Source organism: Streptomyces hygroscopicus subsp. hygroscopicus (assembly GCF_001553455.1).
Lineage (GTDB): Bacteria > Actinomycetota > Actinomycetes > Streptomycetales > Streptomycetaceae > Streptomyces > Streptomyces hygroscopicus.
In genome coordinates this window covers 1-57,671 of record NZ_BBOX01000122.1, presented here as the reverse complement: position 1 = coordinate 57,671, position 57,671 = coordinate 1, and the positions used below count along the sequence as shown (strand labels likewise).

At 70.4% G+C, this 57,671-nt stretch carries 37 protein-coding genes and 1 pseudogene (1 of these 38 running past the window's edge); 19 read left to right on the top strand and 19 right to left on the bottom strand.

Translation table 11 applies throughout. The features are described from left to right. Together pglW and pglX are read left to right on the top strand one after the other, a co-directional pair. Positions 1-4,666 carry the 3' portion of a BREX system serine/threonine kinase PglW gene (gene pglW / locus AXW62_RS14165; RefSeq protein ID WP_060944836.1) on the top strand. Its footprint begins 92 nt before the window's first position, so 4,666 of the gene's 4,758 nt are visible here — the last part of the coding sequence; the start codon falls outside the window, past its left edge; the stop codon is at positions 4,664-4,666. A 70-nt stretch (positions 4,667-4,736) separates the two neighbouring features. Next, positions 4,737-8,507 (top strand): BREX-2 system adenine-specific DNA-methyltransferase PglX, encoded by a 3,771-nt coding sequence (pglX, locus tag AXW62_RS14160; RefSeq protein ID WP_060944835.1) that lies wholly within the window; start codon positions 4,737-4,739, stop codon positions 8,505-8,507. Positions 8,508-8,511: 4 nt separating this feature from the next. Here the strand turns inward: pglX and AXW62_RS14155 are convergent, their stop codons facing one another. Then, positions 8,512-9,165, bottom strand: a complete 654-nt coding sequence (locus AXW62_RS14155) for an ATP-binding protein (protein WP_060944834.1) — start codon at positions 9,163-9,165, stop codon at positions 8,512-8,514. Between the two features lie 298 nt (positions 9,166-9,463). Here AXW62_RS14155 and AXW62_RS14150 point away from each other — a divergent pair, with 298 nt between their 5' ends. From AXW62_RS14150 to pglZ, 4 genes are all read left to right on the top strand, one after another. Then, the gene (locus AXW62_RS14150; RefSeq protein WP_060944833.1) at positions 9,464-10,339 is read left to right on the top strand and encodes a helix-turn-helix domain-containing protein; all 876 of its coding nucleotides are present in this window, start codon (positions 9,464-9,466) and stop codon (positions 10,337-10,339) included. 3 nt (positions 10,340-10,342) lie between these two features. Then, a complete protein-coding gene (locus AXW62_RS14145) occupies positions 10,343-10,567 on the top strand; it encodes a DUF397 domain-containing protein (RefSeq protein WP_060944832.1) in 225 nt (74 codons plus the stop codon). 261 nt (positions 10,568-10,828) lie between these two features. Continuing rightward, a complete protein-coding gene (gene pglY / locus AXW62_RS14140) occupies positions 10,829-14,791 on the top strand; it encodes a BREX-2 system ATPase PglY (protein WP_060944831.1) in 3,963 nt (1,320 codons plus the stop codon). 19 nt (positions 14,792-14,810) lie between these two features. Further along, positions 14,811-17,726 (top strand): BREX-2 system phosphatase PglZ, encoded by a 2,916-nt coding sequence (gene pglZ, locus AXW62_RS14135; protein WP_060944830.1) that lies wholly within the window; start codon positions 14,811-14,813, stop codon positions 17,724-17,726. A 60-nt stretch (positions 17,727-17,786) separates the two neighbouring features. Here the strand turns inward: pglZ and AXW62_RS14130 are convergent, their stop codons facing one another. Together AXW62_RS14130 and AXW62_RS14125 are read right to left on the bottom strand one after the other, a co-directional pair. Further along, positions 17,787-18,833, bottom strand: a complete 1,047-nt coding sequence (locus AXW62_RS14130; protein WP_252368601.1) for a CBS domain-containing protein — start codon at positions 18,831-18,833, stop codon at positions 17,787-17,789. Next, positions 18,830-20,638, bottom strand: coding sequence for a DUF262 domain-containing protein (locus tag AXW62_RS14125; protein WP_060944828.1), 1,809 nt, complete (start codon positions 20,636-20,638; stop codon positions 18,830-18,832). The genes AXW62_RS14130 and AXW62_RS14125 overlap by 4 nt, the downstream gene beginning before the upstream one ends. A gap of 122 nt (positions 20,639-20,760) precedes the next feature. On the opposite strand from AXW62_RS14125, the gene brxD reads away from it, so the two are divergent. The 5 genes from brxD (at position 20,761) to AXW62_RS14100 (ending at position 29,035) form a co-directional block, all read left to right on the top strand. Next, positions 20,761-22,098: a BREX system ATP-binding protein BrxD gene (gene brxD, locus AXW62_RS14120; RefSeq protein ID WP_060944827.1), complete on the top strand. Its 1,338-nt coding sequence runs from the start codon at positions 20,761-20,763 to the stop codon at positions 22,096-22,098. Next, positions 22,095-24,236, top strand: a complete 2,142-nt coding sequence (locus tag AXW62_RS14115) for a DEAD/DEAH box helicase (protein ID WP_107406287.1) — start codon at positions 22,095-22,097, stop codon at positions 24,234-24,236. Before brxD ends, AXW62_RS14115 begins: the two co-directional genes overlap by 4 nt. A 270-nt stretch (positions 24,237-24,506) precedes the next feature. Beyond that, positions 24,507-26,402, top strand: coding sequence for a DNA/RNA helicase domain-containing protein (locus tag AXW62_RS14110; RefSeq protein WP_060944850.1), 1,896 nt, complete (start codon positions 24,507-24,509; stop codon positions 26,400-26,402). Positions 26,403-26,745: 343 nt separating this feature from the next. Beyond that, complete coding sequence (locus AXW62_RS14105; protein ID WP_060944826.1) at positions 26,746-26,946, top strand: hypothetical protein; 201 nt, start codon at positions 26,746-26,748, stop codon at positions 26,944-26,946. Between the two features lie 199 nt (positions 26,947-27,145). Then, positions 27,146-29,035, top strand: a complete 1,890-nt coding sequence (locus AXW62_RS14100; RefSeq protein WP_060944825.1) for a DUF2075 domain-containing protein — start codon at positions 27,146-27,148, stop codon at positions 29,033-29,035. Between the two features lie 171 nt (positions 29,036-29,206). On the opposite strand, the gene AXW62_RS14095 is transcribed toward AXW62_RS14100, so the two are convergent. The 3 genes from AXW62_RS14095 to AXW62_RS14085 all read right to left on the bottom strand — a co-directional run bounded on the left by AXW62_RS14095 (position 29,207) and on the right by AXW62_RS14085 (position 30,924). Then, the gene (locus AXW62_RS14095) at positions 29,207-29,671 is read right to left on the bottom strand and encodes a hypothetical protein (protein WP_060944824.1); all 465 of its coding nucleotides are present in this window, start codon (positions 29,669-29,671) and stop codon (positions 29,207-29,209) included. A gap of 220 nt (positions 29,672-29,891) precedes the next feature. Continuing rightward, positions 29,892-30,290, bottom strand: coding sequence for a DUF427 domain-containing protein (locus AXW62_RS14090; protein WP_060944823.1), 399 nt, complete (start codon positions 30,288-30,290; stop codon positions 29,892-29,894). Positions 30,291-30,354: 64 nt separating this feature from the next. Next, a complete protein-coding gene (locus tag AXW62_RS14085; RefSeq protein WP_370682910.1) occupies positions 30,355-30,924 on the bottom strand; it encodes a MarR family winged helix-turn-helix transcriptional regulator in 570 nt (189 codons plus the stop codon). 121 nt (positions 30,925-31,045) lie between these two features. Between AXW62_RS14085 and AXW62_RS14080 the strand changes: the two genes are divergently transcribed. Beyond that, entirely contained in the window at positions 31,046-33,655 is a 2,610-nt protein-coding gene (locus AXW62_RS14080; RefSeq protein WP_060944821.1) for an MFS transporter, read from the top strand. A 349-nt stretch (positions 33,656-34,004) separates the two neighbouring features. Here AXW62_RS14080 and AXW62_RS14075 read toward each other — a convergent pair whose 3' ends face one another. Together AXW62_RS14075 and AXW62_RS14070 are read right to left on the bottom strand one after the other, a co-directional pair. Next, the gene (locus tag AXW62_RS14075; protein ID WP_030823295.1) at positions 34,005-34,241 is read right to left on the bottom strand and encodes a hypothetical protein; all 237 of its coding nucleotides are present in this window, start codon (positions 34,239-34,241) and stop codon (positions 34,005-34,007) included. A gap of 40 nt (positions 34,242-34,281) precedes the next feature. After that, the gene (locus AXW62_RS14070; protein WP_063817580.1) at positions 34,282-35,550 is read right to left on the bottom strand and encodes an MFS transporter; all 1,269 of its coding nucleotides are present in this window, start codon (positions 35,548-35,550) and stop codon (positions 34,282-34,284) included. Positions 35,551-35,921: 371 nt separating this feature from the next. Between AXW62_RS14070 and AXW62_RS14065 the strand changes: the two genes are divergently transcribed. Continuing rightward, positions 35,922-36,197: a type 2 periplasmic-binding domain-containing protein gene (locus AXW62_RS14065; protein ID WP_169808133.1), complete on the top strand. Its 276-nt coding sequence runs from the start codon at positions 35,922-35,924 to the stop codon at positions 36,195-36,197. Between the two features lie 442 nt (positions 36,198-36,639). Here the strand turns inward: AXW62_RS14065 and AXW62_RS14060 are convergent, their stop codons facing one another. After that, positions 36,640-37,209, bottom strand: coding sequence for a GNAT family N-acetyltransferase (locus AXW62_RS14060; protein WP_244503062.1), 570 nt, complete (start codon positions 37,207-37,209; stop codon positions 36,640-36,642). A gap of 497 nt (positions 37,210-37,706) precedes the next feature. Beyond that, the gene (locus tag AXW62_RS14055; RefSeq protein WP_370682909.1) at positions 37,707-38,792 is read right to left on the bottom strand and encodes a ferritin-like domain-containing protein; all 1,086 of its coding nucleotides are present in this window, start codon (positions 38,790-38,792) and stop codon (positions 37,707-37,709) included. 214 nt (positions 38,793-39,006) lie between these two features. On the opposite strand from AXW62_RS14055, the gene AXW62_RS14050 reads away from it, so the two are divergent. The 4 genes from AXW62_RS14050 to AXW62_RS14035 all read left to right on the top strand — a co-directional run bounded on the left by AXW62_RS14050 (position 39,007) and on the right by AXW62_RS14035 (position 43,290). Then, positions 39,007-39,936 (top strand): AurF N-oxygenase family protein, encoded by a 930-nt coding sequence (locus AXW62_RS14050; RefSeq protein ID WP_107406286.1) that lies wholly within the window; start codon positions 39,007-39,009, stop codon positions 39,934-39,936. 484 nt (positions 39,937-40,420) lie between these two features. Beyond that, positions 40,421-41,110 carry a TetR/AcrR family transcriptional regulator gene (locus AXW62_RS14045; RefSeq protein ID WP_060944849.1) on the top strand — a complete coding sequence of 230 codons (690 nt, stop codon included), beginning with the start codon at positions 40,421-40,423 and terminating at the stop codon, positions 41,108-41,110. 519 nt (positions 41,111-41,629) lie between these two features. Continuing rightward, on the top strand, positions 41,630-41,896 hold the full coding sequence (locus tag AXW62_RS14040) for a DUF8847 domain-containing protein (protein ID WP_030823277.1): 267 nt from the start codon (positions 41,630-41,632) through the stop codon (positions 41,894-41,896). Positions 41,897-42,024: 128 nt separating this feature from the next. Next, complete coding sequence (locus AXW62_RS14035; RefSeq protein ID WP_060944818.1) at positions 42,025-43,290, top strand: C40 family peptidase; 1,266 nt, start codon at positions 42,025-42,027, stop codon at positions 43,288-43,290. Positions 43,291-43,633: 343 nt separating this feature from the next. Here the strand turns inward: AXW62_RS14035 and AXW62_RS14030 are convergent. The 5 genes and pseudogenes from AXW62_RS14030 to AXW62_RS14010 all read right to left on the bottom strand — a co-directional run. Next, positions 43,634-44,860, bottom strand: a pseudogene (locus AXW62_RS14030) (styrene monooxygenase/indole monooxygenase family protein); the annotation flags it as partial. Between the two features lie 77 nt (positions 44,861-44,937). Next, positions 44,938-45,579: a GTP-binding protein gene (locus AXW62_RS14025; RefSeq protein WP_030823268.1), complete on the bottom strand. Its 642-nt coding sequence runs from the start codon at positions 45,577-45,579 to the stop codon at positions 44,938-44,940. Positions 45,580-45,583: 4 nt separating this feature from the next. Beyond that, positions 45,584-45,976: a DUF742 domain-containing protein gene (locus tag AXW62_RS14020; protein ID WP_060944817.1), complete on the bottom strand. Its 393-nt coding sequence runs from the start codon at positions 45,974-45,976 to the stop codon at positions 45,584-45,586. Continuing rightward, positions 45,973-46,461, bottom strand: a complete 489-nt coding sequence (locus AXW62_RS14015; protein WP_078961708.1) for a roadblock/LC7 domain-containing protein — start codon at positions 46,459-46,461, stop codon at positions 45,973-45,975. Before AXW62_RS14015 ends, AXW62_RS14020 begins: the two co-directional genes overlap by 4 nt. Continuing rightward, entirely contained in the window at positions 46,458-50,360 is a 3,903-nt protein-coding gene (locus tag AXW62_RS14010) for a sensor histidine kinase (protein WP_252368600.1), read from the bottom strand. The genes AXW62_RS14015 and AXW62_RS14010 overlap by 4 nt, the downstream gene beginning before the upstream one ends. 454 nt (positions 50,361-50,814) lie before the next feature. On the opposite strand from AXW62_RS14010, the gene AXW62_RS14005 reads away from it, so the two are divergent. Beyond that, positions 50,815-51,585 carry a hypothetical protein gene (locus AXW62_RS14005; protein ID WP_060944815.1) on the top strand — a complete coding sequence of 257 codons (771 nt, stop codon included), beginning with the start codon at positions 50,815-50,817 and terminating at the stop codon, positions 51,583-51,585. A gap of 467 nt (positions 51,586-52,052) precedes the next feature. Here AXW62_RS14005 and AXW62_RS14000 read toward each other — a convergent pair whose 3' ends face one another. Continuing rightward, positions 52,053-52,583 carry a MarR family winged helix-turn-helix transcriptional regulator gene (locus tag AXW62_RS14000; protein WP_173669811.1) on the bottom strand — a complete coding sequence of 177 codons (531 nt, stop codon included), beginning with the start codon at positions 52,581-52,583 and terminating at the stop codon, positions 52,053-52,055. Between the two features lie 207 nt (positions 52,584-52,790). Between AXW62_RS14000 and AXW62_RS13995 the strand changes: the two genes are divergently transcribed. Continuing rightward, on the top strand, positions 52,791-53,654 hold the full coding sequence (locus AXW62_RS13995) for a lysozyme (RefSeq protein WP_060944814.1): 864 nt from the start codon (positions 52,791-52,793) through the stop codon (positions 53,652-53,654). Positions 53,655-53,769: 115 nt separating this feature from the next. Here AXW62_RS13995 and AXW62_RS13990 read toward each other — a convergent pair whose 3' ends face one another. The 3 genes from AXW62_RS13990 to AXW62_RS13980 form a co-directional block, all read right to left on the bottom strand. Further along, positions 53,770-54,375: a Uma2 family endonuclease gene (locus tag AXW62_RS13990; protein ID WP_060944813.1), complete on the bottom strand. Its 606-nt coding sequence runs from the start codon at positions 54,373-54,375 to the stop codon at positions 53,770-53,772. Positions 54,376-54,511: 136 nt separating this feature from the next. Next, on the bottom strand, positions 54,512-56,929 hold the full coding sequence (gene lon / locus AXW62_RS13985) for an endopeptidase La (RefSeq protein WP_060944812.1): 2,418 nt from the start codon (positions 56,927-56,929) through the stop codon (positions 54,512-54,514). A 56-nt stretch (positions 56,930-56,985) separates the two neighbouring features. Beyond that, a partial coding sequence (locus tag AXW62_RS13980; protein ID WP_252368599.1) for a rhomboid-like protein occupies positions 56,986-57,671 on the bottom strand: 686 nt, incomplete at its 5' end.

Below are 57,671 nucleotides of genomic sequence, written 5' to 3'. Positions count from 1 at the left end.
CGATCCGTGGCGGGCCTGGTCGAACTTCACCTTCACGGCGCACAGCGGCCACGTGCGGGAGGTGGACCTGCTCGTCGTCGCCCCCGGCGGGGTGTACCTGATCGAGCTGAAGGACTGGCACGGCTCGGTCGAGTCCCGTAACGGCACGTGGTTGCAGACCCAGCCCGGTGGACGTCAGATCACGCACGGCAACCCGCTGCACCTGGCGAACAAGAAGGCCAAGGAGCTGGCACAGCTTCTGGCCCAGGAGGGCGAGCGGGTATGGGTGTCGGAGGCCGTGTGCTTCACCGACTCCTCGCTGAAGAACCGGTTGCCCGCCCACGACCAGCACGGCCTCTACACCGTCCACCAGCTCACCCAGATGCTGGCCGAGCCCCCGCGCGAGGAGCGCCGGCGGATCGACAGGTCACGGTCGCGCCGCATCGCGTCCGCCCTGGAGCGGGTGGGCATCGCCCGCAGCGACGCCGAGTACAAGGTCGGCCCCTATCTGCTGCACCGGAAATCCTTCGACTCGGGGCCGACCTGGGCGGACTACCTGGCCCGGCACAGCGAGCTGCCCGAGGCCGCCCGGATCCGCGTCTATCTGCGGGAGCGCGGCTCCGACGCCGAACTGCGGGCCTCGGTGGAGCGCGCGGCGCGGCGCGAAGCCGCGGTGCTGCGGCGCTTCAAGCACCCCGGCGTCGTCCAGCTGAAGCAGTACGACCCGTCCGGGCACTCGGCAGGGCCCGCGCTGATCTTCGACTTCGATCCGCGGACGCTGCGCCTCGACGAGTATCTGGCGCAGTACGGCGAGAAGCTGGACATCCTGAGCCGTATGGCGCTGGTGCGGCAGCTCGCCGAGACCGTGCGTTCGGCCCACGGCCGACGGATCTACCACCGCACGCTCGCGGCCCGCGCCATCCATGTGCTGCCCCGCCCCCGGGGCCGGGCGGCGGGCTCGGACGGCAACGGGAACGGGAACGGCGAGGAGGCGGCCTGGCTCAGTCCGTATCTGCAGATCTCGGACTGGCAGGTCGCGGTCCAGCGCGGCCCGGGATCCGGTACGCCGAGCGGCGGTGAGCGGTTCGCGCCGACCACGCTCTCCCGCGCGGGCGCCCATCTCGCGGAGGGCGCGGATCCGTACCTCGCCCCGGAGCTGACCGCCCTGAAGGCCGACCCTGTGGCACTGGACATCTACGGCCTCGGCGTCCTCACCTACCTGCTGGCCACCGGCAAGGCCCCGGCCGCCAGCCAGGCCGAGCTGCTGGCCCGGTACGAGGCGGGCGAGGGACTGCGGCCGAGCGCCGTGGTGGACGGCCTGTCGGAGTACATCGACGAGCTGGTGCAGGCGGCCACCGCCTACCACGTCGACGACCGCCTGGACTCGGTGGACGACTTCCTCGAGATGCTGGAGGTCGTCGAGTCGGTCCTGACCGAGCCCGCCCCGGCGGAGCCCGTACGGCCGGCCGAGCCCGAGAAGGACCCCCTGGAAGCGGTCGCGGGCGATGTGCTGGCCGGCCGCTGGGAGGTCAGGCGCCGCCTCGGTACGGGGTCGACCAGCCGCGCGTTCCTCGTACGGGACCTGACGGCGGGCCCGGAGGTGCGCTTCTCGAAGACGCTCGCGGTGCTGAAGGTCGCCAACTCGGACAGCAAGAACGACATGCTCGTCCGCGAGGCCGAGATCATGGGGCGGCTGCGCCCCGATTCGCGGATCATCCGGCTCGTCGAGCCGGAGCCGCAGCGCATCGGCGGCCGGACCGTCCTCATCATGGAGTACGTCGGGAACGAGCGCGAGGCCGACGGTGAACCGGCCGCGCCCGGGGAGCGGAGGAGCAGGCGCCGCGAGGAGACCGTTGCCCGCCAGCTCCGCGAGTTCGGCCGCCTGTCCGTGGACCAGCTCGAGGCGTACGGGGACTACCTGTTCGGCGCGGTGGACTTCCTCGAGGGCGAGGGCGTGTGGCACCGCGACATCAAGCCGGACAACATCGCGATCCGCATCCGCCCGAACCGCACCCGTGAGCTGGTCCTCATCGACTTCTCGCTGGCCGGCTACCCGGTACAGGAGACCGGGGCCGGGACGGACGGCTATCTGGACCCGTTCATCGGCACACTCACCGAGCGCTCGGTCTACGACGGGCACGCCGAGCGGTACGCCCTGGCCGTCACCCTGCACGAGATGGCCTCGCGGGAGCTTCCGGTCTGGGGCGACGGCAGGGTCTCGCCGCGCCAGACCGACCCCGAGAAGGAGCCGCACCCGAAGATCGCGGTCGATGCCTTCGACCCGGCGGTGCGCGACGGCCTCGTCGCGTTCTTCCGCAAGGCCCTGCACCGGGACGCGGCCCAGCGCTATCCCGATCTGAAGCCGATGCGGGACGCCTGGAAGAAGATCTTCCTGGCCATGGACGAGGCGAAGCCGTCGTCGCGCCGCTCCCGTCAGCCCACCGCCGCGCCGAACGGCGCGGGCGGTACGGGCGGCACCGGGGAGACGCCGGCCCAGGCCAAGGAAGCCCCGATCCCGGCCGCCGAGGAGGAGAGCGCCGAGCAGCAGCGCGACCGGCTGGCGGCCGAGGCCCATCGCAAGACCTCCATCTCGGCATCGGGCCTCAGCCCGGCCGCCCAGTCCTTCGTCTACGGCCTGCGCGTCGACGACGTCGGTGGTCTGCTCGACTACAGCCGCCATCAGCTCGTCAACGCGCCCGGGCTGGGCGCCAAGACCCGGAAGGAAGTGCTCCGCCGCATCAAGGAGTGGCGGCAGCGGCTCGCCGAACAGCCCGCCGCCCCGCTCACCCCCGAGGGACGCAAGGACGCGAAGGAGGAGCTGTCGGCCGCGGAGGCCGCGCTGGCGACCGCGATCGCGGAGAACGGCAGCGCGGAGGGCCTGCCCGAACGTGCCCTGCGCAGGGTCACCCTCGACACGCTCGCGACCATCTTCGTACCGGAGCTGAAGAAGGACGGGGCGAACCGCAACGAGTGCGAGATGGTGCGGCTGCTGCTCCGGCTCCCCGACGAGCGGGGCACCCTGCCCGACATCGGCGTCTGGCCCAAGCAGAAGGACGTGGCGAGCGCGCTCGGGCTGTCCGCCGGCCGCATCCCGCAGATGCTGAAGACCCAGCGCACCCGGTGGAAGAGGCACCCGGCGGTGCGGGTGCTGCGCGCCGAGATCCTGGATCTGCTGCGGGACCTGGGCCGGGTCGCCTCCGCGGCGGAGATCGCCGATGCCCTGGCGGTACGTCGCGGCACCCAGCTCCCGGAGCGCGAACAGCGCCGGGCCCTGGCGCTGGCCGCCGTACGCGCGGTGGTCGAGGTCGAGCAACTCGTACCGGACGAGGCCGAGTTCCAGCACGCGCCGAACCGTGACGCGGCCGACGAGGGCATGGGGGCGGGCCTGCTGGCCCTGGAGGTCGGCCCCGACGACGCGCCCGAGACCCCGTCCGGGCCCGGTCTGCTCCACTACGCCCAGCGGCTGGGCAAGGTCGCCGACCGGCTGGCGAAGCTCGACACCCTGCCGACCGCGGCCACGGTCCTGGCCGAGCTGGGCGCCATCACACCGCCGAGTACGGCCGTGGAGTGGGACGAGCGTCGCCTCGTCGAAATTGCCGCCGCCGCCTCGCGCCGGGCCGCCGCGACGCCCCGCCTGGAGATCTACCCCCGCAATCTGCCGCTCGTACGGGCGCTGCGCCTCACCCAGGCGGGTCTGGTGCCGCGCATCCCGGGCATGCCGGACGAGCAGCAGCCGGGGCTGACGGCCAAGGACATCCACGAACGGGTCCGGGCCCGCTTCCCCGAGCTGCTGAACGAGCGGCGCGGGCACGCGCTGCCGACGGACGGGCCGCTGACGCGGGCGCTGCGGGAGGCCGGGTTCGACCTGGAGCTGAAGACCCGCGAGGGGCACGGCACGCTGCGCTACATCCCGCGCCAGCGGGACGGCCAGTCCACGTACCTGTCGTCGGACGCCGCCCGCCAGGCCACCGGTGTCCTCACCGCCCACCGCTACTCCGACGACCCCCAGCTCGCGGGCGCGGCGGTGGCCGAGGAGCGGCTGCTCGCCTCGGCCCGGCGGGACGGCTTCCGGGTGCTGACGGTACGGACGGGGCTGGCGAGCCGCGCGGTGGACGAGCTGACGACGGACCGCTTCGGCGCGGAGGTGGTGTCGGTGACCGAACTGTTCCTGCGGGCCCTGCACGAGCAGGTGGACCGGCGGCCCAAGCCGACGTGGGAGACCATCCTGCGCGCGGACGCGGCGGAGCCGGGGTCGAAGGCGGCGATGCGGTTCGGTGAGTACGCGCGGACGTGCTGGGGTGCGGTGGAGCCCCGGCTGCGGGAGCTGGTGACGGGGACGCGGGGGCCGGGGACCGGGGACGTGGGGCCCCGGGAGGCCGGGGCGCGAGAGGTGGGGACGCGGGGCCCGTCCGGCTCTCCTGTGCTGCTGACGGACGCGGGCGCGTTCGCCCGCTACGACGCGATGGCGGTCCTGGAACGGCTCGCCGACGCGGCGCGGGACGGAGGACGCGGGCTGTGGCTGCTGTGCCCGCAGAGCGACCCGGCGCGACCGCCTAGGCTGGGCGCGGTCGCTGTGCCGTACCAGTCGGGGCTGGGAGAATGGGTCGAGTTGCCCGAGTCGTGGGTGGCCAACGCCCACCGGGCCGAGGCATTGGCGGCGCGTGCGGGCTTGCCGGGGGACGGCTAGCGGCGGAGACGGGAGCCGCCGGGGCAATGGGCACATTGGGGACAACGGGGAACACGGGAGATGTGACGACGTGATTGATGCTCCAGCGCTGCGGACCGACCTGATCAAGCAGGTCAAGGCGATCGAGGTGGACCTCGCCAAGCAGGTCAAGGACGGTGAGTCGGTCCTCAAACCGCTGCGGCAGGAGTTCGAGAAGGCGAGCAAGGCGGACCCGGCGACTCCGAGGTGGAGTGCTTGGCTGGATGCGCGGTTGGGTTCGGGTTCGGCTGAGGGTGAGTTGTCGGCGGACCGCGTGGAGCGGGTGCGGGCGGCGGACGCGGTCGCGGGCAAGCTGCGGGCCGAGTACGACGAGGCGCGGAAGCTGGGGCGTACGGCGGCGACGTGGAACGCGTGGCTGGACGAGCGGGTCACGCAGGTCGCGGTGGCCTGGGTGCTGGGCACGGTGTTCGTGCGGTTCTGCGAGGACAACCGGCTGATTGAGGAACCGTTTCTGACGGGCCCGGACGCGGAGCGTCGGGACCTGGCGGAGGCGCGGTACGCGCAGTACGTGGAGGAGGACCCGGACCCGACGTACCGGGGCTGGCTGGAGCGGGCGTTCGAGGAACTGGGCGAGGGGCAGGCCGGGAAGCTGCTATTCGACAAGCGGCGCAATCCGCTGTACCAGATTCCGTTGTCGCATGACGCGGCACGGGCGCTGGTGGAGTTCTGGCGTGAGCGGGGTGAGGGGGAGGACGCCGACCGGCTGGTCCACGACTTCACCGACCCGCTGGATGAGGACGACCCTACGAAGGGGTGGGACACCCGGTTCCTGGGCGACCTGTACCAGTGGCTGTCGGAGTCGGCGCGGAAGACGTATGCGCTGCTCCAGACTCCGGAGTTCGTGGAGGAGTTCATCCTCGACCGCACGATGGACCCGGTGGTGCGGGAGCTGGGCGGCAAGTTCGGCGAGCTGAAGATGATCGACCCGACGTGCGGGTCGGGACACTTTGTGCTGGGCGCGTTTCGGCGGATGGTGCGGCTGTTCGCGGAGCGCGAGCCGGGACGGGATGTGCATGAGCGGGTGCGGGACGCGCTGAACGCGGTGCACGGGGTGGACATCAACCCGTTCGCGGTGGCTATTGCGCGGTTCCGGCTGCTGGTTGCGGGGATGGCGGCGGCGGGTGTGCGGACGCTGGCACAGGCGGGCAGGTACGACTGGCCGATTCACCTGGCAGTGGGTGACTCGCTAATTAAGGCGCGGCAGCTTGAGTTGACGCTGCTGGGTGAGGAGTCGGGGGACCCGCTGGCGGACTTCTCGTATGCGACGGAGGACGTGCACGAGTATCCGGGGATTCTGGAACAGGGACGATATGACGTGGTGGTGGGGAATCCGCCCTACATCACGGTCAAAGATAAACGCCTAAACGCACTATATCGAGATCTGTATGCTTCCTGCGCAGGGACTTACGCTTTGTCCGTCCCATTCGCCGAGCGGTTCTTTCAATTGGCGAAGGCAGGGAACCGCGATGGACGCGGGTACGGCATGGTGGGGCAAATCACCGCTAGTTCGTTCATGAAGCGTGAGTTCGGCGCCAAGTTGATCGAGGAGTACTTCGCACACAAGGTCGAACTGACGGAGGTTATTGACACCTCGGGAGTCTACATTCCGGGCCATGGGACTCCGACGGTCGTCCTCATCGGGCGACGACGATCTGGCAATAAGCGGACTCCCACGATTCGTACCGTACGGAGCGTTCAAGGGGAGCCTGGCGTACCAGAGAAGCCAGAGAAGGGTCTTGTCTGGGACGCAATCGTGAATCAGATCGACAAACCCGACTCAGTCAGTCAATGGGTCTCCGTGGGTGATCTTGCTCGCGATCGGTACTTCGCTCAGCAGCCCTGGATGCTGGCCGACGGTGGGCTTGAGTTCGTTGAGCAGCTTAACAAAGCAAGTGTTTCACCGCTGAAGGCGGCAATCGATCCGCCCGTTGGCAGAGCCATCCGCGCTGGAGCGGATGATGCATATATTCGACCGCTGCGGTCCACCTATCGAACAGTCGCCGACCGACGGGGCCTACGTCCATTGGTGGTCGGTGAGATCGTGCGCGACTGGGACGCCCAACCCGAAGAAGCCATTTGGTATCCCTACTCTGAACATCTTCAGCCGGGCGATCTCGAAGTCGACCTCTGGCCCCTGCGCCGTGTACTCGAAGCACGGCGCACCTTCCAAGGCGATATGGCAGATGCCGGTCTCAGGTGGTGGGACTACATGCAGTTCACGGCCTCTGCCTATCGAACGCCACTATCGATCTCTTTCGCGTTCGTAGCAACGCATAACCATTTCGCACTCGATCGAGGTGGAAATGTTTTCAAGCAATCGGCTCCTGTAATCAAACTGCAGGAAGGAGCAACCGAGGAAGACCATGTAAAATTGATGGGCCTGCTCAACAGTTCCACCGCCTGCTTCTGGCTCAAGCAAGTAAGTCACAACAAAGGGCGCCCCGGCGCAGAACAGGCTGGAGCCGATGAGCCCTGGGAGCATCGCTTCGAGTTCACGGGCATGAAGATCGAAGAATTCCCCCTGCCGCTTAAGTACCCCACCCATATTGCACTTGAGATCGACAGTCTAAATCAACGTCTAGCAGCTAACAGTCCTGCCGTATTGATCGCACCCGGAAAGCAGGCACCAACCGCAGCTACCCTTCGTGCGGCCAAGGCAGAGTGGACGCATATTCGTGGCAGGTTGATCGCCCTACAAGAAGAGCTGGATTGGCATGTTTACGCCATTTACAACCTGCTCGACAGCGAGATCATTGCCAATTCTGAAGATATCCCCGATCTGACCCCCTCCGAGCGTGCGTTTGCGATCGTCCTGGCTCGTAAGGTAGCGAGAGACGAAATAAGTACGTCATGGTTCAGGCATCACAACCACAGGTTCACGCCCGTCACCGAGCTGCCCGACCACTGGTCGGACGCCTATAAGGCAGTCGTCCAGAAGCGCATCGACGTCATCGAAACCTCCCGCGCCATCGGCATGGTGGAGCGCCCCGAGTACAAGCGCCGCTGGGCGACCGAGGGCTGGGACGTCCTCCAGGAGCGCGCGCTCAAGTCCTGGTTGCTGGACCGGATGGAGAACCGCGAGCTGTGGTTCCCGGATGGGCAGCCGACCATTCTCACCCGCGACCAGCTCGTCTCCTCCCTCTCCCTCGATGAGGACTTCGTGTCCGTTGCGGAGCTGTACGCACCCCGCACGGAGCTAGCGACCGTCGTCGCTGACCTCCTCGCCGAGGAGCACGTGCCGTTCCTCCCCGCGCTCCGCTACAAGCCCAGCGGCCTGAAGAAGCGCGAGGACTGGGAGCACGTCTGGGATCTCCAGCGGAAGGAGGACGCCGCCCCGGATGAGCCCGCCAAGCGGAAGATCCGGGACACGATCCCCGTGCCGCCGAAGTACACCTCCGCCGACTTCCTCAAGCCGTCCTACTGGCGGGCCCGAGGAAAGCTGGACGTGCCCAAGGAGCGGTTCATCTCGTACGCGACCGGCGCGATCTCAGGGACGCCGCAGGTGTTCGGCTGGGCGGGTTGGGACCACCGAGAGCAGGCGCAGGCGCTCGCCACGTACTTCACCAATCACGACGGGCTGTCCTCTGAAGAGATGACGCCGCTGCTCGCGGGTCTGCTCGAACTTCAGCCCTGGCTCGACCAGTGGCACAACGACTTCGACCCGCTCTACGGCAGCTCTCCCGCAGCCTTCTTCGCGGGCTATCGAGCCACCCAGCAGGGTGAACACGGCCTCACCGATGAGGATCTGCGGGCCTGGCGGCCTGCCCCGGCCACTCGTGGCCGGCGCTCAACCAAGGGCTGAGCAGCTATCCCGATGCGCCCTCCCCGTCGTTGTCCGGGGAGGGCTCACCCGGCTCTCGTACAGTCAACGGCGCGGCGGAGGCGACCCGCAGTTCGAAACCGTCGTCCAGCTCAAGCACGACAGTGCAACTGCCGCCCGACGCAGAACGCTCAGTACCTACGCTTCGGACCGTTCGCCAAGCGCCCCACACCCGTACGCACTGACCCTCACGGACCGTTACCGCAGCGATCTCGGTCCCGTCGCGGCCCGTACCGAGGTCGGGGGCCCGCAGCTCCGCCCAGACCGTTTTTCCGATCCCGCACGCCCGTTGCTCGAAACCCCAACGATCAGCCAGCGCCTCCACGAGCAGCAGCCCTCGCCCGCCCGTCTCGTCCTCCCCGGGCGCCCGTACCTCGGGCTTTCCTTCGCCTGCGTCGCTGACTTCCAGGCGCAGGAGGCTGTCTTCCGGCAGCCATGCGATCCGCACTCCGACCAGCCGGTCACGCGGCGCACGCACGCGCATCGCGTTGGTCACCAGCTCTGAGAGGACCAGCTCCGCCGTGTGCGCCGCTTGCCCGATGCCCCAGTCGCCGAGCACGGAATGCGCTAACGCACGCGCCCTCGGAACACTGCTCCGCCGACGAGACAGCCGGAATTTCACTTCGCGAACTTCACCCATGACAGCTCCCACCGGTCCAGCGAGCAGTCCGAACCCCGCATGAAGGGTGGGAGCTTGCTCGGTCGTCAGCCGTCCCATACGTCTCTCTACGCACGCAGGGACTTCGAACACACTCAGCATTCAGTTGAGCGCATTGCGTCACAGGAGCTAAGCTGCACCCCGCGCCTTGGCATCGTCAAGTCATCGGACATGTCAATTGACACGACGATAGGTGTCGTTCGCTTTCGACGCCTTTTAGACCGCACATGTCCGGTTGCAGGGCAACTTTTAGGCCGGTCCCCCAACATGAGGAGCAGCAATGAGTAACGGCAACAGCACGCTGCTGATGTCTCGCGTAACGTTCGGCAGAGCCTTACGCCGCCTACGCCGCGAGACCAAGCGCTACACGATCGCAGAGGTCGCAGCCGCACTCGGCTGCGACGTCTCTTTGATCAGCCGCATCGAGAACGGGAAGCGCGTGTGCTCCCAGGAGCACTTCGCTCAGCTCATGGATCTCTACGAGGTGCCCCGGGACCAGCGCGACGAACTCGCCGAGTTGCACGCTGCCGCCCGGGAACGACAGCAGCCATGGTGGGCTCGGTACAGCGAGGTCATCAGTGCTCAGTACGAACGCTTCCTCGGGTTCGAAGCAGCAGCCTCCACCGTCCACGAGTACCAAGTCGGCATCGTGCCGGGACTGTTGCAGACCGAGGCATACGCGCAGGCCGTTACTGGCGTGGGCTTTGCCTCGCTGGGGCCAGACCAAATCGAGGCGCTTGTCGAGGTGCGCAGTCTGCGGCAGCGGAACTGCCTGCACGAAACCGAGTCCCCGCTTGAGTGCCACTACGTGATCGCGCAGGCCGCACTCGACTTCCAGGTAGGAGGCGAGCGCACACATCGGGAGCAGCTGGAGCACCTGTTGGAGATCTCGACGCACCCGAGCGTTGATCTCCGCATCGTCCCTTACGAGAAGGGTGAACAAGCCGCTCAGATCTCGGCGTTCATGATTCTGCAGTTCTCGGACGAGGACATTCCCGACGTGGCCTTCGGTGAGTCCGTCGCTGGTAGCTTGACTATGGACGACCCACGAGATCTGCGCCGCCTACATCGACTCTTCCGCAGCCTTGCCGATGCGGCCCTCTCTCCGGAGGCGAGCCGTGACGTCATCGCTCACACGAGGAACAGGGACAACTGACTGATGGAGAAGATAGACCTCTACTCGATCGACCCTGCCACGCTCTCCTGGCAGAAGAGCAGCTTCACTGCCAACAATGGCCAGTGTTTCGAGCTGGCAGCCCTCCCCAACGGCGGGGTAGCCGTCCGTGACTCGAAGAACCCCTCGGGCCCCCATCTCTGCTTCACCTCCGGCGAGTGGACGGCGTTCAAGGCCGGGATGGCCGCCGGAGACTTCGACAACCTCTAGTCGCACTCTCCCCCGCCGGTCACTCCCCCCACCCCCAGCCCGTCCCGCACACCGGTTCCCCCCTCTACGCAAACCGTTACGATCGGGGACGGGCCACAGCCGTCGCACGACCGATTCACGACGGCTGACGACGACGCACCGGGGCCGCACGGAGACCATCCGTAACCGTCGCCGCCCCGGGCCAGGGGGGAGACCCTGCTGTCCAGGCCCACGCGCTCACGCGCACCCAGGGACGCAGGAACCAGGAGAAGCGAGACACAGATGGCCTCGAACGCCACCGGCACGGCCCCACTGCTCCGCGACGTCATCGACATCAAGACGTCGATCTCCACCTCCGACTTCGTGCTGAAGCTCGCCGAGGCCGTCACCGAAGAAGGAGCAGCCCGCGCCCTCCGCGACTACGTCGTCACCGAGCGCCTCCTGGAGAACTTCGACGAGGCCCTCAGCCTGATCAAGGCAGCCCTCGACGGGCACACCTCGAAGGCCGCCTACCTCCACGGCTCGTTCGGTTCCGGTAAGTCCCACTTCATGGCGGTCCTGCACGCCCTCCTGCGGGGCGACCCGGCCGTCCGCAGCCGCGGGGACTTCGACCCGGTGCTGTCCAAGCACGAGTGGCTGGGCACCGACGGCAAGCGGTTCCTGCTCGTCCCGTACCACATGCTCGGCGCGAAGTCCCTGGAGCAGCGGGTCCTCGGCGGATACGTCAGCCACGTCAAGTCCCTGCCCCAGCACAAGGACGCCCCGACCCCGCAGGTGTACCGGACCGACTCGCTCTTCGAGGACATCCGCTCGCACCGCCACCGCGTGGGCGACGAAGCCTTCATCGCCGGGCTCGCCGACGCTCCCGTCCCCGGGGCCACCGCCGACGACGAGGACGACGACGAGTGGGGCGATCCGTTCACCTGGACGCCGGAACTGCTCGACACCGCGCTGGCCGCCGAGGAGCTGGACGGCGGCGAGGTGAACCTGAACCTGGTCAACCCCAGCACCCCGGCCGAACTCCGCGCGAAGCTCGTCCACGACGCGAGCGTGACCTGGTTCCCTGGGTTCGCCCGGCACGCGGCCGAGGACGAGCACGGGTTCATCTCCCTCGACGCCGGCCTCGCCGTCATCGCCGAGCACGCGAAGTCCCTTGGCTACGACGGGCTGATCCTGTTCCTGGACGAGCTGATCCTGTGGCTCGCCAACCGCATCCACGACCAGAAGTTCGTCTCCCGCGAGACCGACAAGATCACCAACTTCGTGGAAGGCGCCGACTCACGTCGCGCCATCCCGATCGTCTCGTTCATCGCCCGCCAGCGCGACCTGCGCGAACTCGTCGGCGAGGAGACCTCCGGCGCGGCCGAGACCGCGATCCAGGACAGCCTGAACCTGGCCTCCGGCCGCTTCGACAAGATCACGCTGGAGGACCGGAACCTCCCCCAGATCGCCCACGCGCGTCTCCTCAAGCCCAAGGACGCGGAGGCCGCCGCCAAGCTGGACGCCGCCTTCGCCAAGATCAAGCGGGTGGGGCCGCAGATCTGGGACGTGCTGCTCGGCTCGGACGAGACCACGACGGGGGCCGACGAGGAGTCGTTCCGGCTGACGTACCCCTTCTCCCCCGCCTTCATGGACACGCTCGTCCACATCTCCTCCGCCCTGCAGCGCTCCCGCACGGGCCTGAAGCTCATGGGCCAGCTGCTCGCCGACCACCGGGACGACGCGACGCTGGAGAACCTGATCCCCCTCGGCGACCTCTACCCCGTCATCGCCGACGGCGGCGACAAGCCGTTCGTGGACAGCCTGAAGGTGGAGTTCAAGGTCGCGGACAAGCTGTACCGGACCAAGCTGCGGCCGCACCTCCTCGCGACGTACGAGATCACCGAGGAGGACGTCGAGCGCTACCGGCACCGCCGCGAGACCATCACCGACCAGCAGCTCCTCGGACGCTGCCGGGGCTTCGTCGGCGACAACCGGCTGATGTGCACGCTGCTGCTGTCCGCCCTCGCCCCCGGTGTGCCCGCCCTGCGCGACCTCACCATCCGGCGGCTCGGCGCGCTCAACCACGGCTCGGTCCTCTCCCCCATCCCCGGGGCGGAGGTCGGGATGATCAAGGCGAAGGTCGACGAGTGGGCCACCCACTTTGTAGAGATCAAGGCGACCGGCACCAAGCTCAACCCGGGCGTACGGCTCGAACTGGCCGGGGTGGACGTCGACTCCGTCATCGCCAACGCCAACGTGAACAACAACCGCTCCAACCGCCGGGCCCTGGCCAGGCGGCTGCTGGCCAAGGAGCTGGGCCTGGAGGTGCACGAGCGGCTGGGCAGCGCGGACGATCTCACCCTCGTCTGGCGCGGCTCGAACCGCACGGCGGAGGTGGTCATCGGCGACGTCAACGATCAGGAGAACATGCCCGACCACGAGTTCTCCCCGAGCCAGGACGGGCTGTGGCGGCTGGTCATCGACCTGCCGTACCAGGAGAGCGAACACGGTTCCGTCGAGGCGGTCAACCGGCTGCGCACGCTGCGCGAGCAGTCCGGTACCGGGCCCCGCACCGTCGGCTGGATCCCCGCCTATCTCTCGGCCCCCCGCTACAAGGACTTCCAGAAGCTGGTGGTGATCGACTACGCGCTGGCCGATCAGCGGCGCTTCGACACCCACTACGCCCAGCACCTCAACGCCGACAACCGGGCGCGGGCCAGGGTGCTCCTCGAAGAGCAGCGGGAGTCCCTGATCAAGACCGTGACGGCGGCCTTCAGGCAGGCGTACGGCTGCGCGGACAAGAAGGCGTCCGACGTCGACGTGTCCTTCGAGGACCACTTCGAATCGCTGCGTGACGTGCCCGACCTGAAGGTCTCCATCGGCCAGACGCTGTCCGACGCAGCCCGGCACATCGTGAAGAAGCTGCTGGCGCACCAGTTCCCCGCGCACCCCGACCTCGACCCCGAGGGCAGCAACACGGCGGTCACGCCCGGGAACGCCCGTACGGTCTTCGCCCATATCCGGGCGGCGGCGGAATCCGCCGAGCGGCAGGTCGAGGTGCCCTCGAAGGACCGGGTGTGGATGCGGCGGATCGCCGCGCCCCTCGGGCTCGGCCAGCAGAAGGAGGTCTACTTCCGGCTGTCCAACCGCTGGGTGGACCACTTCAACCTGCAGGCCCGCACCGACGGCGGCCCAGGCGACCTGAGCGTGGTCAAGCTGACCGAGTGGATCGACCGGCCCGAGCCGATGGGACTGGACGTCTTCCTCACCAACCTGGTCATCGCCTCGTACGCAGAGATGGACGACCGGGTGTGGGTCCGCGCCGGCTCGCTGCTCGACCCCGCGCCCGAACTGGCGGCCATCAAGCCCCAGGACGGCCTGCGCTCCCAGCCGCTGCCGGATGAATCCGTCTGGGAGGAGGCGGGGCGCCGGTTCTGGGACATCTTCGGCGAACAGCCCCCGAAGCTGCGGCGGGGCCGGCTGGTCAGCCATTTCGCCCGACAGATCACGGCCAAGGCCCGCGACTACAAGCCGCATGTGGACACGCTGGTCGAGGAGCTGGAGAAGCACGCGAAGCTGCTCGGCCTGGACGGGGCCGACGAGTCCGCGACGGGCAGGCTGACCCTCGCCCGCCGCTCCCGTGGCCTGCTCAAGGAGCTGCGTGACCTCTCCGAGAGCACGGCGGGGGGGTCGGCGGCGGCCAAGCAGGTCATCACCACGTTCGCCACCTTCGATCTGGGCGAGGCGTCCGCCGGCCGTTACGGAGCCACCATCAAGCAGGCCAAGACCGTCGCCGACGCGCTGGTCGTCGCGGCCTGGGACATGCTGAAGCTCGCGCCCAACTACGGGCCGCAGGGCGAGGCGGTACTGGAGGCGCTGCGCGGCGCGGCACGCGCGGATCAGCGCACGATGCGGCTCGAGGAAGCCCTGCGGGACGCGCGGAAGTCCATCGTCTCCGTCATCGAGCGCAGCCAGGCGGCAGCCCGGCCACAGCCGCCCACGGCCACCCCCACGGCCCCACCGGCGCCCATGTCCCCGGCCGCCCCGCTCACCACACCCAACGCGGTGAGCCTGAACGACGACACCGCGCAGCCGCCGGTGTCCACCAGCCACCCGCTGCCCGGTCCTCGTGCCGCGCGCCGGTCGGGCGGCGGACGGGCCAAGGCATCCCAGGCGATCGCCCAGCTCCGGGCCGAACTGGACGAACTGGCGGCCACCGAACCCGATGCGACGATCGAGATCAGCTGGCGGGTCGTGGAATGAGCGGAACGAGGCGTGAGCGGTGACGACCACGACGACGAGCACGAGCACGGAGGCCACCACCAGTGCGGTACGGCTCAACTCCGCCACCATCGCCCAGTACCTGGCGTCCCAGCCCGGCCTGAACCCGGGCAAGCGCCGGACCGTACTCCTGCGCGCCGCGCCGCGCTGGGACGGCCCGGCCGAGCTGGCGTGGGGCGAGCACCGGCACGCGTCGGTGGCCACCGCGCCCTCGCCGCTCGCCGCGCACGAGCTGGTACTGGCGCACCGGGCGCCCGCGGCGCCCGGCCCCGACGTGCTGGTGGTGCTCACCGACCGGGAGGAGGCCGAACTCGGCCCCGACCTGCTGGCCAAGGTGCACCGGCACCGCGTCAACGCGGTGGACACCTGGGACGTCGTCCGGGAGTCCTTCGGCGCGGTCAGCGCCGACCGCTGGCTGGTCGACGAGACCTGGGCCGCCGAGGCGCTGCTGGACGCCACCCCGCCGGGCGGTTGGCCACGGCTTCCGGGCGGGGTGCTGTCCCGGGACAAGGCGCTCAGCGAACTCACCCTCCGCAGGCTCGGCATCGGCCGGTACGACCCGGACCGCGACCAGCGGCACACCTTGTCCGCGAGCGGCGACGAACTCGACATCCACACGCTGCTGCAGTGGTCGCTGGCGTCCGGCGGCCCGGACCGCTACCTGGCGCTGCGCGCGCCCGAGCGCGCCGGTATCCGTGAGTTCCTCGGCTCGTCGGATCAGGCGGGACAGGCCGGGCGGGTGCTGCTCGCCCTGGCCGAGGCCGAGCACGGTGCGGATGCCGTCGCCTTCGGTCTGGTATGCGCCGCGCTGTGGGTGCATGCCGACGCGGCCGCGGACGCGGAGAACTACCGGGCCCGGGGGCGGGCCGAGCGCTGGTTCGGCGAAGAGCCACCCGCCCAGGGCGAGGCCCTGGACGCGCTGGTGGCGGCCTTCGGACGGTCCTGTGAGGAGTTCGTCTCGGGGCTGCTGCTGACGGGACGGTCGGCCCACGAGGAGTCGGCGGCGATCGCACGACGTCTCTCCGGTGCCGTACGCGACCGCGCGGCCTCCCTGGCCCGGCAGTTCGGCGCCGAACAGGCGACCCGTACGAGCCCCCTGCTGGCCGCGGGACTCGAAGCCCGGTTCACCGCCGTCGGCGAAGCCCTCCTGGCCGGAGAACGGGCGCGGATCGAACAGGCGGTGGCGGCCCTCGACGACCACCGGCTCGCGCCCGAACCCGATGCCCGGCCCCGTATCGAACGGGCACGGATGGCGCAGCGGCTCGCCCAGTGGCTCGCGGCCCGGCCGGCAGGGGAGAGCGAGGCGGAGCGGGAGAGCGTGCGGGACAGCATCGGCCGGCATGTCTCCGACACCGGCTGGGTGGACCTCGCGCTCGACCACATCGAGTCCGGCGGGGACCCCGATGCCACGCTGAAGTCCGCCTACGACGCCCTGGGCAGCTCCGTACGCGCTCGCCGCCGGGACATCGACCGGCACTTCGCCCGGTCGCTGGCGGCCTGGACGGCAGGCGGCAGGCCCCCGGAGGACACGCTGACAGTGGAGACCTTCCTGCCCAAGGTCGTCGCCCCCGTGGTGAAGGCGGGGAAGCGGAAGGTACTGCTGCTGGTCCTCGACGGGATGAGCGCGGCGATCGCCGCCCAGCTCGGTGAGGAACTGCGCGACCACTGGGTGGAGTACGACCCACTGCCCAAGGCGAAGGGCACCCCGGTGCGCCGGGCGATGGCCGCCGCGCTGCCCACCGTGACGGCCGTGTCCCGCACCTCCCTCTTCGCCGCCCGCCTCACCAGGGGCACCCAGGCGGACGAGAAGAGGCTCTTCCCGCAGCACCGCTTCTGGGGTGAGGAGGAGGCCGCCGTCTTCCACAAGGACGATCTGCGCGGCGACACCAGCGGTGCCCCGCTCGGGCCCGAGCTGCACGAGGCCCTCGTCAGCGACCGTGCGTGTGTCGCCGTAGTGCTCAACACCATCGACGACCGGCTCGCCACCGAGCAGAAGCTCGGAGACGGCGCCTGGCGGCTCGGGGACATAGGGCGGCTGCGGGACTTGCTGCGCTTCGCCGCCACCCAGGGCCGGGCGGTGATCCTCACCAGCGACCACGGCCATGTGATCGACCGGCACGGGGTGCGGGTCGAGGCCGACCCCGACCGTGTGGAATCCGCCCGGCACCGGTCCGGAGCGGGCCCGCTCGGCGACACGGAGATCGCTCTCTCGGGGCCGCGCGTAGTCGCTCCGGAGCCCGGCGGGGAGATCGTCGCGCTGTGGGATTCCGACTCCCGCTACACCTCGCAAAAGGCCGGCTACCACGGCGGTGTCTCCCTGGCCGAGGTCGCCATCCCCGTCCTGGCCTTCCTTCCCTTCGGGGCGGAGCCGCCGAGCGGCTGGCGTGAGCTGGGCAGCCAGCAGCCGCCGTGGTGGTCGCTCGACACCGCTGACGGCGAGCCGGCACCGGTACGGCCCACCGTGGCACCCGCCCCGGTGAAGAAGCCGTCCAAGCGGGCGAAGGCGGACGCCGAGCTGGCCAGCAGCCACGACTCGCTCTTCGACGTGGCACTGGTCCCGTCGGAGGGAGAGGACAGCCTGTTCTCCGCGAAGCCGGTCTCACCGGACGACGAGCTGGTCAATGGCCTGCTGGCGTCCGAGGTCTTCAGCGCCCAGGTACAGCTGCTCGCCCGCAAGCCGGACCTGCCCCGGGTGGAGAAGGCCGTACGGGCCCTGCTGGAGGCGGGGGGCACGCTCCCGGTGACCGCCCTGGCCCAGCGCATCGGCCTGCCCGCCTCCAGGGCGGCCGATGGCTTCGCCGCCGTACTGCGGCAGCTGCTGAACCACGACGGTGTGCAGGTCCTCGAGACCCTGCCGGACGGCAGGACGGTGCGGCTGCACACGGGTCTGTTGCGGGACCAGTTCGACCTGCGGTGACGGGTTGAGGCCATACCGCTGGGTGCCGGACCGGACAGCCGGTCCGGCACCCAGCGGCCGTCAGGTATAGAGGCGGAGCAGCCCGAGGAACTGGCGTAGTTCCTGGCAGAGCTTCTGCGACAGCGGCTCGGGGTCGAAGTGCGCGATCATGTTGCGAATCTCCCGCACCCGATCGAGCTGCCGTACGAACTGGACCCGGTCCGCGAGCGACCAGCCGAGAGCTTGCCAGTTCTTGTCCGCCTTCTGGCGGAGGGCCGGGTCCTCCTGGTGGCCGTCCAGAAGTTTCACGTAGCCGTTGAACATCAGGTCCGTGATCTGACCCGTCTGCTTGTTCCTCCGCTGTACCGCGCGGATGGCGTCCGGCTCAAGCGCCGCGCCCAGGCACTTGCGGAGCCGGAACTCGATCTCACCGATGACGAAGAAGGGCCACGCCGTCGCCTCGAAACGCTCTGTGACATCGGCAGCCGTCACGATTCCGGTGATACGGCCACTCATGTCCCGGACGAGCAGGTAGCCGTACTCGCTGATCATCGGCAGCAAAGAGAAGAAATCTCCATGGACATCGGCCGTCGGCGGATCTTCCACCATCGCGTTCGCGAGAGAGGTGTCCTCGTTCTTCTCGTACATCCTGGCCACCGAGCTCCATGTGACCACACCACGCAGCGTCGATATGCCGTCGATAACCGGAACCTGAGAGTAGTTCTTGACGAGCATGAGATGGGTGGCCGTCTTGACCTGAGCGGTGGACGGAACGGAGTCGACCCCATTACGGGCAGCCGGAAGATCACCAATCCTGAAGGAATGCTGCGGCAGCGTCCCTTGTGACAGGGCGTCCTGCTCCGTCTCCTCGTCCTCTTCACCGTCGGGTTCCGCAGGCGCGACCGACTCCTCGGGGACCACCTGCACATCGGCCCTGAGGCTGCAGTGGGCGAAATAGGGGATGGTCGAGAGGCCGGCATCCTTCAGCGCCTGCGTGATGAACAAAACGGACTGGTCGTTCCGCACCCGCGTGCCGAAGAGTGCGAGAAGCTCGGAGACCGGGATCAGCTTGCCCCGGAGCTCGCGGAGCCGCTCCTCGGATGGTGTGTGCGACATCCCTTCGCTCACCAGCCCGCCGTGTCACGGAAGACGGTGCGCTTGCCCATGGCGGACCTCACCAGGTCAAGCAGTTGCAGGGCACGGTTCTCGTAGAAGCGCTCGAAGTCCGCCTCGTGCAAGGTGGAGGGGTCGATGAGATGAGTGGCGAGGACATCGTCGAACCACTCCGGGCGCATCCCCGACTCCAGCGTGAGCGACTTGAGATAGAGGGCGGGAGACCCCACGAGACTTCGGCTCGCCCGGAAGGACAGCGGCGTCTTGTTGACGATGGAGTTCGCCTTGGCCGATTGCGCCGAGGCGTTCTTGGCGATCCACCCCTTGGGGAAGATCTGCCGGATGTCCACGTTGTACTCGATCAACCGGCCCGCCGTCAGGGGCGCCTCGGTGAAGTACCAGTCCACCGCACCCTGCTTGACCAGCAGCGCGTAGATGCCCTTGTAGGCCGCGCTGTTGCGGGTCGTAAGGCTGTCCAGCCGGTCGTCCAGGAAGGCGGCTTCCGCGATCGTGTCGGGAAAGGTCCCTTCCTCACCCCGGAGCCAGCCGATGAGCTGCTCGACATCGCGCGTGAAACGGCTCTCGGTCGATCCGCCGTACATCTCGCCGAGCACTCCGCACCAGTACCACTGGGCGATCCGCTCATCCGAGCCCGGCGTGTCCAGCTCCTCCCCGAGGATGGCCCGGACGGCGGCCAGCGGCACGAGCTGGGTGCGGTACGGAAGGTCCGCCGTGCGGACGATGCACTGCTGCTCCAGGAACGCCCCCACCCACTTGAACGCCTCCGCCACCCGTGGCGCCAGGCGCCGGAAGTCGGTGAGCGGCAGCCGCAGCAGGTCGCGACGCTTGCAGGACACCGCGCTGCGCTGCCCGGCCTGCTTCTCCTCCCAGGTGCGGACGAGCGCGACGGCCTGGAGGAAGTCGCTGCTGCTCAATCCGTCCTCGACGCCGGCCTCCATGCGGCCGAACACCGGGTAGGAGGAGGTCAGGTCCTTCTTGATCTGCTCCCACTCGACCGGGAGCCGGTAGTAGTCGCCGCGCTCCGCGACATGCTCCTGGTTGCCCGCGTAGGTGGCGGTGAGCAGCTCGAAGACGTTGAGTGACACTCCGCCGGTGTTCACCCGTTCGAAGACGGCACACACGGCGTCCATCGTGGTGGAGGCCGGGAGCTTGATCATTGGCACCTGGAACTGCGTCACGTGGTTGAGGACCTGCTCCTGGAATGTGCTCCAGGTTTCCCAGTTCGCACCGTCGGCCTTCACGAACTCCTGCAGCCACTGGGTCACGCGCTGCATGTCGAACACGATGTGGAGCGGGAAGAAACCGGTCGCGCACTCCTTCTCGACCGTGCTCAGATCGAGGACGACCTTGCGGGCGAAGTCACTCCGGAGAATCCGGTCCTCGGGCACGGAGACAACCGCGTCGTCACGGTCCGCCGGTGCTCCGATGGCCTTCGCGATGTCGATGTAGTACCAGCGCTTGAGGTCCTTCCCCCGCGCGTCCACCGTCTCCACCGGTTGGTCCCGGTACAGCGACTGGTACAAGGAGGTCATGCGCTGCTGACCGTCCAGGAGCAGTAAGTCCGGCGTCGTCCCCTCGGCGCTCTCCGCACCGCTCAGCGTGCGGGGCTTGAACTGGGCCGTTCCACCCGTCTGCAGCGCCATCACGACACCGAGCGGATACTCGAGCGTCACGGTCGCAATAAGGGCCCTGATGCGTTCGTCATCCCATTTCCATTCACGTTGGAAATCAGGTAACTGAAGGGCTCCGGATGCGACGTCCTTGAGAACAGCGCCTAGATTGAGGCCGTCGAGCGCCACGCTGGGTCTTCTCCCCGATTGAAGCTGAACGGTGAACACACGATTGCACCAAGTGACCAACCGTGCGTCAAGTGAGATGACGGGCCCGCCTGCACCGCCTACCGCAGTGCGAGACTAGTGGCGTGAGTACCGACAGCCCCGGCCGAACCGGACCCGTCAGCGCGGCCCGGCGCCGTGACGTCATCGACGCCCTTCGGCGTGGCGCCGTCCCCGAAAGCGGGCTCGACCTCCTCGCAACAGGTCTGGAGCGATTCGAGAAAGCGCTCGACGCGGAGCTCGAAGCGGTCGAGTCGGGGGCGTCCGTCTTCAAGGCGGTCCGCGGTGAGTACGGATCGGGCAAGACGTTCTTCACCCGGTGGCTCGGCGAGCGCGCCAAGCGCCGTAACTTCGCCGTCGCCGAGATCCAGGTCTCCGAGAACGAGACACCCTTGCACAAGCTGGAGACCGTCTATCGTCGCCTCACCGAACGGCTGGCCACGCCCAGCTTCCCTCCCAGTGCCCTGCGGCCCGTGGTGGACGCGTGGTCCTACGCCCTGGAAGAGGACGCCCTCGCCGCGGGAACCTCGGAAGAGGAACTGACGGACGAGGTCGAACGGCTCATGACGGCCAGGCTCGTCGAAGTCTCCCGGCACGCCCCCTCGTTCGCCATCGCACTGCGGGGATACCGCAACGCGCTCGCGGCGGGCGACGAGGCGACCGCGTCAGCGGTCATGGCCTGGCTGGGCGGACAGCCGCATGTGGCCGCCGCGGCTCGCAAGGCAGCAGGAGTGCGGGGCGATCTGGACCACTTCGGTGCCCTTGGCTTCCTCCAGGGGCTGCTGACGGTGCTGCGCGACTCCGGACATTCCGGGCTCTTCGTCGTCCTGGACGAGGTGGAGACGCTCCAGCGAGTCCGCGCCGACGCACGGGACAAGGCGCTGAACGCGCTGCGTCAGCTGATCGACGAGGTGCACTCGGGGCGCTTCCCGGGGCTCTACCTCATGATCACCGGGACACCGGCGTTCTACGACGGCCAGCAGGGCGTACAGCGGCTGGCACCGCTGGCTCAGCGCCTGGCCACCGATTTCAGCACCGATCCCCGCTTCGACAATCCACGCGCCGTGCAGCTGCGGCTGTCCGGCTTCACTCTCGACTCGCTCATCGGCCTGGGGCTGACGATTCGGGATCTGTACGCGAGTGGCTCGTCGAGCCCGGACCGCGTCAAGGCTCTCGCGGACGAGTCCTATATCGCCGATCTCGCCAAGGCGGTGGGCGGGGCGCTGGGCGGCAAGGTGGGTGTGGCGCCCCGGCTGTTCCTGAAGAAGCTCGTCGGCGACGTACTCGACCGCATTGATCAGTTCGAGGAGTTCGACCCACGCGAGCACTACGCCCTCACCGTGCGCACGTCGGAGCTGAGCGAGGTCGAGGCCAACGCCGCAGCGGCTGTGAGTGCCGATGACATCGCGCTGGAGCTTCCGTGACGGAGGCGCCCGGCGACTCCGATCCGCTGGACCGACTGCACCGGGGCTTGGTCCATCACATCGTGAACTCCCTGGGCTGGCCGGGCCTGCGGCCGCTCCAGCAAGAGGCGATCGCACCGCTGATGGACGGGGTGGACGCGGTGCTGCTGGCGCCCACCGCCGGCGGGAAGACCGAGGCGGCATGCTTTCCTGTCCTGTCGCGGATGGCGGAGGAGAACTGGACCGGCACTTCGGTGCTGTACGTCTGTCCGCTCAAGGCACTGCTGAACAACCTGTTGCCCCGCCTGGAGACGTACACCTCGTGGCTGGGACGCACCGCGGCCCTCTGGCACGGCGACATCCCCCACACCCGCCGCAAGCGCATCCTCCGTGAGCGGCCGGATGTCCTGCTCACCACTCCGGAGTCCCTGGAAGCGATGCTGGTCAGCGCCAACGTCGACCATCGCGCCTTCTTCTCGGGTCTCCGCACCATCGTCGTTGACGAAGTACACGCCTTCGCGGGCGACGATCGCGGCTGGCATCTGCTGGCCGTGCTGGAACGGCTGGAACGGGTGGCCGGCCGACCGGTCCAGCGCGTCGGCCTCTCCGCGACGGTGGGAAACCCGCACGAGTTGTTGACCTGGCTTCAGGGGTCGGGAGCGGGCGAGCGTAAGGCCCAGGTGGTCGCTCCCCACTTGCGCGAGAAGGCACCCGCTCTGCCCCCGCCCGGGAAGATCGAACTCGACTACGTGGGTTCGCTGGCCAACGCCGCAACGGTGATCGCGGCTCTGCACCAGGGTGAAAAGCGTCTGGTGTTCTGTGAGGCGCGCCGGGACGTGGAGAAACTCGGCGAAGCGCTGCGGGCGAAAGGCGTGACCACTTTCCTGTCGCACGCCTCACTGTCCGCGGACGAGCGGCGCCGGGCGGAGCAAGCCTTCGCCGAGGCCCGTGACTGCGTGATCGTCTCCACGAGCACGCTGGAACTCGGCATCGATGTCGGTGATCTGGACCGGGTCATCCAGATCGACGCACCTGCCACGGTCGCCTCGTTCCTCCAGAGACTGGGCCGCACCGGGCGGCGCGCCGGCTCACAGCGGAACTGCCTCTTCCTGGCGGTGGACGAATCCGGACTGCTGTCAGCGGCGGCCCTCCTCCTGCTCTGGTCCCGTGGCTGGGTGGAACCGGTCGTCGCGCCGCCGGAACCCCGGCACATCACGGCCCAGCAGGTCCTCGCCCTGTGTCTTCAAGAGCACCAGGTCGGGGACCGGCTGTGGCGGGACTGGTGGGGCGGGCTCGGCCCGTTCGGGGCGTCGGCGGAGCCGATCGTGCGCCATCTGCTCGACGAGGGGTATCTGCATCTGGACGGCGGACTGATGTTCATCGGACCGGAGGCGGAACAGCGCTTCGGGTTCCGTCACTTCATGGATCTGACGGCGGTGTTCACCGCCGCCCCGGAGTTCACCGTGTTGTCCGGCCGCACCCAGATCGGGACGACGGATCCCGCCTTGCTCACCGACGAGATCGTCGGACCGCGCCGACTGCTGCTCGCCGGACGCAGCTGGCAGGTGACCTACATCGACTGGTCACGGCGCCGCTGTTTCGTCGAGCCGGTGGACGGGGGCGGAAGGGCTCGATGGGGCGGTGTCGGCATCACTCGGGGCGCCTCGTACGAGCTCGCGCGGGCGGCACGGGAAGTGCTGCTCGGCGCGACGCCTCCCGTCGCACTCACGCGGCGGGCCGAGCGCGCACTCGCCCAGGCTCGCGAGGCGAGCATCGACCTTGTGCACCCCGGTGGCACTGTGATCATGCGGGGTGGGCGGGACACGAACGTCCGCTGGTGGACGTGGGCGGGGTACCGCGCCAATGCCACCCTCGCCGCGACGCTCACCTCTGTCGCCGACCCACTCCAGCGGCCCACGGACGCGTATGTCCGGCTGCGCGAGGACATCACACCGCAGGAGTGGAAGAAGGCCGTCGCGGAGGGCGCCGAGCACCTGTGCCTGCCCTCGGTGGATCCGCGCGCCCTGGCCGGGTTGAAGTTCAGCGCCGCCCTTCCGCAGCGCCTCGCGGAGGCGACGCTGGCCGCGCGCTTGGCGGATCTCGACGGAGCGTCCGCGGTGCTGGGTGCACCGATCAGGTTCACCACGTGGAGCGCGTGACGGGAAGACCGGGTGTCAGCGGCGTGCCGTAGCCTCCAATCTCTGCTCAACCGGTCGGCCAGCCCAGGGGTGTCGTATGGCGACTTGGCTCCTCGCATACGGCGGTTCCCTCACCCCGTGCGGCTGATCCGGACTTCGACCTCGCCTGGCGCAGGGATGACCCCAGCCTGACCTGACCAAGCACGTTCAGGTGCAGGTCGAACCAGCCCCTGTGCGTTGTTCCCGGGCCGACACGGCTGCGCACGGGGGCCACTGGTATAGATCGTGGCCATGCATATTTTCGGAGGAACGGTAGCGCAGGCCGCGGCGAGGATCGCCGATCCCGCATTCATCACCGAGTGCGCCCATCGCTTCCGCACCATCCACGGACGCTCCCCCGGCGAAGCCGAAGTACGCAGTTGGGAGAACAGCTGGCCGCCCTTACTGCGGGTGCTGTCAGCGGCCGAGCTGAGCGAGCTGCACCTTCTGCTGGAGTACGAGTTGCCCGGCACCAGCCAGCGTGTCGACGCGCTCCTCCTTGGCCACCGCCCCCGGACGGAGTCTCTGGTCGCCGTGGCCGTCGAACTCAAGCAGTGGCAATATGCCGCACCCCACGGCACGGGGCCGGGAATGCTCAACGTCGGAAAGCGGGAAGTGCTCCACCCAGCCCGTCAGGTCGGTGGCTACGTCAACTACCTGACCGAGTGGGTGCCTCCCGAGCTGCACCTGGACGTCGAGGGCCTCGCTTATCTCCATGCGGCGCCTTCGGACCTGATCGACGGCTTGCGTGGGCTTCAGGGGACGGGTCCCAGCGCCGCGTACTCCATCCTCGGGCCCGACGACGTGGCCCCTGACGCCCCGTCGCACCTGCTGGCCGAGCGCCTCCACTGCGGGGGACTGCGGCCGGCGGCCCCGCAACGTGTCACCGCATTCCTGGAGGCCCGGCACCGTCCGTCTCCGAAGCTGCTGGCCAGGGTCGCCGACGTGATCGGGGGCCATGAAACGTTTCGCCTCATCGGAGAGCAGGACAAGGCGCGTCAGCAGATCAACAGCGCCATCGACGCCGCACGGCAGGGACACCGTGGCCACATCGTCGTTGTCACCGGAGGTCCTGGTACCGGGAAAACCGCCATTGCGACCCGGGTTCTGGGTGACCTCTGCCGGGACTCCGGTGCCAACCCACGCCTCCTCTCCCCCACGGGGACCCTGTCACGGCAGCTCGGCCGCGCTGTCGGAGAATCGGCGCGGGGGCTCATCGCCACACTGACCACCCGTCTGCCCGAGGGACTGGACAAAGACACGAGCGTTGTGCTGCTCGATGAAGCTCACCGTGCCCGCACGGGCCAGGGCTGGCGCACCACCCCATTCCCCAAGCTGCTCACCGACCTGATGACCCGCTGTGCCGTCCTCGTCCTCTTCCTCGACGAAGGCCAGATCGTCCGCCCAGGCGAAGGCACCACAAAGGATGAACTGCGGCGCATGGCCTCGCAGCAGGGCTGCACCTTCGCTCATGTCGATCTGCCCACCCAGTTCCGCTGCAGCGGCTCCCGGCCCTATCTGGACTGGGTGGACGCCCTGCTGTCGCCGGAAGCGCGCCCGCCGCGCTGGAACGGGGAGGGCTACGACCTGGCCCTCGCGGACAATCCGGCCCAGCTCGAGGAGTGGGTCGCCGATCACATCCGCCACGGCCGAAGCGCGCGCATCACCGCGGGGTACTGCTGGCCCTGGGATTCCCCCGACGTCCCGCCGCTGCTGCCGGACGTCTCCATTACATGGCAGGACGCTTCCGGAGAGCATCTGTGGGAGCGGCCCTGGAACTCAAGAGCCGACATGGTCGTGGCCGGGGACGGGGTCCCGGGCCGCGCCTTCTGGGCCACGGACGAAGGCGGGCAGCAGCAGGTCGGATGCGTCTACACGGCGCAGGGCATGGAGTACGACTACAGTGCGGTCATTCTCGGCAGGGACCTCACCTGGACAGCCCAGGGGTGGCGGGCCCAGCCCGGCGAGAGCCATGACCCGGCCACGAACCACCTTTCCCCTCAGCAGTACCTGCGGTACGCGCTGAACATCTACCGGGTCCTCGCCACCCGTGGCACCCGTGGTACGCGCCTGTATTCCACCGATCCGGCGACCCAGGCATTCCTTCGGACCGTGCTCCCCGGTCACCTGCGCAACGAAAGCAACTGATCAATCTCGCGAACTTTCTTGTCGCGACCAGACCGGCTGCGTAAACTCTCGAAAGATCATTCGGCCACGACAAGGCTTCCGGGTCCGCCCCGGACAACGCCTTCCCGCCTACACATGGAGCACACGCGTGCCTTCTTCTTCCACCGACGGCAGCACGGCAGCCAGGGTTCGGCACCGTCGGTCATCACCGTTCGCACAGCAGCCAGGCCACAGGAGCGGCGCGGCGTCGCCGGTTCGCCCCCTCCCCCGTTCCGCCTGATCCGTTCCCTCGACCTCGTGCCCGGCCCGGGCTCGCGGGGAAACGATCCTTCCCGCCGCACCGGACGGGCCCGAAAGGACTGCTGTGCTTTCCACGCCCATTCTCGTCACCGTGTGTGTCGCCTCCCTGGCGGCAGTGATGTGCTGCGCCTTCGTCTGCAACACCTTTGGCAAGATCGCTGCCGCGGCACTCCGGGGCAGTCGTTCGGCCGACCGCCCGCAGATCATCCAGGCCCTGGGCACGGCCTTTCGTCAATTCCTGCGGCCGTGGTGGCGGCGCGGGTAGATCTTTCCTCCCAGGGCAGGGGCGTTTCGGACCCGCCTCTGCCCTGGGCGGCGGAGAGAACCATCATGACAGAGCTACAGTTGATACCGATTTTCCTGCGGCCCGCCGGGCTTCCGTTTCTGACGGGCCTCCCCCGTACAGGACATGAAGGACACGCCCCCACCCGCACCAGCGATCATGTGCTGTCTGGGGGCCTTTCTTGTTGATCCGTGAATCCGCTGCGTCGGTCGCCGCCGGGATCCAGTCGGGCGCGCTGTACTTCCGCTTGGAGGACAAGTTCGTTCACGCGCACGGACACCGGCCCTCCTACGCCGAACGGCGATCGTGGGAACACTCTCTTCCCGCCCTGGTGAACGCCGTGTTGGAAGCCGGCCTCGACGACGTCGAGATCATGCTGGAGTACACGCTGCCGCTCACCAGCAAGCGTGCCGACGCGGTACTCGCCGGCGTCCACCCGAAGACTCGTGAACCTTCCTACGTGGTCGTGGAACTGAAGCAGTGGACCGAGGCTCATCCTGACGAAGAATCCCCACGGCTCTGCCACGTCGACGGAATGCGCTCCCGTGCGATGCTGAATCCCATCGAACAGGTCCGGGGATACTGCGACTACCTGGTCCAATTCAACGGGGCGTTGGACGGGCGGGAACACCAGATCGTCGGCGTGGCCTACCTCCACAACGCCACGGAGTTCGGAGCCGGAGCGCTGGACATCGCCGGGCAGAGTCCGCGCGGCCGCTTCTTCACCGGGGACAAGCGGGGCAAGTTCATCGCTTTTCTCCAAGAGCACCTCGCACCGGAGTCCGGCGCTCTTTCCGCTGATGCCCTCCAGGCAGGAAAGATCAAGCCGTCCACTCAGCTCATCGACGTCGCGGCTCGGGAGATCCGCGACCGGGAGCAGTTCCGGTTGCTCAATGAGCAGCAGGTCGCGTACGAACTCGTACTCAAAGCCGTTCGGAACTCGCGGCAGGCCGACAACAAGGAAGTCATCGTCGTCACCGGTGGTCCAGGAAGCGGGAAGAGCGTCATCGCACTGTCTCTTCTCGGGGAGCTGTACCGCCAGGGTCGGTCCGCGTTGCACGCCACCGGTTCGGCCTCGTTCACCAAGACCATGCGGAAGGTCGCAGGGGCCCGCAAGCGGGAGGTCCAAGACCTCTTCAAGTACTTCAACAGCTTCATGACCGCCGAGCGCAACGGTCTGGACGTGCTGGTCTGTGACGAGGCACACCGGATGCGCCAGACATCCGCCAACCGCTACACCCGAGCCGCGGACCGGACCGGCAAGCGCCAGGTGGAAGAACTGATCGACGCGGCGCGCGTGCCGGTCTTCCTCCTGGACGAGCACCAGGTCGTGCGCCCTGGCGAGATGGGCTCGCTGCACGAGATCGAAGACGCGGCGGCTGCCAAGGGGCTACGGGTGACCACGGTGCCGCTGGACGGGCAGTTCCGTTGCGGTGGCAGTGACGCCTACCTGCGGTGGGTGGTGCGGCTACTGGGTCTGGAGAAGGGAGGCCCGACGGTCTGGGAGCCCGACTCCAAGATGGAGCTCATGGTGGCGGAGAGCCCGGCGGAGCTGGAGGAGCTTCTCGAAGGCCAGCGCGCTCAGGGGTACGGCGCCCGCATGTCCGCCGGGTACTGCTGGAAGTGGACCACGAAGATCGCGCCGGGTCAGTCGCTCCCGGCGGATGTCGTCATCGGTGACTGGGCCCGGCCGTGGAACGTCTACGGGGAACGAGCGGTCGCCGGCGCGCCCCCAGCCGCACTGTGGGCCACCGACCCGGCCGGTTTCGGCCAGGTCGGATGTGTCTATACGGCGCAGGGCTTCGAGTACGACTGGAGTGGCGTCATCATGGGGCCGGACCTCGTGTGGCGCGACGACCGCTGGGTTGTCGACCGTACGGCCTCCAAGGACCCGGTGTTCAAGAAGTCCACACCGGACGAGGACGTGGACCGGCTGATCCGCAACACGTACAAGGTTCTGCTGACCCGAGGGATGAAGGGCACCGTGATCTACTCCACGGACGCCGAGACGCGCGCCAAGCTGCGGGAACTCGTCCAGGCCGAGGCCAGGACCCCCGAGCCGGTGGGCTGACGGTGTCCTGATCCGCCTTGGCGGGTCCGCAGGGCTGCGCAGCCGGAGTCGCCAGGTCACCGTGATCCGGGCCGACTTCCGGGCGCGCTGCCGGGCCTGGCGGGAGGCGTTCGGGGAGGACGCCGACGTCTTCTACGCCGCCGCACTCCCACGGAGACTTCGTGAGACGGGTCACTGGATGAGGGGGCACCGCAGGTCCGGGTACCAGCGGTTGGGGGTGCAGGTGACCAGGGCCAGGGAGAGGAAGGAGGTGCGGCCCAGGTAGCAGCCGAAGGAGACGTCCGTGCCGTGGGCCAGGCGGTCGGTGGCCGTGGTGACCAGGCGGGATAGGCGGGCGGTGTCGGCTTCCTGGTGGGAGAGGAAGCCGGGGGCGTGTGCGGTGAGTTCGCGGCCGAGCCAGGCCGTCGCGTCCTTCGGCTCTTCGAAGGTGGCCCTGATGAGGGCAGGGGTCTTCAGGAGCCAGAGGGACGTTTCCAGCGGGGGGAGTTCCGAGCGGCGGAAGGTGTCCACGCGCGTGCGGTACTCCTCCTCGTCCCCCGCCGTGACGGGTGGGCGGGGGCGGTCGGGCAGGCGGCGGAGGGCCTCTCGGTCGAACAGCTCCTTCTCGCCCAGCCACGAGTACGCGTGGATGTGCACGCGTCAGGGGTTCCCCCCGCCGGTTTCCCGGAAGGCCCCTGTTGGGGTGATCCTCCGATGGTCTTGTGTGCCCCTGTTGGTGATCCTCCGGTGGCCCCGTGTGCCCCTGCTGGTGATCCTCCGGTGGCCTCGTCTGCCCCCGTTGGTGATCCTCCGGTGGCCTCGTCTGCCCCTGCTGGTGATCCTCCGGTGGTCTTGTACCCGCGGTCGCGTGGACGCCTTACTGCGATACCTCGATCTTCGCGGCCGCGTCGTAGAACGACAGATGGTCCTTGATCTCCGCCACCTTCTCCTTCGGCTGCGGGTACGCCCACACCACGTCCGTCCGGGGCTCCGCTCCGGCGCCCGCCTCTCCGCGGTACGTCCAGTAGGCGGCCTCGCCCTTGAAGGGGCAGGTGGTGTGGGTGTCGGTGGGCTCGAAGAGGGTCAGGTCCACGTCTTGCGGCGGGAGGTAGTAGCGGACCGGAAGGCCGGTCTCGTGGACCAGCAGGGGACGGTCCGACTCGGCGACGACGCGGCCGTCGATGGTGACCGTGACGTGCTGCGAGCCGCGTTCCACGGCCACGCGGTGTCCGCCGCCGGAGCCGGTGGTCGGCGGGTGGGAAGCGGGGGTGGGCATCTTCCTGGCCTCCTCCGTGTGGGTCTGCGGAGTCCTTGTCGTGGTAACACCTCCGGCGCCGCCGTCATTCCGGAGGGCGTCCCGCCTCCCCCGGCTCCCGGGGCCAGGCCCGGCCCTCCTGGCGTTCCACCTCGCGGTTGAAGCGGGTGAGGACGTCCTCCAGGCAGGCCACGTCCTCCGGGGGCCAGGACTCCAGCAGCCGGGACAGATCGGTCTGCCGGCACGTCCGTTCCGCCGCCATGCGGTCGGCGCCCTGGGCGGTGACCCGGAGCTTGCGGGCCAGACCGCCGTCGGGGTCCGGGATACGTTCGACGAGGCCCGCCCGGAGGAGGGCGCCGGTCTGGCGGTTGACGGTCGAGACGTCCAGCTGGAGCGCGTCGGCCAGCTGGCCGATGGACATCGCGCCCTCGGCGTCCAGGCGGGAGAGGAGCAGATAGCCCGAGCGGTCCAGGCGGGTGGGGGTGCAGGGCTCCGTGCGGGCTTTCGCCGCCGCGGCGGGCTCGGGGGGCTCACCGCCCTCCTGGGCTGCGGTGCCGTGTGCGGTGCCGTGGCCCTTCCGGTCGCGGGGTGTCAGCACTGAGCACCTGGCCACCAGCATCAGCTCGCGTTCCAGCCGCTCCAGCCGCCGATCCAGCACGATTCCTCCTCGCCTCCCCCGCGCTCACCCTTGGAAAGGTGCACGATACACATCATGTGTAGGATGCACACCTCCCATCCTTCCACCGATCCCGAAACTTCTTGGAGGCGGCATTCGCATGCCCCAGTCAGCCCCACCCCGCGTCGCGGAACCCCTGAGCGCAACGCCGACCGGCACGCCGCTTCCGCGCGAGGTCGGCGGCGGCTTCGTGGCGGTGCTCGCGTTCTGCGGTATCGCCGTGTCCGTGATGCAGACGCTGGTCGTACCGCTGGTGACCGAGCTGCCCCAGTTGCTGCACACCACCAGTTCCAACGCGTCCTGGGTGGTCACCGCCACCCTGCTCGCCGGTGCCGTCTCCACCCCGGTCATGGGCCGGCTCGGGGACATGTTCGGCAAGCGCCGGATGCTGATGGTCGCGCTCGCGCTCATGGTCATCGGCTCGCTGACCTGCGCCGTCACCTCCAATCTGGTGGTGATGGTGATCGGCCGGGCCATCCAGGGCGGCGCCATGGGCGCCGTTCCGCTCGGCATCAGCATCATGCGGGACGAACTGCCGCCGCAGAAGCTGGGCTCGGCGATGGCGCTGATGAGCTCGTCGCTGGGCATCGGCGGCGCGCTGGGGCTGCCGGCCGCCGCGTTCGTGGCGCAGCACACCAGCTGGCACGTGCTGTTCTACGGGGCCGCGGGGCTGGGCGCGATAGCCATCGCCCTGGTGCTCACCGTCGTCCCGGAGTCCTCCGTCCGCACCCCCAGCCGCTTCGACGTCACCGGCGCGCTCGGGCTGTCGGCCGGTCTGGTGTGTCTGCTGCTGCCCATCACCAAGGGCGGTGACTGGGGCTGGGCGAGCGGCACCACGCTGGGGCTGTTCGGCGCGGCCGTGGTCATCCTGCTGCTGTGGGGCCTCTTCGAGCTGCGCACCGCCGAACCGCTGGTCGACCTGCGGACCACCGCCCGGCGCCAGGTCCTGCTGACCAACCTCGCCTCGATCATGGTCGGCTTCTCGTTCTACGCGATGTCGCTGCTCCTTCCGCAGCTGCTGCAGCTGCCCGAGGCCACCGGTTACGGCCTGGGCCAGTCGATGGTCATGGCGGGGCTCTACTTCGCCCCGATGGGCGTGGCCATGATGCTGGTCTCACCGCTGTCCGCGCGGATCAACGCCGCGAGCGGGCCGAAGGTGTCGCTGATCATCGGGCTGATCGTGATCGGCGCGACGTACGGTGCGGGCCTGGGGATGATGGACCACATCTGGCAGATCGTGGTGCTGTCCACCGCGCTCGGCATCGGTATCGGCATCGCCTACTCGGCGATGCCCACGCTGATCGTCAGCGCCGTTCCGGCCGCCGAGACGGGTGCGGCGAACGGGCTCAACACGCTCATGCGGTCGATCGGCATGTCCACCTCCAGCGCGGTGGTGGGCGTGATCCTGGCCCACCAGACCATCGACTTCGGCGGGGTCGCGCTGCCCGGCAAGGACGGCTTCAAGACCTCGTTCATGGTGGCGTGCGCCGCCTCGGTGGCCGGTCTGCTGATCGCCCTGTTCCTGCCCGCACGGCGCCGGGCGGGGCTGGCGAGCCCGGTGGCCGGTTCGGCCTCTGGGGGCGGTGCGGCTGCTCCTGCGGTCGGTTCCGGTTCCGGGGTTGGTGCGGCTGCTCCTGCGGTCGGTGCGGCTTCTTCTGGGGTCGGTTCCGGTTCTGGGGTCGGTGCGGCTTCTTCCGGGGTCGGTTCCGGTTCCGGGGTCGGTGCGGCTTCTGGGGTGGGTGCGGCTTCTGGGGTCGGTTCCGGTTCTGGGGTCGGTTCCGGTTCTGGGGTCGGTGCGGCTCCGGCCCACGCGGGCGGCCCGGTCGCCGTTGCCGCCTCGAAGGTCGCCGACGTCCCCGACGCGCTCGGTGTCCCCGACGTGCCCGGTGTCCCCGGTGTCCCCGGCGTCCCCGGCGTCCCGGCGGACGCGTCCGCGCTCACCGGCAGCGTCATCCACGGCCGGGTCCTCGGGGTCGGCGGCGCCCCGCTCGCCGACGCCGCCATCACCCTCATCGACACCAGTGGCCGTCAGCTCGGCCGTACGGTCACCGGCCGCGACGGCCGGTACCGCGTGCCCGCGCCCGACGCCACCAGCATCGTCCTCATCGGCTCCGCCGCCGGGCACCAGCCGCAGGCCGCCACGCTGCTGGTGTCGGACCTGCCGGTCGTCTGCGATCTGCGGCTGTCCGGCGGGGGCGGCCTGACCGGGTCCGTGCGGGCCGTCGGCGGGGAGCCGGTGGCCGGTGCGACCGCCACGGCCACCGGGCCCGACGGCGAGGTGGCGGGATCGGCGACCGCCGACGAGAAGGGCGAGTTCGCGCTGCCGGAGCTGGCCCCGGGGACGTACACGCTGACCGTGGCCGCCGCCGGACACCGGCCGTACGCCTCCCAGGTCGAGCTCACCGCGGGTGAACCGGTGCGGGTGAACGCGGAGCTGCGGCCCGCGGCCCGGGTCCGCGGCACCGTACGGGACCGGGGTGGTCGACCGCTGGGGGACGCGCGGGTCTCGCTCCTGGACGCCTCCGGGGACGTGGTCGGGCAGGCCATCACCGGTGCGGACGGGTCCTTCGGCTTCGAGGCCCTCACCGGCGATCACTACACGGTGGTGGCCAGCGGCTACGCACCGGCCACCCGGCAGATCACGGTCGGTGGCGCCGAGGGCGGCGAGCGGCGGGACGTGGACTTCCTGCTGGGCCACGGCGAGGAGTGAGACGGCGGGCGGTGGTGGAGTGCGGCCGCGGGCGAGCTGAGGCAGCGGGCCGTTGAGGAGTGAGGCGGTGGGCTCAGCGCCGGGCTCAGGGGCGGTCCTCAGCACCGTCCTCCCGGCGGGGGTCCCTCAGCACCGTTTCCTCAGCGGTTTCCTCAGCGGCGGGGTCCGTTTGCTCAACGGCGGATTCCCCAGCATCCTCCTCCCGTCCTCCCAGCGGCGGTCCCTCAGGACCGTCCTCCCAGCGGTGGGTCCCCGCACCCTCCTCCCAGCGGCGGTCCCTCAGCACGCGGCCCCGGCAACGAAACCCCCGGCCGAGGTAAGGAGCAGCGCACCCGGGCGCTGCTCCTTCTCATTCGTCCTCCTCGGGGAGGCTCTCCCACGCATCGCCCTTCCGATACAGCTCATAGCCCTCCTCGTCCGCGATGGACTCCGCCTGGGCACGGCTCCGGAGGGAGATCTCATAGGTGTGGCTGTCGACGGTCGCGTGGACGCCAGACCCATCGGTGATCGTTTCGATCGCATGCGTCTCGTAGATGACGCGTCCCGGCTCGCACTTGCTCCAGACCACGTGCATGCTCACTGCCATCGGACCCACTCCCGCAGACGAGTCCCCTGGTTTCAGGGTCTCACCTGATCCCCTGGTCCACATGGCCTGACGTGGCGCCCCGTCCAGCCGGAGCCGAGGTGGCACCCCGTCGGCCGAAGAGCGCCACGTTCGCCAGCGCGAGGACCGCCAGCGCGCCCCCGAACCACATCACGCTGGAGACCGCGATCCCGTCCGCCGCCCGGCCGCCGAGCAGCGCGCCCAGCGATATCGCCACGTTGAAGACCCCGACGAACAGCGCCGACGCCGCTTCCCGCGCCTCCGGCGCCGCGTGCAGCACCCAGGTCTGGCAGGTCACCGACACCCCGCCGTACGCCAGCCCCCACACCACCAGCAGGACGGCCGCCCCCGCCGTCGTGGAGCCCGCGACCGGGACCAGCAGTTCGGCCGCCGCCAGCAGGGTGAAGATGACCATGAGGGTGCGGCGCGGGTCGCGGTGGGCGGTGGTGCCGGCCAGGAAGTTCCCGGCGATGCCCGCCACGCCGTACGCCAGCAGCAGCGTGCTGATCAGGCCCGTCCCGGCCCCGGCGACGCCTTCGAGCACCGGGCGGACGTAGGTGTACGCACCGAAGTGTCCGGTGACCAGCAGCAGGGTGGTGATGAGGCCGATCCGCAGCCGGACGTTGCGGAACAGCCCCGGCACCTCGCGCAGCCGGACGGTCCCGGTCGCGGGCAGCGGTGGCAGGGTGACGGCCATGGCGGCGGCCACGGCCAGCGACAGGACGGCGATGGCGGCGAACGCGACCCGCCAGTGGACCAGATCGCCGATGAGCGTCCCGATCGGCACCCCGAGCACCGAGGCCACCGCGATGCCGCTGAAGATCAGCGTGGTGGCGTGGCCCGCGGACCGCTCGGGCACCAGCCGCACCGCGAGCCCGCCGGCGATCGACCACACCCCGCCGATGCTCGCCCCGACCAGGACCCGGGCGACCAGCAGGACGGCGAAGCCGGGCGCGAGCGCGGACAGCAGATTGGCCACGGCCAGCAGCCCCATCAGACCGCACAGCACCAGCCGCCGGTCGAAGCGGCCGACGGTGACGGTGAGCAGCGGGGCGGCGAGCGCGGCGATCAGACCGGGTACGGTCATGGACAGTCCGGCCGTACCGTCCGAGACGTTCAGGTCGGATCCGATGGAGGTGAGCAGACCGACCGGCAGCATCTCGGTGGTGACGACCGAGAAGGTGCCGACCGCGACGGCGACGACGGCGAGCCAGGACCTGAGCGGCGAGCGCACCAGCGGAGACGACCCGGAGATGGCTGCCGGAGTGGTGAGTTCCGTGCTATCGGACATGTCTTTAGCGAACAGCTGTGCCCTTCCGGGAACAACGCCGAAGTTCTCAGACTTCTCTGAGCGGGGCTCATCGGTGAGGCTCATCGGTGACGTGTGAGCGGGCCTATCGGTGACGCACGAGCGGGGCGTCTCGCTGGCTCGTGAGCGGGCGTATCTACGGCGCGTGAGCGGGGCGTAGTAGCTATTGCTCGTGAGCGGGGCTCATGAGCCGGGCGCACCCGCGAGGTGTCCAGCGGGGCCGGGTGAACGCGCGACCCACGGAGAGGCCATGGCGGGGTTGGAGATCCGCGAACTGGAGTGCTTTCTCGCGCTGAGCGAGGAACTGCACTTCGGGCCCCTCGGCCCCCGCGCCGCGCTACTGGCACGACGCCATGGCCCCCGCCGTCACCCTCGGCGGACGGCCGATTCCGCGCGGACCGCGGGTGCACACGCTTCAGGAAGGGCTGGCGGCGGTCGCGTCGGGCCGGGGCGGAATGCTGCTGTGCGCCCCGACGGCGGAGTACCACCGCCGCCGGGACATCACGTTCGTACCGGTCGTGGGAGTGCCGGACTCGATGCTCGGCCTGGTGTGGCGGCGGGCGGACGAGACGGCACGGATACGGGCGTTCGCGCGGGCCGTGGAGGAGCTGTGCTCGGCGCCGGGCTGAGCCGCGTCAGGGCCAGCCCCTCCTGAGCCACGTCCGGGGCGGCCCCTCCTGAGCCGCGTCAGGGTGTCCCGGCCCGGCCGGGTCGGTCCTGGCCGGGTCCACGGCCCTGGCCGGGCCGGGCCGGCAGGGTTCCTGGTGAACCGTCTCGGTCCTGGCCAGCCCGGCACGGTCCGGGTGAACCGACTCCGTCCTGGCCAGCCAGTCTCGGCCCTGGCCAGCCCGTCTCGGCCCTGGCCAGCCCGGCACGGCCCTGGCCAGCCCGGCACGGTCGGGGTGAACCGACTCCGTCCTGGCCAGCCCGGCACGGCCCTGGTTAGCCGACTCCGTCCTGGTCAACCGCTTGGAGCCGACTCGCTTCGGACCAGCCCGCCTCGGCGCCAGCCCAGCTCGGCTCCGGCCCGGCTCGGGGTCGATCCGCTTCGCGAGCCAGGCCCTGCCGGAGCTAGCCCGGCTCGGAGCTGCGCCCTGCCGAGACCCCGGCCCTCCCCCCGCCCCGCTCCAGGCTCAGGTCCCGGCGCATGCACACCCGTGGCCAGCGGGACAGCCCGTGGGCGGCCTCGCTGCGCTGGATCTCGCGGAGGCCGGGGGTCAGCTCGGCTTCGGTCAGGGTCCGGAAGCCGCACCGCGCGGCGTAGTACGGGGCGTTCCAGGCCACGTCGACGAAGGTGGTCAGGGTGAGCGCGGGGACGCCGTCGGCGGCGGCCCGCGCCGCGATGTGGTCGATCAGGGCCCGTCCCACGCCCCGGCGGGCGCTGTCGGGATGGACCGAGACCTGCTCGATATGGATGTTCCCGTCGACGGGGTCGGTGATCAGATACGCCACCACCCGGTCGGCGTCGTCCACCGCGACCCAGGCCCGTCCGGCGCGCTGGTAGCGGCTCAGCTCCTCCAGGCTCAGCGGCTCGTCATCGGCGATTTCTTCCATCCCGATGTCCCGGAAGCAAAGTCCGGCGGCGCGCTCTATGTCCTGGAGGACAGGGAGTTCTTCAATGGTGCTCGTTCGAATCCGCACCCCACCATCATCCTCCGAGCCGCCCGGACAAAGGCGTGCCCCCCACCGCCGTGGAGAGCACCCTTCGGCCGTTCCTTCACACGAACGCCAACAGACCGACGTCACCCCAATGACCTCGGCCTTTTCGCTGGCGGTGATCAAGAACTTACCAAGAACCTTGTGGTGGACGCCCGTTGAGGCGTCCATACCGGCCTTCTCACGGTGTCCTCGGCCTCCTCGCGGGCGCCCTCACGGTGTCCTCACGGTGTCCTCACGGTGTCCTCACCGGCACCCCCGCAGGTGTCCTCACCGCCGCCCTCACAAGTGTCCTCACCGGTGATCCCACGGCCCTCCCCCACCGGCCCCCCACAGGTGTCCTCACCGCCGCCCCACAGGTGTCCTCACCGGTGATCCCACGGCCGTCCCCCACCGCCCCCACGGATGCCCTCACCGGCTCCCCGCGTGCGCCCTCACCGGCGTCCTACCAGTGTCATCCCACCCGACACCCCCGGACGTCCTCACCCCTCGGCCGCGCCCTGGGCGATCGCCTCCTCGACCTCGCCCGTGCGCTCCGCCTCCTCCGCCGCGAAGCGCCGTTCGTCCAGCCGCTCCGCCAGCTCCTCGTCCTGGGACATCAGCTGGTCCAGGTTGCTGTCGCCGAGTTCCAGCACGCCCATGTCGACGTACGCCCGCTGGAGCCGCTCGCCCCAGAGCCCGATGTCCTTCACGCACGGGACGATCCGGCTGAACAGCAGCTTGCGGAACATGTGCAGGAACGGCGACCGCTCGCAGTACTCCTCGGCCTCGGCCTTGGGGATGCCCAGGTTCTCCAGCACCTCCACGCCGCGCAGCCGGTCGCGCATCACATAACAGCCCTCGATCACGAACTCCTCGCGCTCGCGCAGCTCCGCGTCGCTCAGCTGCCGGTAGTAGTCGCGCAGCGCCATCCGGCCGAAGGCGACGTGGCGGGCCTCGTCCTGCATGACGTAGGCGAGGATCTGCTGGGGCAGCGGTCTGTCGGTGGTGTCGCGGATGAGGCCGAAGGCGGCGAGCGCGAGGCCCTCGATGAGCACCTGCATGCCCAGGTAGGCCATGTCCCAGCGGGAGTCGCGGAGGGTGTCGCCGAGGAGGGTCCGCAGATCGCCGTTGATGGGGTACAGCGTGCCGATCTTGTCGCGCAGAAAGCGGCCGTAGAGCTCGGCGTGGCGCGCCTCGTCCATGGTCTGGGTCGCGGAGTAGAACTTCGCGTCGAGGTCGGGGGCGGACTCCACGATCCGGGCCGCGCACACCATCGCGCCCTGTTCACCGTGGAGGAACTGGCTGAATTGCCAGGCGGCGACGTGGTGTCGCAGCTCGCCCTTGTCCCGTTCGGTCATCCGGTCCCAGTGGCGGGTGCCGTGGAGGGCGAGCGACTCGTCCGGTGTGCCCAGCGGATCGTACGGGTCCACCTCCAGGTCCCAGTCGATCCGCTTGGCCGCGTCCCACTGCTTGTCCTTGCCCTTCTGGTAGAGGGCGAGCAGCCGGGCGCGGTGGTCGTCGTACTCCCAGCTGAACCGGGCGGCTCCGCCGGCCGGCACCTGCCACAGGGGGTCTCCGGGATCCATCGCGTAGAGCTCTTGCGCCGTCACCGACGCCTCCTTCGCCTCGCTCCCCCGTGAACGGATGCGTACTCGGCAGGCTCACACGTCCGTTACCCGCGGTCAATAAGACCCGCCAAGGGATTGACGGCCTTGCTGACGCGGAGTCTCATAAGAGGGTATCCGCCGGTAACAGTTCCCGCCGGCGCCTGTTCGAGCCATCAGTGAGGTGCCCTCAGCGATGACGACCACGACCGAACCGCCCGCGCTCCGGGACGCGCTCGGGCTGATCAAGGACCGCGAACGGGTGGCCGAGCGACTGCTCCAGTCCTCCGCCAAGCACTCCTTCGACCCCGACACCGAACTGGACTGGGACGCGCCGTTCGAACCCGGCAAGTGGTTCTGGCCGCCGGAGCTGGTCTCGCTGTACGACACGCCCATGTGGCGGCGGATGTCCGAGGAGCAGCGGGTGCTGCTGTCCCAGCACGAGGCCGCGGCCCTCGCCTCCCTGGGCATATGGTTCGAGATCATCCTGATCCAGCTGCTCACCCGGCACATTTACGACAAGGCCGCGACCAGCGCCCATGTGCGGTACGCGCTCACCGAGATCGCCGACGAGTGCCGCCACTCCAAGATGTTCGCGCGGCTGATCGCCAAGGGCGGCACCCCCGCCTATCCGGTCTCCCCGCTCCACCACAACCTGGGCCGGTTCTTCAAGACGTTCTCCACCACGCCCGGTTCCTTCACCGCGACCCTCCTCGGCGAGGAGATCCTGGACTGGATGCAGCGGCTGACCTTCCCCGACGAGCGGGTGCAGCCCCTGGTGCGCGGGGTGACCCGGATCCATGTGGTCGAGGAGGCACGCCATGTGCGGTACGCACGCGAGGAGCTGCGCCGCCAGATGCTGCGCGCGCCGCGCTGGGAGGCGGAGCTGACCCGGATCGGTTCGGGGGAGTTCGCCCGGATCTTCTCGCAGGCGTTCATCAACCCCAAGGTCTACACGGACGTGGGGCTCGACCGGCGCGCGGCCGTCGCTCAGGTACGGGCCAGCGCGCATCGGCGCGAGGTGATGCGCAACGGCGCCCGCAAGCTGACCGAATTCCTCGACGACGTCGGGGTGATGCGGGGTGTGGGCCGCCGGCTGTGGAAGAGCTCGGGGCTGCTGGCCTAGCGCCTCCTCGGGGGAGGCGTCCGGTTCGTACGGATAGGCGGTTACGCTGCCAGGCATGACGACAGGCAGCGGCACCGCTTCGGCACCCCCGGAGGCGACACCCTCGGCGGAGGCGAGCGCCGCCGCGCCCTCGACGGCGGAAGGCCCGGCCGACGAACGCCGGGCCGACGCGCAACCGGCTCCGCGCCCGGCCGACGCCCAACCGATCGACGCCCAACCGGACAACGCGCAACCGGCCGATACGCTACCGGCCCCGCGCCCGGCCGACGCACAGTCGCCTGGTGCGCGGCCGCTCGACACGAGGCCCGACGCGCGGTCGTCTGACGCGCAGTCGTCCGGCACGCAGGCATCGACCACGCAGCCGTCCGGCACGCAGGCATCGGCCACGCAGCCGCGCGACGATCCGACGCCCAGCGTCCCGACGCCCGACGCGCAGGCGCCGGGCGCGCAGCCGCCCGGCGCGCGCCGGGGGAGCTACCGCAGGCTGAGCGTCGAGGCGCGGCGGGCCGAACTCCTCGCCGCCGCACTCGACCTCTTCGCCCATCGCGCCCCCGAGGACGTGTCGCTGGACGATGTCGCCTCGGCCGCCGGCGCCTCCCGCCCCCTGGTCTACCGCTACTTCCCCGGCGGTAAGCAGCAGCTGTACGAGGCGGCGCTGCGCAGCGCCGCCGATGAGCTGGAACGGTGCTTCGAGGAGCCGCGGAGCGGTCCGCTCAGCGGTCGGCTGGGCCGGGTACTGGACCGCTATCTGGCCTTCGTGGACGAGCACGACGCCGGGTTCAGCGCGCTGTTGCAGAGCGGCAGCGTGGTCGAGACCTCGCGGACGAACGCGATCGTCGACGAGGTGCGACGTGCGGCGGCCGAGCAGATCCTGCTCCACCTGGCGGTCAAGAAGCCCGGCGCCCGGCTGCGGATGATGGTGCGCACCTGGATCACGGCCGTCGAGGCGGCCTCGCTGATCTGGCTGGACGAGGAGAAGCAGCCGCCGGTGGCGGAGCTGCGCGACTGGCTCGTGGACCATTTCGTCGCGCTGCTGACCGCCACCGCGGCCACCGATCCGCAGGCGGACCGGGTGATCCGGGCCGCGCTCGCGATGGAATCCGCCGAGGGCCCGGTCGGCCGGTTGGCCCGCCGCGTGGTGCCCGCGCTGGGCGAGGCGGGACATCTGCTGTGACGGATGCGGACCGCGGAGACGCGCGCCGCCGCCTGTGGGGCACGTGAACCAGCAGGTGCGCGCATCGCGGAACGTAGTCCGCCGCACGGAGCAAGGGCCCCGTCGCACGGCGTACGGGCCCACCGAGCAGAGCATGGGCCCGCAGGACTGCGCATGGGTCCGTCGCATGGAGCAATGGGCCCCGCACGGAGCACACGCCCGGGAGCACGCGCCCGCCGCACGGAGCACGCGCCCGCCTCGCGGGCATGGGTCCGTCGCATGAAGCATGGGTCCGCAGAACAGAGCGTGGGCCCGTGGGACCGAGCATGGACCCACCGCGCGGAACGTAGGCCCGCAGGGCGGGCGCGCGGACCGTGGGCCCGTGGAGCGGGCACGCGGAGCGTGGGCCTGCGGGACGGGCGCACAGAGCATGGGCCCGTGCAGCGGGGCGCGCGAAGCCTGTCGGTGGAGGCGAGGCACGCGGACCCTGCCAGCGGAGGCGAGGCGCCGGGACCCGGGCGATGCTGTGAGACTGGTGCGGTGAGAAGCGAGGAGACGCCCTTCGTGGGCGGGCCGCTGGACGGCCGGGTGCTGCCGGTGCTGGTCGGCCTCACGGGCCAGCCGCCGAAGACCTACGAGGTGCCGGTCGCGGACCAGGCCGGCGGGCCCCCGACGGTGTATGTCTATCGCCGGGTTCCGGCCGCCGCCTCCAAGCGGCTGGGCCTGATCCGGGGCTGGCGCTATGAGTACGACCCGGAGGGGAAACCGGGCGGCGGGCCGAAGTGGCCGTGGTCCAAGCCGAGCTGATGTCCCCGCCGGTCGGGTGACCGCATTCGTCCGACTCGCCCACAATTCTCCTGAAGATACGAACGTCATGCCACGATCCTGCTGAGCTGGACGCCGAACAGAGGCGTCACGGAGCCGGAGGTGAGTACGTGTCAGGACGGATCGTGGGCTCGGTCTGCGCGGCGGCGATCACCGCCGCCGCCGCGCTGGTGCCCGCCGTTCCGGCGGCCCAGGCGTCGGCCGCCCCCTCCCGCCCCGCCGACCGGTCCGTGTCCGAGCTGCTCACGCAGCTCAAGACGCTGTACCGGAAGGCCGAGGAGGCGACGGAGGCGTACAACGCGACCGAGGAGAAGCTGCGCAAGCAGCGCGCCAGGACCAGGGAGCTGACGGCCGAGCTGGTGCGCACCCGTACGGAGCTGGCCGACAGCCACGACGACGCGGGGCGGCTGGCCCGTCGGCAGTACCAGGGCCACAGCGCGCTCTCCCCCTACTCCTTCCTGCTGACCCTGCTCGCCCCCCACCCGGAGAACGCCGCCGACGAGGCGCGCGAGCTGGAGCGGGCGGCCGGACGCGAGGCAGCCCTGGTCGAACGGCTGACCAAGGGCGAGCGGCGCGCCGACACCGTCGCCACCCGGGCGCGGGCCGCGCTGGACAAACAGCTGTCCCTGGCCTCGAAGCGGAAGAAACAGCGGGACAAGGTGAAGAAGCGGCTCGACACCATCGAGAAGCTGCTCGCCGCGCTGAGCGCCCGCCAGATCGCCCAGGTGGCGCAACGCGAACGCCAGGAGACCGCCAAGGCGCAGCGCAAACTGATCGACTCCGGGGCACTCGGCACCGCAGGCGCCGCTGCCTCGCAGGGCGCCGCCGGTTCCCCCGCTGCCCCCACCGACAGCGGCAACGGCGCGGGTTCCGGGACCGGCACGGCCCCGGCGACCGGCGCCACCACGGCCCCCGGGAGCGGCCAGGATGCCCCGGCGGCTCCCGTCCCGACCCCGGAGGCCACCGGCACCGCGCCCCGGCCGCCCCGCCAGTCCCCCGGACGCCCGGGGACGGCATCGGCTGATGCCGGCAGACGGGCGCTCGCCTACGCCCTGAACCAGATCGGCAAGCCGTACGTCTGGGGTGCCGAGGGGCCGGACTCCTTCGACTGCTCGGGGCTGACCTCCACGGCGTGGGCGCGCGCCGGACGGATCATCCCGCGCACCAGCCAGGAGCAGTGGCGCCAGCTGCCACGGGTGCCGATCAGCCAGCTGCGCCCCGGCGATCTGGTGATCTACTACAAGGGAGCCAGCCATGTGGCGATGTACGCGGGCAACGGCCAGGTTGTCCAGGCGCCGCGCCCCGGCCAGCGGGTGAAGCTCTCCCCGCTCGCCTCCAATCCGATCCAGGGCGCGGTGCGCCCGGGTCGGCGCTGACGGCCCGGGTCGGCCGGACCGGTCCGGGTCGGCGCTGACGGCCCGGGGGCGACTGGGCCCAGTGTCAGCCGAGGGACCAGACGGCTGCGGCCTTCCCCGCGACCTCGTCACCGTCATCGTCATCGTCACGGTCACCGTCATCATCGTCGTCGTCAGGACCGGGCTCCCCCACGGCCCCACCAGGACCGGGCTCCCCCACGGCCCCACCAGGACCGGCGTTCCCCGCGGCCCCCTCACGACCGGCCCCCGCCGCGTCCCCGTCCCCTTCGACTTCCGCCGCGTCCCCGTCCCCTTCGGCCTCCGCCGCGTCCCCGTCCCGCTCGGCCTCCGCCCTGGCCTCCTCCAGAAAGGCCGCCGCCTTCTCCGGCTCGTACAAGAAGTCCTCGAAGCCGGAGGGGTCGTCGAAGCCGTTGGCGATGCGGTGGGCGACGGCGGGGAGGGTGACGCCCGCGCGCAAGAGGTCCGCGAGATGCTCCCGCGGCGGGGCCAGCATGGTGTTGGTCCACTTGGTGACGTGCCGCGCGGTCTGCCAGTAGCGGTCGAAGGTCGTCCGCATCCACTCCTCGTCGAACGGCCGGTCGCCGTGCTCGAGGATGCTCTCCAGGTAGACCGCCGCGCACTTGGCGGCGGAGTTGGAGCCCTGGCCGGTGATCGGGTCGTTGGCGACCACGACGTCGGCGACCCCCAGGACCAGCCCGCCGCCCGGCAGCCGCCCCACCGGGTCGCGTACGGTCGGGGTGTAGCCCCCGGTCAGCGTGGCGCCCGCGTCGGTCAGCTCGACCTTGGTGGCACGGGCGTACTCCCAGGGGGTGAACCGCTCCATCAGCTCCAGGGTGCGCTCCAGGTGCTCCGAGGGGTCGGTGATGCCCCGGAAGACGTCGGCCGGGCCGCCCGGGACGCATTCCCAGAAGAGGATGTCGGCGCGGCCGGTGAGGGTGAGCGCGGGCATCACGAACAGCTCGCCGACACCGGGGACGATGTTGCAGCGCACCGCCTCGACGTCGGGGTGTTCGGGGCGCGGGCCGAGGCCGTGAACATAGGCGACCGCGAGGGAGCGCCGCGGGGTGTCGTACGGGGAACGGGCGGCGTCCCGGCCGAAGAGCGAGCCCAGTTCGCCCTTGCCCGCGGCCACCAGCGCCAGATCGTACCTCCTGGTGAGGAAGTCCAGGTCGGAGACGGCGGCGCCGTGGATGACCACCTGGCCGCCGCGCTGCTCGAACGCCTCCATCCAGCCGGCCATCTTGATCCGCTGGTCGACCGACTGGGCCCAGCCGTCGAGCCGGCCGACCCAGTCGACGGCCCGGGGGTGGCCCTGGGGAGTCGGCGGCCCGGCGACGGATATGCCGAGTCCCTCGACCCGCGGCGCCAGCTCCTCCCAGAAGTTGAGCCCCAGGTCGCGCTCGTGTCCCAGCGCGGTGCGGAACATGCACTGGGTGGACATCACCCGTCCGCCGCGGATCTCATCGGCCGTCCGGTTGGACATCAGCGTGATCTCGTACCCCTGGGACTGCAGGCCGAGAGCGAGTTGGAGGCCGGACTGACCGGCGCCCACGATGAGTATCGTCCGCATGGCTGTCGACTCTCCCTCACGCTCGGGCCAAAGGGCGGAACAGAGCGTTCCATCCCGCGAGCGGAGCCGAGGTTACGTCACTCGGGCGAGACGTCAACCGCGTGCCTCACCAGCGCCAGCAGCGCGTCCACGACCGAGATCCGCTGCCGGGCGTCCATCCTCACCACGGGCACGGTGGGGGCCACGGAGAGCGCCTCCCGTACGTCCTCGGGCTGGTAGACCGGCGTTCCCTCGAAGTGGTTGACCGCCACCACGTACGGCAGTCCGAGGCTTTCGAAGTAGTCCAGCGCCGGGAAGCTGTCGTCCAGGCGCCGGGTGTCGACCATCACCACGGCGCCGATGGCCCCGCGCATCAGGTCGTCCCACATGAACCAGAACCGCTGCTGACCGGGGGTGCCGAAGAGATAGAGGACCAGATCGTTCTCCAGCGTGATCCGGCCGAAGTCCATCGCGACGGTGGTGGTCAGCTTCTCCGGAGTCGCCTCCAGGTCGTCCACACTCTCGCTGGCCTGCGTCATCAGCGCCTCGGTCTGCAGCGGAGTGATCTCCGAAACCGCGCCGACGAAGGTCGTCTTGCCGACGCCGAACCCTCCCGCTATCACGATCTTGGTGGCGATCGGCGCGCGGGAGCGGTCCGTCTGCCACCTCTGGAGCACCTCCTCGGCCCCGGGTATCCCGGCCCGGGGTATCTCCGACGTCGCCGGCGGGGTCGCCGTCATCGTCTCAGAGCCTGCGAAGTCCACTGAGCACCCTTTCGAGCAACGCGCGGTCCGGCTGGCCGGGGCCCCGCCCGGTGCCGTAGACGCGGATCTTTCCCTGGTCGGCCAGGTCGCTGAGCAGGACGCGCACCACACCGAGTGGGATCTTGAGCATCGCGGAGACCTCCGCGACGGAGCGCATCCTGCGGCACAGTTCGATGATCGCCCGGATCTCCGGCAGCATCCGGGAGTTCAACCCATTGGGGGCCGGGTCGAGCCGTCCGTCCGGAGACTCCAGCGACGCCACGAAGGTCTCCACCAGCAGCACATGGCCGGAACGGGTGCGACCGCCGGTGAGTGAGTACGGACGTACGCGAGCGGGTTTACGGGCGGGTCGGCCGGACCCGGCGGCCGTCACTGTGCGGACTCCAGCGACCTGCGTAGTTCATTGCGCAGTTCGGGGGTGAGCACATGCCCGGCCCGGCCCACGAACAGCGCCATGTGATAGGCGACGACGGTCATGTCGCAGTCGGCGGTGGCGTGCACCCCCAGCAGCGAGCCGTCGCTGATCGACATGACGAACAGACTGCCCTCGTCCATCGCCACCATCGTCTGCTTGACACCGCCGCCGTCCATCAGCTTCGCCGCGCCGAGCGTGAGGCTGCCGAGCCCCGAGACGATCGTCGCGAGATCCGCGCTGGAACCCTTCGGGCCGTCCTGTGCTGTCGGATCGGCCGGCGCGGCGGCATAGTGCCGCGCGTCGGAGGAGAGCAGCATCAGCCCGTCGGTCGAGACGACCACGACCGAGCGGACGCCCGGGACCTCCTCGACCAGGTTCGACAGCAACCAGTGCAGATTACGGGCCTCGCGACTCAACCCGTAGGTACTACTGGGCGCATTCACCCGCGTGCCTCCTCAACCGTGCCACCCTCGTTCTGCGCCCCCGTTTGCCCTGCTGCTCCCCCGGTCCGCCGCGCGGCCTCGCCGCGGGCGGCGATCTCGGCGGCGGCGTCGCGGCGTCCCTCGCGGGCGCCGCGCTGGAAGCCACCGAGCCGGTGCCGCAGTTCCTCCGCGCTCACCGAGCCGGTCCGCTCGCGCGGCTCCGGCTCCCGGAGCGACAGGCTCCTGGTCCTCGGCGTGCGCTTCGGAAGCCCCTTGTCGGTGCGCGGCGCCTCGTCCTCGGGACTGGCGTGCTGGTCGGGGCCGATGGCGTACGGATCGGCGGGAGCCGACACACCGTCCGTCGCCGAACCGCCTCGCGCTGCCGAGCCGCTGCCCTTCGCCGGGCCGCGTTCTGCCGCGGAGCCGCTTTGCGCGGTTGGGCCGCGTTCTGCCGCCGAGCCGCTTTCCGATGTCGGGCGGCCTTGCGCTGCCGGACCGCCTCGGACCGCGAAGCCGCCTCGCGCTGCCGGGCCGCGTTCTGCCGCCAAGCCGCTTTCCGCTGTCGGGCCGCTTTCCGCTGTCGGGCCGCTCTTCGCCGTCGGGCCGCCTCGGACTGCTGAGCCACCTCGAACCGCCGGGCCGCGTTCCTCCGGCAGAGCGTCTCGGGCCGCCGGACCGCTTTCTGCCGCCAGACCGCCTCGGACCGCCGAGCCGCTTTCTGCCGCCGGACCGCCTCGGACCGCCGAACCGCTGCCCATTGCCGAGCCGCGTTCTGCCGGGGCGGCCTGTGCCGGGCCGCTGTCGGCCGGGCCCCAGGCATCGGCGCCCACCGGGCGTATGCCGTGGCTGCCGAACCGCCACTCGTGGTCCTCGCGGTCGTCACCGCCCACGCGGTAGTCGCGACCCGCGCGGCCGCCACTGGCGTCACGGTCACCGCCCTTGTCACGGCCGCCGAGGTTCTCGCGGTCCTCGCGATCGTGCTGCCTCTCGGGATCGTCGTGACGCTCGCGGCCCTCGTGGCTATCACGGCTGCCGTGGCTATCACGGCTGCCGTGGCTCTCGCGATGGAGGGTCAGTTCCATCGTCCGCTCGACGGCGGGCACCTCCGGCTCCCCAGCCTCGGATGCTCGCGCCGGAGCCGAGTCGTCCGCGTCCTGCCGCGCGCCGTCCTGCCCGGAGGCCCGGGTGGACTTGGGGACGCGCTTGGGCAGGGCGGGCAGCGCACCGCCGGTCCCCGGGCTCGGATGGCCGCGCGGCGGTGTGGGTTCCATGCGGTAGTCGTCGTCACGGACGGCGTCCGCGGCCTGCCCCCACCGCTCACCGGAGACCGCCCAGGGGGCGGCCGACTCCGGAGCAAGGGCGGCCTCGACGGGCCCGGCCTCGCCCGGCCCGGCCTCGTCCGAAGCGGGCCCGACGGGCGCGGCCTCGGGGCCGAGCGCGGCCTCGGGCTCAACCGCGGACGCGGCCATGGGCTCACCGGCGGGGTCCGCCTCGGCGGCCCTGAGCGCGGGGTCGGTGGCCCTGTGCGCGGAGTCCGGCTCCGTGCCCGGCCCGCCTCCGGGTACACCCGGCACGCCCGACACGCCTTCCGATACACCCGGCCCGCCTGCCGGTACGCCCGATCCGCCTGGCCCGCCTCCGGGTACGCCCGGCCCGCCCGACACGCCTCCCGGTGCACCCAGCGTCGCCGACGCGCCCGGCCCGTCCGGCTCACCACGCCCGCCCGGCTCGCCACGCCCGTCCGACTCGCCACGCCCGCCCGGTTCGGTCGGCGGCCCGGCGTCGGCGTTCGTCTCCGGCCCGGCGTCGGCGTTCGTCTCCGGGCCGGGGGCGTCCTCCGGCTCCTGGGCGGCCGTACGGGTCTGCCCCGGCAGCGTGTTGGAGTTCGCCTCGGCCTCCGAGCCCGGGAAGGACGACAGTCCGGTGGAGCCGAACGTCGCCCCGACGCCCACCGGCGGCGCGGGCGGCAGCCCGGCGCCGGGCGGACCGGCCGGAAGGATCTTCGTCGGGAGGACGACCACGGCCGCCACCCCGCCCGGCTGCTGCTCGCGCAGCTGGACCCGGATGCCGTGGCGCGCGGCGAGCCGGGTCACCACGTACAGCCCGAGGCCCAGCGGGTCCTCCGGCTGCGGGCCCTGGCAGTACTCCGGCACCGGGTCGGCGAGCCGGTCGTTCAGCTCGATGAAGCGCTCGGGCGTCATGCCGATGCCCTCGTCCTGGACGGAGAGCATGACCTCGCCGGTCTCCAGGAGCCAGCCGGAGACCTGGACCGGGGCGTCCGGCGGTGAAAACGATGTCGCGTTCTCCAGGAGCTCGGCGACCAGGTGGCTGACGCTGTCCGCGGCGTACCCGGCGACCTGGGCGTGCGGCGGCAGCGCCTGGATCTGCACCCGGTCGTACCGCTCGACCTCGCTGATCGAGGCCCGCAGCACATCCAGCAGCGGCACCGGCCCCGGATGGGTGGCCTTGTGCTCGGAGCCCGCGATGACCAGGAGGTTCTCACCGTAGCGGCGCATTCCGGTGGCCAGGTGGTCGAGCTGGAAGAGCGTCTCGAGGCGGTCGGGGTCCTGCTCCCGCTCCTCCAGGGACTCGATGATGGCGAGCTGGCGCTCGATCAGGCCCAGCGAGCGCAGCGCGAGGCTGACGAAGCTGCCGTGGACCCGGGCGCGCAGCCCCTCCAGCCGGGTGGCGACCGCGTCCCGCTCGGCGCGCAGCCCGTCCCGCTCATCGGCCAGCCGCTGCCGCTCGCCGACGAGCCGGGTGCGCTCCTTGCCGAGTTCGGCCACGCGCTGGGACGTCCGCGCGGCCTTGGCGTGCAGCTCGTTGATCGCCCGTACGGCGTCCGCGAACTCGTCGTCGCGGCCCTTGTACGCGATCGGTTCCTCCGCCGCCGGATCGGCCGCGACCCGCCGGGCGCCGAGCCGCAGCGCGGCCAGCGGCCGGGTCATCGAGCGGGCGCTGTGCACACTGACGCCGAGGGCGAACAGCAGCGCGGCGCCGACGATGCCGATGCGCACCTCGAGGTCGGTGACCGCGTCGTCCCGCAGCCGCGCGAGATGGGCCGCCTCGGAGGAGGCCAGCGAGGACTGGGCGCCGCGCATCCGGTCGATCCGCGCGTTCAGACCGGATTCGACGCGGTCCTCGTTCAGGAAGAAGTCGTTGCCCGCGAGGCGGCTCTGGTCGGTGAGCCGGGCGATGTAGCGCTCGGCGGCGGTGACCTCGGTGCCGTTGACGGTGTGGTCGTAGGCCTCGCGGGTGGAGGACGGGGCGAGCTGCTCGAAGTCGGCGAGCGCGGACTGTTCGCGGAGGTTGGTCCGCTGGGCGGCCGAGACCAGCGCGTCCTGGCTGCCGCCCCCGTCGAGCGCGGCCAGCAGCAGCCCGCGGGTGGCGGACGCCTCCTCCACCGCGCGGCCGAGCGGGGCCAGCGCGGCGGTGGCGCCGGAGTCGGCGTCGGCCGGGAGCCCCCGGACGAGAGTGTCGGCGATCCCGTTCAGCGCCTGGACGGCCTTGGTGTACGAGGTGAAGGCGTCGAGGGCCGAACCCTTGCCGGTCAGCGCCTGCTGCCGCAGCTCGGGGAGGTCGTCGAGGAGCCGCCGGACCGGGGCCGGGACGTCCGGCCGCACCTCCCGGATCCGGCGGTCGACCCGGGCCCGCATGTCCTCGGAGACCCCGCCGCCGGAGGCGGTGGTACGCCCGGCCGCGACATACCGGGTCATGGCGTCGCGCTCGTCGGCGAGGGCGTGGGCGAGGGTCACCGCGCCGCGGTTGGTCTCCGCGAGGTCGACGAGGTGCTGGGCGTCGGTGGTGTCATCGAGGGCGAGCAGGACGGCGGGGGCCCCGGCCGCGAGGACGGCGACGGAGACCAGGGCGACGGACACGGTGAGTCGACGGCGGACGCGTGCGGTGTGCCGTCGCGACATCGCCCCGTCCTGGCGTGGCTCGCCGACCGCATCGCGCGTGGTGCCCCGAAGCCGTTTCTTCCGCACCGGTGCTCACAATCCATTCTCGCCCGACCGCTCTGGGGACCAGAGGTGACGACGGATCAACAATTGTGTTTCCCCACCTCTGGTAGGGATTCCGACCCTTTCAGGACGGGTCTGGGGCGGGCACACATCACCCGCCCGGCCACCCGAACGAGTGAACCCCATTGCGTAGTTGACCACCAACTTTGACTCCGGGCCATACCCTCCCCCCGCCTTCCACGGATTGGTAAAGACCTCGGCGCCCTGACAGGATGCGCACCCGCAGCTTCCCAGAAGTGTCAATCCCTCCCCAAACAGGCGGCGGAGAAACCGGACGCGACCTTGGTACGAACCAATACCGGCCGGGCCACCGCGAGCGCGGTGATCGACGGCGGTCGGGCAGACTGAGGGAATGCGCATCGAACTCGCGACCGCCCCCGGCGATCACGCATACCCCAATGAGGACTACGTCTCAGTAGCCCTCCCGGCCTCGGGGGGCGGCGGTGCGCTGGTGGTCCTGGACGGGGTGACCCCGCCCGAGGGCGACGACGGATGTGTCCACGGCGTGAGCTGGTTCACCGCGCGGCTCGGCGGATCGCTGCTCGAACTGTCCGGTTCACGCCGGGATATGCCCCTGACAAGCTGTCTCTCCGAGGCGATCGCGCGGACCGCCGCGTCTCATGGTTCAACGTGTGACCTTTCTCACCCTCTCACCCCGCAGGCGACCGCCGTCGCGGCCCGCTGGGACGCCGACCGGATCGAGTATCTCGTGCTCTCCGACTCGGTGTTGCTCGTCGAGCTGATCCACGACGGGGTGACACCGCTCCTGGACGACCGCATCGACCGGCTGCGGGCCGAGGGCCGGCGGCTCGCCCCGCTGCGCAACGCGGAGGGCGGCTTCTTCACCGCCGCGGCCGACCCCGGAGTCTCCGGCAAGGCGGTCACCGGGGAGTTCCGGCGCGACGAGGTACGGGCGCTGGCGGCGCTCACCGACGGGGCGTCGCGCTGGGTGGAGCTGTTCGGCGAGGGCGACTGGACCGAATGCTTCGCGCTGCTGCGCAAGGAGGGCCCACAGGCGCTGATCGACCGGGTGCGGGCGGCGGAGCACGCCGATCCGGACGGTACGGCCTTCCCCAGGGGCAAGACCCATGACGACGCCGCCGCGATCTTCGTGGAGCCGTGACCGGCGGAGCCCTGACCGGCGTCGCGGGCGCGCGGTGGCGCGGGCGCGCGTTCCGGCGGTGGCGCGGGCACGCGGTGACGCGATGACGCGGCGCGAGGCGGCACGTTCCCGCGGGCGCTACGGCGCCGGGGGGGGCGACGCGGTGACGCGATGACACCGGCACGAGGCGGCACGTTCCCGGGGTGACATGGCGCGCCGTAGCGCGGTGGCGCGGCCACGGTCCGAGCGCCTACGCGAGGTAACACCTACACGAGGTAACGCGTACGCAAGGTAACGCCTACGGAAGGCAATGCGTGCACAAGGTAACCCCTACGCGAGGTAACACCTGCCCGGGACGGCGCCGTCACAGGTGGCGCGTCCACAGGGTGACGCGGGCACGGACCAGGGCGCCGCCACCGGGTAGCGCGGTTGCCACGTCCGCGTCGCCGGATGCGCGGGGCTCGCCGATCCTGACGTATATGAGCGCCCTACTCCTGTGCCGCACGCGCCGTCTGACCGGAATCGTCGGCCTCCTGCTCCGCGTTCAACCGGTGCAGCAGCCTGGCGAGTTCGGCGACCTCGCTGCGCTCCCACGCGGCGAGGCGGCGGGCGTAGCGCGCCCGCCGGGCGCCCCGTACGGCGCGGAAGCGGCTGCGGCCCTCCTCGGTCAACTCCACCAGGAAGGCGCGGCCGTCGGCCGGATCGGGCGTCCGCGTCACCAGGCCGAGCCCCTCCAGGCCGCGGAGCTGGCGGCTCATCGTGGCCTTTCCGACGCCGACAAAGCCCGCGAGATCGGTGGCGCGCTGCGGACCCGCGTCCTCCAGCCGCATCAGCAGCCCATAGGCGGCGGATTCCAGCTCGGGATGGACCTCCCGGGCCAATTCCCCGGAAGCGGCGCGGGCTCTGCGGAGGAAAACCGCCAATTCGCGTTCCAGGGCCAGGAACGCATGGTCCACACCGATTCCCCCCACGGTGCCGCCCTCACCCTGCTCGGGGGGCAATGCCCCGTTGTTGTGCACGTCAGAGCCCTCTCCGAGTTTTCACATCGTGAAAGTTTCCACCAGGCGCGGTTGTTGCCGCAGCTCCACCAGTATTTCGCAGGATTAGACCATCGGCACCACACGCTCCCCCTTCCGCGCGCCTATCTACGCCCGTAGCGTCATCCCTGTCATGGTCATTCCAATCGGATGTCCCTCTCCCCCCACCGAGGCTTCGGAGGCAACGCCATGCCCGAGCACAGACCTGGTTCGGCCCGACGCGCCCTCAGCGCGCTGATCGGTATGCTCGCCGCTCTCCTCGCCATGACCTTCGCACTGCCCGGTTCGGCATTTGCCGCACAGGGCAGGGGCGACCAGGCCATTCCCCATCCCGAGGACGACTGGGCGGGTTCCCAGATACTCAAGCACGAGGGCGGACCCACGGCCGGGGACGAGCCGACCGGGGACGAGCCGTCCGGGCTGCTCGCCACCGTCGAGGGCGTGGACGTCAGCGGCCATCAAGGCAATGTCAACTGGACCACGCTGTGGAGCAGCGGCGTCCGGTTCGCCTATGTCAAGGCGACCGAGGGCACCAGCTACATCAACCCGTACTTCGCGCAGCAGTACAACGGCTCGTACAACGTCGGCATGATCCGCGGCGCGTACCACTTCGCCCTGCCGGGCAACTCGACCGGCGCCGCACAGGCCAACTACTTCGTCGACCACGGCGGCGGCTGGTCCAAGGACGGCAAGACGCTGCCCGGCGCGCTCGACATGGAGTACAACCCCTACGGCGCGACCTGCTACGGGCTGAGCACCAGTGCGATGGTCAACTGGATCAAGGACTTCAGCAACACCTACAAGGCGCGCACCGGCCGCGACCCCGTGATCTACACCTCCACCAGCTGGTGGAAGACCTGCACGGGCAACTCCGCCGCCTTCGGCGCCATCAACCCCCTGTGGATCCCGCGCTACGGCTCGTCCGTCGGCGAGCTTCCGGCGGGCTGGGGCTTCCACACCATCTGGCAGTACACCTCCTCGGGCCCGACGGTCGGCGACCACGACCAGTTCAACGGCGCCCTGGACCGGCTGCAGGCCCTCGCCAACGGCTGAGCCCGCGCCTTCCCCCCCACCCGACAGGTCTGTCCGGTGCGCTGCCGAAGCCACCGGACAGCCTGTCCGCCTCGATGACTTCCATGACGGCCCCGGCGGCCGCCGCTCCCCGAGGTCAGTCGCGGGGGAACTCGTCGGTCCTGAGCGTCAGGCCGACGGCGGTGTCGGTCAGGTCGAGGTCCTTCCCGAACGCCACGGACACCTCGGTGAGGTACTCACCGTCCTTGGGTTCGGTGAACAGACGGCACCTGCCGGTGTACGGGTCGACGATCAGATAGACGGGGACCCCGGCCCGCGCATAGGTGGCCTTCTTCGAGCCGTAGTCATTGGCACCCGTGCGCTTCGAGATCACCTCGACGACACATTCGACGTCCCGGTAGCCCCAGCGCCCCTTGGCGTCCTTGACGGCCCCCTCGGCGATCAGTGTCACATCGGTCGCGAAACCATTCAGATAGCCGGGGTAGTCGATACGGACGTCCGACTTGATCCGCTTGCGCGGGTGGCGCGTCCGCAACTGGTCGTAGATGTCCGCGATGATGTCCCAGTGGGTGTCCCGCTGCGGCGACATGAAGATGTTCCCCTCGACAATCTCGACCTTGGTTCCCTCGGGGATGGGCATCTTCTCGAGCGCCTCGAACATCGCGTCCAAGGTGAGCTCGTCGCTGCTGTCGGCCATCTCGGTCCTGTCAGTGTCGAGCCGGTCAATCTCCATGACGGTCACCGCGCCGCTCCTCCCCGCCGCACGCCGAACGCATACGGCCGGTTAGTCCAACGATACGCACGGCCGACAGGTCACGCGTGGCCCGGAACCCCGTTCGACACGGGGCCCCGGGCCACGGCGCTCCCGGCAGCGTCCGTCACGCCGCTGCCGGAACCTCGGGGGCTGCCGACCGGGCGGGTTCCAGGGCCAGCTCCAGGACCCGGCGGACGTCGGAGACCGGGTGGACGTCGAGCTTGTCCAGGACCTCGGCGGGGACGTCGTCCAGATCGGGTTCGTTGCGCTTGGGGATGATCACGGTGGTCACCCCGGCCCGGTGCGCCGCCAGCAGCTTCTGCTTGACGCCGCCGATGGGCAGCACCCGTCCGGTCAGGGACACCTCGCCCGTCATCGCCACGTCGGGACGCACCTGGCGGCCGGAGAGCAGCGAGGCCAGCGCGGTGGTCATGGTGATGCCCGCGCTCGGGCCGTCCTTGGGCACCGCGCCCGCCGGGACGTGGAGGTGGACGCCGCGCTCCTTCAGGTCGCCGACCGGCAGCTCCAGCTCCGCGCCGTGGGAGCGCAGGAAGGAGAGCGCGATCTGGGCGGACTCCTTCATGACGTCGCCGAGCTGACCGGTGAGCGTCAGCCCCGCGCCGCCCGTCTCCGGGTCGGCCAGCGACGCCTCCACGAACAGCACGTCACCGCCGGCTCCCGTGACCGCGAGCCCGGTCGCCACGCCGGGGACGGCGGTGCGGCGCTCGGCCGGGTCCTGGGCGGACTCGGGGGTGTGGTGCGGCCGGCCGATCAGCGGGCGCAGCTCCGGCACGCCGATGGCGAAGGGGAGTTCGCGCTCGCCGAGCTCGTGCTGCGCGGCCACCTTGCGCAGCAGCCGGGCGATGGACCGCTCCAGGGTCCGCACGCCCGCCTCGCGGGTGTACTCGCCCGCCAGCTTGCGCAGCGCCTCGTCCGCCACCGTGACCTCGCCCGGCTCCAGCCCGGCCCGCTCCAGCTGCCGGGGCAGCAGGTGGTCACGGGCGATGGTGACCTTCTCGTCCTCGGTGTAGCCGTCCAGGCGCACCAGCTCCATCCGGTCCAGGAGCGCCTCCGGGATGGCCTCCAGGACGTTGGCGGTGGCGAGGAAGACCACGTCGCTCAGGTCGAGTTCGACCTCCAGGTAGTGGTCGCGGAAGGTGTGGTTCTGCGCCGGGTCCAGGACCTCCAGCAGGGCCGCGGCCGGGTCGCCGCGGAAGTCGGAGCCCACCTTGTCGATCTCGTCGAGGAGGACGACGGGGTTCATGGAACCCGCCTCCTTGATGGCCCGTACGACCCGGCCGGGCAGCGCGCCCACATAGGTGCGCCGGTGGCCGCGGATCTCCGCCTCGTCGCGGACGCCGCCGAGCGCGACCCGGACGAACTTCCGCCCCATCGCGCGGGCGACGCTCTCGCCCAGGCTGGTCTTGCCCACACCGGGCGGGCCCACCAGGGCGAGCACCGCGCCGCCGCGCCGGCCGCCGACGACGCCGAGGCCCCGGTCGGCGCGGCGCTTGCGCACCGCCAGGTACTCGGTGATCCGCTCCTTGACGTCCTCCAGGCCCGCGTGATCGGCGTCGAGCACGGCCTTGGCGCCCTGGATGTCGTACGCGTCCTCGGTGCGCTCGTTCCAGGGCAGCTCCAGAACGGTGTCCAGCCAGGTGCGGATCCAGCTGCCCTCGGGGCTCTGGTCGCTGGCCCGCTCCAGCTTGTCGACCTCCTTCAGGGCGGCCTCGCGGACCTTGTCCGGCAGGTCGGCGGCCTCGACACGGGCCCGGTAGTCGCCGGATTCGTCCTCGGGGTCGCCGTTGAGCTCGGCGAGCTCCTTACGGACCGCCTCCAGCTGGCGCCGCAGCAGGAACTCGCGCTGCTGCTTGTCGACGCCTTCCTGGACGTCCTTGGCGATCGACTCGGCGACGTCCTGCTCGGCGAGGTGGTCGCTCAGCCAGGTGACGGCGAGCTTGAGCCGGGCCACCGGGTCGGCGGTCTCCAGCAGCTCGACGCGCTGGGCCACGGTCAGGAAGGGCGAGTATCCGGAGTTGTCGGCGAGCTGCGAGACGTCGTCGATCTGCTGCACCCGGTCCACGACCTGCCAGGCGCCGCGCTTGCGCAGCCAGCTGGTGGCCAGCGCCTTGTACTCCTTTATCAGTTCGGTGACGGCACCGGGCAGCGGGTCGGGCACGACCTCCTCGACCGTGGTCCCCTCCACCCACAGGGCCGCCCCGGGCCCGGTGGTCCCGGCCCCGATGCGGACTCGCCGCACACCGCGGATGAGCGCGCCGGGGTCGCCGTCGGAGAGCCGGCCCACCTGCTCGACGGTGCCGAGCGTGCCGATACCGGCGTAGGTGCCGTCGACGCGCGGGACCAGCAGCACCTTCGGCTTGCCGCCGCCGCTTCCGCTGGAGCGGGCGGCGGCCTGGGCGGCCTCCACCGCGGCGCGCACCTCGGTATCGGAAAGGTCCAGCGGCACCACCATGCCGGGCAGCACCACCTCGTCGTCGAGAGGCAGCACGGGCAGGGTGAGCGGTGTGGACAGCGAAGCCATGATCTCCCCTTCGGCAGGCAACTTGAGTCGGCTGGACTCAAAGAATCAATGCCCACTCAATGCACGGAAGGGCCTCGGGTGTTCCCGGACGGTCGTTCGCTGTGAGCGAAGCGGCGTCCGGCGCCGTCGCCGCCCTGTCGCCGCGGGCACCCCCCGGCGCTCCGCCGGACATACGGCCAGCAGACGACGCCGATCAGCAGGGCGAGCGTGTGGCCCCACTGGGTGAGCGGATCGAAGTCGACGAGGCCACCGGCGACGAGCGCGACGACCGTCCCGCCGAGCAGCGCCCACCGCCACCGGGGCGACAGCAGCCCGGCGAGCGCGGCGGCACAGGCGACCAGCCCGTAGCTGACCCCGTAGTCGAGACGGCGCAGCGAACTGCCCGGGAGATGCCCGACGGCGACCGAGAGCGCCACCGGGAGCTCGGTGAGCAGCGTCGCCAGCACATGGCCGAGCAGGAACACCCCGGCGGTGCGCGCCCCGCCGACGCGCCGCTCCAGCGCGCCGAGTACCAGGGGGAACAGGACCAGGTACGGCGAGGTGATCCCGCCCACCGCCCACAACGCGCTGACCAGCAGCGACAGCAGCGGCCGCTGGGAGAGGTGGGACACGTCGGTGCTGGAGGCCGCGAGCAGATCGTGCACGGTGCCGGGGTCGGCGAGGCGTGCGTAAAGGCCGGTGCCGAGCAGCACCAGCGTGTAGCAGAGGGTGAACGGCAGGCCGATGAGCGTACGCGTCGGCG

Coding starts and splice junctions, on each gene's coding strand:
- AXW62_RS14070 (WP_063817580.1), bottom strand. CDS start 35,550: ATGTCCGATAGCACGGAACTCACCACTCCGGCAGCCATCTCCGGGTCG.
- AXW62_RS14075 (WP_030823295.1), bottom strand. CDS start 34,241: ATGGCAGTGAGCATGCACGTGGTCTGGAGCAAGTGCGAGCCGGGACGC.
- pglY (WP_060944831.1), top strand. CDS start 10,829: ATGGCCTCGAACGCCACCGGCACGGCCCCACTGCTCCGCGACGTCATC.
- lon (WP_060944812.1), bottom strand. CDS start 56,929: ATGGCTTCGCTGTCCACACCGCTCACCCTGCCCGTGCTGCCTCTCGAC.
- AXW62_RS14090 (WP_060944823.1), bottom strand. CDS start 30,290: ATGCCCACCCCCGCTTCCCACCCGCCGACCACCGGCTCCGGCGGCGGA.
- AXW62_RS14155 (WP_060944834.1), bottom strand. CDS start 9,165: ATGGGTGAAGTTCGCGAAGTGAAATTCCGGCTGTCTCGTCGGCGGAGC.
- AXW62_RS13995 (WP_060944814.1), top strand. CDS start 52,791: ATGCCCGAGCACAGACCTGGTTCGGCCCGACGCGCCCTCAGCGCGCTG.
- AXW62_RS14110 (WP_060944850.1), top strand. CDS start 24,507: ATGCATATTTTCGGAGGAACGGTAGCGCAGGCCGCGGCGAGGATCGCC.
- AXW62_RS14025 (WP_030823268.1), bottom strand. CDS start 45,579: ATGACGGCGACCCCGCCGGCGACGTCGGAGATACCCCGGGCCGGGATA.
- AXW62_RS14050 (WP_107406286.1), top strand. CDS start 39,007: ATGACGACCACGACCGAACCGCCCGCGCTCCGGGACGCGCTCGGGCTG.
- AXW62_RS14010 (WP_252368600.1), bottom strand. CDS start 50,360: ATGTCGCGACGGCACACCGCACGCGTCCGCCGTCGACTCACCGTGTCC.
- AXW62_RS14005 (WP_060944815.1), top strand. CDS start 50,815: ATGCGCATCGAACTCGCGACCGCCCCCGGCGATCACGCATACCCCAAT.
- AXW62_RS14150 (WP_060944833.1), top strand. CDS start 9,464: ATGAGTAACGGCAACAGCACGCTGCTGATGTCTCGCGTAACGTTCGGC.
- AXW62_RS14080 (WP_060944821.1), top strand. CDS start 31,046: ATGCCCCAGTCAGCCCCACCCCGCGTCGCGGAACCCCTGAGCGCAACG.
- AXW62_RS14055 (WP_370682909.1), bottom strand. CDS start 38,792: ATGGATCCCGGAGACCCCCTGTGGCAGGTGCCGGCCGGCGGAGCCGCC.
- AXW62_RS14145 (WP_060944832.1), top strand. CDS start 10,343: ATGGAGAAGATAGACCTCTACTCGATCGACCCTGCCACGCTCTCCTGG.
- AXW62_RS14065 (WP_169808133.1), top strand. CDS start 35,922: ATGGCCCCCGCCGTCACCCTCGGCGGACGGCCGATTCCGCGCGGACCG.